Source organism: Clostridium pacaense, assembly GCF_020709765.2.
Taxonomy (GTDB): domain Bacteria; phylum Bacillota; class Clostridia; order Lachnospirales; family Lachnospiraceae; genus Enterocloster; species Enterocloster hominis.
This window is the reverse complement of sequence record NZ_JAJFEB020000014.1, coordinates 1-57,671: the sequence shown is the minus strand read 5'-3', so window position 1 is coordinate 57,671 and position 57,671 is coordinate 1. Positions and strand designations below refer to the sequence as shown.

54 protein-coding genes and 6 tRNA genes (1 of these 60 running past the window's edge) are annotated in these 57,671 nt (G+C 49.5%); 15 read left to right on the top strand and 45 right to left on the bottom strand.

All coding sequences use genetic code 11. The features are described 5' to 3' along the window. Nucleotides 1-610, bottom strand: partial view of a helix-turn-helix domain-containing protein gene (locus tag LK536_RS49795; protein WP_227796560.1) — the 5' end (the start) only. The gene continues 818 nt to the left of window position 1, outside the view; only the first 610 of its 1,428 coding nucleotides appear in the window; the start codon lies at nt 608-610; its stop codon lies off the left edge, out of view. A gap of 197 nt (nt 611-807) precedes the next feature. Between LK536_RS49795 and hxlA the strand changes: the two genes are divergently transcribed. The 8 genes from hxlA to LK536_RS49755 all read left to right on the top strand — a co-directional run bounded on the left by hxlA (nt 808) and on the right by LK536_RS49755 (nt 7,773). Then, nucleotides 808-1,440, top strand: a complete 633-nt coding sequence (gene hxlA / locus LK536_RS49790) for a 3-hexulose-6-phosphate synthase (protein ID WP_227796559.1) — start codon at nt 808-810, stop codon at nt 1,438-1,440. A 1-nt stretch (nt 1,441) separates the two neighbouring features. Further along, on the top strand, nt 1,442-2,020 hold the full coding sequence (gene hxlB / locus LK536_RS49785; protein WP_008726661.1) for a 6-phospho-3-hexuloisomerase: 579 nt from the start codon (nt 1,442-1,444) through the stop codon (nt 2,018-2,020). Nucleotides 2,021-2,037: 17 nt separating this feature from the next. Further along, nucleotides 2,038-2,448 carry a D-ribose pyranase gene (gene rbsD, locus LK536_RS49780; protein WP_025484699.1) on the top strand — a complete coding sequence of 137 codons (411 nt, stop codon included), beginning with the start codon at nt 2,038-2,040 and terminating at the stop codon, nt 2,446-2,448. A 4-nt stretch (nt 2,449-2,452) separates the two neighbouring features. Then, nucleotides 2,453-3,436 carry a carbohydrate kinase family protein gene (locus LK536_RS49775; protein WP_008726665.1) on the top strand — a complete coding sequence of 328 codons (984 nt, stop codon included), beginning with the start codon at nt 2,453-2,455 and terminating at the stop codon, nt 3,434-3,436. A 20-nt stretch (nt 3,437-3,456) separates the two neighbouring features. Continuing rightward, entirely contained in the window at nt 3,457-4,473 is a 1,017-nt protein-coding gene (locus LK536_RS49770; protein ID WP_025484696.1) for a sugar ABC transporter substrate-binding protein, read from the top strand. Between the two features lie 28 nt (nt 4,474-4,501). Next, on the top strand, nt 4,502-6,025 hold the full coding sequence (locus LK536_RS49765; protein WP_227796558.1) for a sugar ABC transporter ATP-binding protein: 1,524 nt from the start codon (nt 4,502-4,504) through the stop codon (nt 6,023-6,025). Further along, complete coding sequence (locus LK536_RS49760; protein ID WP_040382922.1) at nt 6,022-6,966, top strand: ABC transporter permease; 945 nt, start codon at nt 6,022-6,024, stop codon at nt 6,964-6,966. Before LK536_RS49765 ends, LK536_RS49760 begins: the two co-directional genes overlap by 4 nt. Before the next feature lie 105 nt (nt 6,967-7,071). Further along, nucleotides 7,072-7,773 carry a Crp/Fnr family transcriptional regulator gene (locus LK536_RS49755; protein ID WP_008726669.1) on the top strand — a complete coding sequence of 234 codons (702 nt, stop codon included), beginning with the start codon at nt 7,072-7,074 and terminating at the stop codon, nt 7,771-7,773. A gap of 194 nt (nt 7,774-7,967) precedes the next feature. Here LK536_RS49755 and LK536_RS49750 read toward each other — a convergent pair whose 3' ends face one another. The 12 genes from LK536_RS49750 to LK536_RS49695 form a co-directional block, all read right to left on the bottom strand. Beyond that, the gene (locus LK536_RS49750; protein ID WP_227796557.1) at nt 7,968-8,909 is read right to left on the bottom strand and encodes a YjjW family glycine radical enzyme activase; all 942 of its coding nucleotides are present in this window, start codon (nt 8,907-8,909) and stop codon (nt 7,968-7,970) included. Continuing rightward, complete coding sequence (locus LK536_RS49745; protein WP_227796556.1) at nt 8,906-10,405, bottom strand: YjjI family glycine radical enzyme; 1,500 nt, start codon at nt 10,403-10,405, stop codon at nt 8,906-8,908. The genes LK536_RS49750 and LK536_RS49745 overlap by 4 nt, the downstream gene beginning before the upstream one ends. 88 nt (nt 10,406-10,493) lie before the next feature. Next, nucleotides 10,494-11,411 carry an ABC transporter permease gene (locus tag LK536_RS49740; protein ID WP_025484690.1) on the bottom strand — a complete coding sequence of 306 codons (918 nt, stop codon included), beginning with the start codon at nt 11,409-11,411 and terminating at the stop codon, nt 10,494-10,496. Further along, nucleotides 11,408-12,451 carry an ABC transporter permease gene (locus LK536_RS49735; RefSeq protein ID WP_008726673.1) on the bottom strand — a complete coding sequence of 348 codons (1,044 nt, stop codon included), beginning with the start codon at nt 12,449-12,451 and terminating at the stop codon, nt 11,408-11,410. Before LK536_RS49735 ends, LK536_RS49740 begins: the two co-directional genes overlap by 4 nt. Further along, nucleotides 12,448-13,998 carry an ABC transporter ATP-binding protein gene (locus LK536_RS49730; protein ID WP_025484689.1) on the bottom strand — a complete coding sequence of 517 codons (1,551 nt, stop codon included), beginning with the start codon at nt 13,996-13,998 and terminating at the stop codon, nt 12,448-12,450. The genes LK536_RS49735 and LK536_RS49730 overlap by 4 nt, the downstream gene beginning before the upstream one ends. Before the next feature lie 18 nt (nt 13,999-14,016). Continuing rightward, a complete protein-coding gene (locus tag LK536_RS49725; protein ID WP_227796555.1) occupies nt 14,017-15,210 on the bottom strand; it encodes a BMP family ABC transporter substrate-binding protein in 1,194 nt (397 codons plus the stop codon). A gap of 74 nt (nt 15,211-15,284) precedes the next feature. After that, a complete protein-coding gene (locus LK536_RS49720) occupies nt 15,285-16,193 on the bottom strand; it encodes a nucleoside hydrolase (RefSeq protein ID WP_227796554.1) in 909 nt (302 codons plus the stop codon). A gap of 248 nt (nt 16,194-16,441) precedes the next feature. Continuing rightward, nucleotides 16,442-16,909: a hypothetical protein gene (locus LK536_RS49715; protein WP_150846374.1), complete on the bottom strand. Its 468-nt coding sequence runs from the start codon at nt 16,907-16,909 to the stop codon at nt 16,442-16,444. A 458-nt stretch (nt 16,910-17,367) separates the two neighbouring features. After that, nucleotides 17,368-18,342 (bottom strand): adenosine deaminase, encoded by a 975-nt coding sequence (gene add / locus LK536_RS49710; protein ID WP_227796553.1) that lies wholly within the window; start codon nt 18,340-18,342, stop codon nt 17,368-17,370. A gap of 20 nt (nt 18,343-18,362) precedes the next feature. Then, nucleotides 18,363-19,886 (bottom strand): DUF4153 domain-containing protein, encoded by a 1,524-nt coding sequence (locus LK536_RS49705; RefSeq protein WP_227796552.1) that lies wholly within the window; start codon nt 19,884-19,886, stop codon nt 18,363-18,365. Continuing rightward, a complete protein-coding gene (locus LK536_RS49700) occupies nt 19,879-20,109 on the bottom strand; it encodes a helix-turn-helix domain-containing protein (protein ID WP_120058307.1) in 231 nt (76 codons plus the stop codon). Before LK536_RS49700 ends, LK536_RS49705 begins: the two co-directional genes overlap by 8 nt. A gap of 15 nt (nt 20,110-20,124) precedes the next feature. Then, nucleotides 20,125-20,571, bottom strand: coding sequence for a DUF2975 domain-containing protein (locus tag LK536_RS49695; protein ID WP_008726685.1), 447 nt, complete (start codon nt 20,569-20,571; stop codon nt 20,125-20,127). A 310-nt stretch (nt 20,572-20,881) separates the two neighbouring features. Between LK536_RS49695 and LK536_RS49690 the strand changes: the two genes are divergently transcribed. After that, nucleotides 20,882-21,610 carry a 4Fe-4S dicluster domain-containing protein gene (locus LK536_RS49690; protein WP_025484680.1) on the top strand — a complete coding sequence of 243 codons (729 nt, stop codon included), beginning with the start codon at nt 20,882-20,884 and terminating at the stop codon, nt 21,608-21,610. A gap of 30 nt (nt 21,611-21,640) precedes the next feature. On the opposite strand, the gene LK536_RS49685 is transcribed toward LK536_RS49690, so the two are convergent. The 11 genes from LK536_RS49685 to LK536_RS49635 all read right to left on the bottom strand — a co-directional run bounded on the left by LK536_RS49685 (nt 21,641) and on the right by LK536_RS49635 (nt 30,918). After that, nucleotides 21,641-22,684 (bottom strand): DUF3829 domain-containing protein, encoded by a 1,044-nt coding sequence (locus LK536_RS49685; RefSeq protein ID WP_227796551.1) that lies wholly within the window; start codon nt 22,682-22,684, stop codon nt 21,641-21,643. Between the two features lie 93 nt (nt 22,685-22,777). Continuing rightward, nucleotides 22,778-23,014 carry a beta/alpha barrel domain-containing protein gene (locus LK536_RS49680; RefSeq protein WP_227796550.1) on the bottom strand — a complete coding sequence of 79 codons (237 nt, stop codon included), beginning with the start codon at nt 23,012-23,014 and terminating at the stop codon, nt 22,778-22,780. Between the two features lie 51 nt (nt 23,015-23,065). Further along, nucleotides 23,066-23,674 carry a dihydroxyacetone kinase subunit L gene (locus LK536_RS49675; RefSeq protein ID WP_008726689.1) on the bottom strand — a complete coding sequence of 203 codons (609 nt, stop codon included), beginning with the start codon at nt 23,672-23,674 and terminating at the stop codon, nt 23,066-23,068. Nucleotides 23,675-23,703: 29 nt separating this feature from the next. Further along, nucleotides 23,704-24,711: a dihydroxyacetone kinase subunit DhaK gene (locus LK536_RS49670; RefSeq protein WP_008726690.1), complete on the bottom strand. Its 1,008-nt coding sequence runs from the start codon at nt 24,709-24,711 to the stop codon at nt 23,704-23,706. Beyond that, nucleotides 24,708-25,658 (bottom strand): SDR family NAD(P)-dependent oxidoreductase, encoded by a 951-nt coding sequence (locus LK536_RS49665; RefSeq protein WP_227796549.1) that lies wholly within the window; start codon nt 25,656-25,658, stop codon nt 24,708-24,710. The genes LK536_RS49670 and LK536_RS49665 overlap by 4 nt, the downstream gene beginning before the upstream one ends. 26 nt (nt 25,659-25,684) lie before the next feature. Continuing rightward, nucleotides 25,685-26,395: an ABC transporter ATP-binding protein gene (locus LK536_RS49660; RefSeq protein WP_008726694.1), complete on the bottom strand. Its 711-nt coding sequence runs from the start codon at nt 26,393-26,395 to the stop codon at nt 25,685-25,687. Further along, nucleotides 26,388-27,209 carry an ABC transporter ATP-binding protein gene (locus LK536_RS49655; protein WP_050927401.1) on the bottom strand — a complete coding sequence of 274 codons (822 nt, stop codon included), beginning with the start codon at nt 27,207-27,209 and terminating at the stop codon, nt 26,388-26,390. The genes LK536_RS49660 and LK536_RS49655 overlap by 8 nt, the downstream gene beginning before the upstream one ends. Beyond that, nucleotides 27,206-28,216: a branched-chain amino acid ABC transporter permease gene (locus LK536_RS49650; RefSeq protein WP_008726696.1), complete on the bottom strand. Its 1,011-nt coding sequence runs from the start codon at nt 28,214-28,216 to the stop codon at nt 27,206-27,208. Before LK536_RS49650 ends, LK536_RS49655 begins: the two co-directional genes overlap by 4 nt. Beyond that, nucleotides 28,213-29,100: a branched-chain amino acid ABC transporter permease gene (locus LK536_RS49645; RefSeq protein ID WP_025484671.1), complete on the bottom strand. Its 888-nt coding sequence runs from the start codon at nt 29,098-29,100 to the stop codon at nt 28,213-28,215. The genes LK536_RS49650 and LK536_RS49645 overlap by 4 nt, the downstream gene beginning before the upstream one ends. Nucleotides 29,101-29,212: 112 nt before the next feature. Continuing rightward, complete coding sequence (locus LK536_RS49640; protein ID WP_227796548.1) at nt 29,213-30,391, bottom strand: ABC transporter substrate-binding protein; 1,179 nt, start codon at nt 30,389-30,391, stop codon at nt 29,213-29,215. Between the two features lie 29 nt (nt 30,392-30,420). After that, the gene (locus tag LK536_RS49635) at nt 30,421-30,918 is read right to left on the bottom strand and encodes an L-2-amino-thiazoline-4-carboxylic acid hydrolase (RefSeq protein ID WP_008726701.1); all 498 of its coding nucleotides are present in this window, start codon (nt 30,916-30,918) and stop codon (nt 30,421-30,423) included. 341 nt (nt 30,919-31,259) lie between these two features. On the opposite strand from LK536_RS49635, the gene LK536_RS49630 reads away from it, so the two are divergent. Next, nucleotides 31,260-31,898 carry a GntR family transcriptional regulator gene (locus tag LK536_RS49630; protein WP_008726702.1) on the top strand — a complete coding sequence of 213 codons (639 nt, stop codon included), beginning with the start codon at nt 31,260-31,262 and terminating at the stop codon, nt 31,896-31,898. Between the two features lie 531 nt (nt 31,899-32,429). Here LK536_RS49630 and LK536_RS49625 read toward each other — a convergent pair. From LK536_RS49625 to deoD, 9 genes are all read right to left on the bottom strand, one after another. Beyond that, on the bottom strand, nt 32,430-33,908 hold the full coding sequence (locus LK536_RS49625; RefSeq protein ID WP_227796547.1) for a sulfatase: 1,479 nt from the start codon (nt 33,906-33,908) through the stop codon (nt 32,430-32,432). A 186-nt stretch (nt 33,909-34,094) separates the two neighbouring features. Continuing rightward, a complete protein-coding gene (locus tag LK536_RS49620; RefSeq protein ID WP_227796546.1) occupies nt 34,095-34,958 on the bottom strand; it encodes an ABC transporter permease in 864 nt (287 codons plus the stop codon). Then, nucleotides 34,955-36,073: an ABC transporter permease gene (locus LK536_RS49615; protein WP_227796545.1), complete on the bottom strand. Its 1,119-nt coding sequence runs from the start codon at nt 36,071-36,073 to the stop codon at nt 34,955-34,957. The genes LK536_RS49620 and LK536_RS49615 overlap by 4 nt, the downstream gene beginning before the upstream one ends. After that, nucleotides 36,070-37,584, bottom strand: coding sequence for an ABC transporter ATP-binding protein (locus LK536_RS49610; RefSeq protein WP_008726708.1), 1,515 nt, complete (start codon nt 37,582-37,584; stop codon nt 36,070-36,072). Before LK536_RS49610 ends, LK536_RS49615 begins: the two co-directional genes overlap by 4 nt. 32 nt (nt 37,585-37,616) lie before the next feature. Beyond that, nucleotides 37,617-38,792 (bottom strand): BMP family ABC transporter substrate-binding protein, encoded by a 1,176-nt coding sequence (locus tag LK536_RS49605; protein WP_227796544.1) that lies wholly within the window; start codon nt 38,790-38,792, stop codon nt 37,617-37,619. Between the two features lie 191 nt (nt 38,793-38,983). Beyond that, entirely contained in the window at nt 38,984-40,495 is a 1,512-nt protein-coding gene (locus tag LK536_RS49600; protein ID WP_227796543.1) for a response regulator transcription factor, read from the bottom strand. Further along, nucleotides 40,492-42,432, bottom strand: a complete 1,941-nt coding sequence (locus tag LK536_RS49595; RefSeq protein WP_227796542.1) for a sensor histidine kinase — start codon at nt 42,430-42,432, stop codon at nt 40,492-40,494. Before LK536_RS49595 ends, LK536_RS49600 begins: the two co-directional genes overlap by 4 nt. A 540-nt stretch (nt 42,433-42,972) precedes the next feature. After that, nucleotides 42,973-44,166: a phosphopentomutase gene (locus LK536_RS49590; protein ID WP_008726713.1), complete on the bottom strand. Its 1,194-nt coding sequence runs from the start codon at nt 44,164-44,166 to the stop codon at nt 42,973-42,975. Nucleotides 44,167-44,172: 6 nt separating this feature from the next. Continuing rightward, on the bottom strand, nt 44,173-44,895 hold the full coding sequence (gene deoD, locus LK536_RS49585; protein ID WP_008726715.1) for a purine-nucleoside phosphorylase: 723 nt from the start codon (nt 44,893-44,895) through the stop codon (nt 44,173-44,175). 123 nt (nt 44,896-45,018) lie between these two features. Here deoD and LK536_RS49580 point away from each other — a divergent pair, with 123 nt between their 5' ends. After that, complete coding sequence (locus LK536_RS49580) at nt 45,019-45,726, top strand: Crp/Fnr family transcriptional regulator (protein WP_025484656.1); 708 nt, start codon at nt 45,019-45,021, stop codon at nt 45,724-45,726. A gap of 81 nt (nt 45,727-45,807) precedes the next feature. Here LK536_RS49580 and LK536_RS49575 read toward each other — a convergent pair whose 3' ends face one another. From LK536_RS49575 to thrS, 4 genes are all read right to left on the bottom strand, one after another. Further along, nucleotides 45,808-46,776, bottom strand: a complete 969-nt coding sequence (locus tag LK536_RS49575; RefSeq protein ID WP_227796541.1) for an alpha/beta hydrolase — start codon at nt 46,774-46,776, stop codon at nt 45,808-45,810. Next, entirely contained in the window at nt 46,773-48,137 is a 1,365-nt protein-coding gene (locus LK536_RS49570; protein WP_227796540.1) for an MFS transporter, read from the bottom strand. Before LK536_RS49570 ends, LK536_RS49575 begins: the two co-directional genes overlap by 4 nt. A gap of 160 nt (nt 48,138-48,297) precedes the next feature. Further along, the gene (locus LK536_RS49565) at nt 48,298-49,020 is read right to left on the bottom strand and encodes a GntR family transcriptional regulator (RefSeq protein WP_025484652.1); all 723 of its coding nucleotides are present in this window, start codon (nt 49,018-49,020) and stop codon (nt 48,298-48,300) included. Between the two features lie 474 nt (nt 49,021-49,494). Further along, the gene (thrS, locus tag LK536_RS49560) at nt 49,495-51,390 is read right to left on the bottom strand and encodes a threonine--tRNA ligase (RefSeq protein WP_474913182.1); all 1,896 of its coding nucleotides are present in this window, start codon (nt 51,388-51,390) and stop codon (nt 49,495-49,497) included. 604 nt (nt 51,391-51,994) lie between these two features. Here thrS and LK536_RS49555 point away from each other — a divergent pair. Both LK536_RS49555 and LK536_RS49550 read left to right on the top strand, forming a co-directional pair. After that, entirely contained in the window at nt 51,995-52,408 is a 414-nt protein-coding gene (locus LK536_RS49555) for a DUF3842 family protein (protein ID WP_008726729.1), read from the top strand. Next, nucleotides 52,405-52,647 (top strand): hypothetical protein, encoded by a 243-nt coding sequence (locus LK536_RS49550; protein WP_008726730.1) that lies wholly within the window; start codon nt 52,405-52,407, stop codon nt 52,645-52,647. The genes LK536_RS49555 and LK536_RS49550 overlap by 4 nt, the downstream gene beginning before the upstream one ends. A gap of 149 nt (nt 52,648-52,796) precedes the next feature. Here LK536_RS49550 and LK536_RS49545 read toward each other — a convergent pair whose 3' ends face one another. Further along, nucleotides 52,797-53,048, bottom strand: coding sequence for a hypothetical protein (locus LK536_RS49545; RefSeq protein WP_227796537.1), 252 nt, complete (start codon nt 53,046-53,048; stop codon nt 52,797-52,799). 96 nt (nt 53,049-53,144) lie between these two features. Here LK536_RS49545 and LK536_RS49540 point away from each other — a divergent pair, with 96 nt between their 5' ends. Beyond that, entirely contained in the window at nt 53,145-53,864 is a 720-nt protein-coding gene (locus LK536_RS49540; protein WP_227796536.1) for an alpha/beta hydrolase, read from the top strand. On the opposite strand, the gene LK536_RS49535 is transcribed toward LK536_RS49540, so the two are convergent. Next, complete coding sequence (locus tag LK536_RS49535) at nt 53,861-55,792, bottom strand: DUF5050 domain-containing protein (protein WP_227796535.1); 1,932 nt, start codon at nt 55,790-55,792, stop codon at nt 53,861-53,863. The genes LK536_RS49540 and LK536_RS49535 overlap by 4 nt on opposite strands. A gap of 732 nt (nt 55,793-56,524) precedes the next feature. Here LK536_RS49535 and LK536_RS49530 point away from each other — a divergent pair. Further along, on the top strand, nt 56,525-56,791 hold the full coding sequence (locus LK536_RS49530; protein WP_008726735.1) for a tyrosine-type recombinase/integrase: 267 nt from the start codon (nt 56,525-56,527) through the stop codon (nt 56,789-56,791). 269 nt (nt 56,792-57,060) lie between these two features. Here LK536_RS49530 and LK536_RS49525 read toward each other — a convergent pair. From LK536_RS49525 to LK536_RS49500, 6 genes are all read right to left on the bottom strand, one after another. Then, nucleotides 57,061-57,133, bottom strand: a tRNA-Phe gene (locus tag LK536_RS49525). A 6-nt stretch (nt 57,134-57,139) separates the two neighbouring features. Then, nucleotides 57,140-57,212 (bottom strand) — tRNA-Lys (locus LK536_RS49520). Nucleotides 57,213-57,237: 25 nt separating this feature from the next. Beyond that, nucleotides 57,238-57,311, bottom strand: a tRNA-Met gene (locus tag LK536_RS49515). 51 nt (nt 57,312-57,362) lie between these two features. Continuing rightward, a tRNA-Tyr gene (locus LK536_RS49510) sits at nt 57,363-57,444 on the bottom strand. 43 nt (nt 57,445-57,487) lie between these two features. Then, nucleotides 57,488-57,560, bottom strand: a tRNA-Val gene (locus tag LK536_RS49505). Nucleotides 57,561-57,597: 37 nt separating this feature from the next. Continuing rightward, nucleotides 57,598-57,671 (bottom strand) — tRNA-Asp (locus LK536_RS49500).

Sequence of the window (57,671 nt, the reverse complement as noted above, 5' to 3'; positions counted from 1 at the left end):
ATAAATTCTGGATTTCCTGAAGCATATTGTCAAATGATGCGTCCGGGGCATATCCGCTTAGTGATTTTATAAGCACGTGATTCCCCTTGGGATATATTTCATTGGTACAGTATTGGTTCAAAATCGTCTTCAATTCATCCATGAACTGCCGGCTGTCAATGAATTGGACCGTTATGTCCGGCTTTGGTATGATGATCCGGTATTGCCCGGAGGTATCAGAGGACGCGTGGACGGCAGCCGGCTTTTCTATCACAAACCGCGCTTTCCTTAGAAGAGCTGGAAATGTATCCGTGTACAGCTGGTGGAAGGTCATGTAATCCAGTATGGCAGGGGAATATGTTTTATTATGTATCTCATTTTCAGGGAGGATGATAAGAAACTTTGCGCCGGCATAATAAGAATAACAAAGGTCGATATATTCAGGAAAAGGGATGCTGGTCAGGGCGGCGTTTAAGATAACCAGATCCGGCTTAAAGGTCCTGTAAAGCTCTAACCCCAGGGCAGGATTATATTCGGTCCCAACGCTGTCAAAGACAAACCCCATATCGCATATCCGTTTCCATATCTTATCATGATGGTCATAAGTTGTTGTGAGAATTAACAATTTCATCTCTGCATACCCTCCATTTCTATTCATTATATAATAGATAATTAAATATAGTCAACATAGTTTAATATTTTATGTTATTAAAAAGAAACATGACAAGAAATTAAATATGGCAGGAAGCAAACCTTTATGCACCGTCATGTTTCCCCCTGATTTTCAATGCTATAATCAGTACACAAACAAAGCAAAGGAGTGGAATCATGAAACTACAATTAGCATTGGATGCAATTACGTTAGAGGATGCTGTCCGCATCGTAAGGCAGGTAAGCAGTGAATTGGATATCGTAGAATTAGGAACCCCGTTTACATGGACACATCCCATTGAGACAATCGGAATGTTTAAAAGGGAGTTTCCCCATAATCTGATTTTGGCGGATTACAAGATCATGGATGGCGGGGAATATTGCGCAGGCCTGGCATATGATGCGGGAGCCGATATCACCACCGTATCTGCGCGTACCCTTGACATCACAATCCAGGGTGCAGTAAAGGCAGCCCGTGACAGGGGCAGATTAATCCTTGCTGACATGATGGGCGTGCCCTCAGAAGAGATGGCTTCAAGGGCCAGGGAGGTTGAGGCCCTGGGGGTTGATTACATCTGTATCCACAGAGGCCTGGGGGTTAAGGACAGTCCGCTGGAAAATTTAAAGATATTAAAGGAAACCGTCACACGGTCCCAGATAGCCATAGCCGGCGGAATCGACCTGGATACCTTGAGGGAGATTGTCCCCCTTAAACCGGACCTTGTGATTGTGGGCAGTGCAATCATCCGCGCTGAAAATCCTCTTTTGATGGCAAGGACCATGCGGAACATAATGAAGGAGGCTGAATAACATGGATGCTGTTTTATATGCGCAGTCGGCCTGTGATGAAATCAAGTCATTGATAGCCACTGTCAACCAGGAAGATACCGGGAATCTTGAGAAAATGATTAACAGGGCCGGCAGGATTTTCATAGCGGGCGCGGGAAGAAGCCTGCTGTCCATGAAATTCTTTGCCATGAGGCTGATGCACACCAACCACCAGACCTATCTGGTGGGGGAGGTCTGTACGCCAAGTATCCATGAAGGCGACCTGCTGATCATCGGTTCCGGATCCGGTTCTACCAAAGGCATGATGGCAATTGCCCAAAAGGCAAAAAGCATGGGAGCCAATGTTGCCCTTATCACCATGAACCGCAGCGGAAGCATAGCCGGATTGTCTGACTGCATTGTTGAATTCAAAGGCAGCCTGCCTGAAGGGGCTGAAACTGCGGAAGAACGCCCGGATGACGCATATATCCATGTCCGTCCGTCCGGCAATGTCTTTGAACCGGCAATGTTGATTTTATTGGACAGCATTGTATGCAGCCTGATGGTCAAGGGACATATGGGAATGAAGATTGTGCGGTATAACCACGCGAATTTAGAATAGAGGAGGAAATCACAGATATGTTAAAACACGGTATTATCAATGCAGATATTAAGTACCTTCTGGCAAGCCTTGGGCACAGGGACCGGATTGCCATAACGGATGCCGGCTATAACGTCCCTTCCGGCATCCCCAAAATAGATATTGCGTTCCTCCCCGGCATGCCTGAACTGCTGCCCATACTGGACGGGGTCCTGGATGAGATTGCGGTTGAACAGGTTGTTCTGGCCGAGGAGATAAAGTCAATGTCCCCAAAGCTTCATGAGGAATACAGGAAGCGTTTCCCTGAAAAAAAAATATGCTACATACCTCATTCTGAGTTTGACGAAGTAATCAAGGACGTGAAAGGAGTCATACGGACCGGACAATATGGACTCCACGCACCGAATATCATCCTTCAGGCAGGATGCACATACGACAGTGAGGAGTGATCATATGCTGGATGTTCTGACAATCGGTGACCTGATGATTGATTTTACGTCTTTAGGGACCAATGAAGCCGGGAAGCTGGTTTTTGAACGGAATCCAGGGGGTGCTCCGGCCAATGTGGCTTCCCAGGTGGCAAGACTGGGCGGAAGCAGCGGTTTTATCGGTTCCGTGGGACAGGACGAGCATGGCCTTTATCTGATTGAAACCATGAAGAAGCTGGGCATTGATGTTTCCTGCCTCAGGATAAGCGATAAGGAAGCCACAAGGATTACGTTCGTCTATCTGAACCAGGGAAATGACCGTTACTTTTCAAATTACCAGTCCCCGCGTGCGGACCGTGACCTTCCGGAGGACGAACGGTATTACAGGCAGGCGGACAACTGCCGGATCCTGCACTTTGCATCAACCTCCCAATTCGGGGAACCCATTGCGGCAACGTCATCCAAACTCATGGCATATGCCAGGAAACAGAATAAGCTGATATCCTATGATCCCAACTGGAATGAAGTCTGCGGATATGATGAGGGGCAGAAAAAAATCATGACGGACACCTTTAAAAAGGTTGATATCCTGAAGATATCCAGGGAAGAGTATTCCTACTTCATCGGAGACATGGATATAAGGGAAGGCGCCGCACAGATTATCAGCCAGGGGGTCAGGCTTCTGGCCATCACCATGGGGGCCGGGGGATGTTATTACCGGACAAGGGAGCTTGAAGGTTATCAGCCGTCCTACCAGGTAGCCGTAAGGGATACCACTGGATCCGGTGATTCCTTCATGGGGGCATTGCTTTATCAGATTGCAGGAAAAGAAAAGGCAATTGAGGATTTAAAACAGCAGGAACTGGATGATATCATACGTTTTTCCAATGCATGCGGCTCCACCTGCGCAACAAAGACCGGTTCCCTGACAGTCATGCCCGGGCTGCCGGAGGTAACATGGACCATGGGACATACAGGGCTGTATCAGATGGATATACAATGTATTTAATTACAGGAGAGGGTGAATCTATGAAAAGACTGGCAGTATTAATATTATCAGGAATCATGGCGGCGGGGGCTTTGACAGGGTGTACCATGAATTCTTCATTGGTAAAGACTGAAACAACGCAGGTTAAGGATGACAGTGAAAAAAAGATTGCATTTATCATTCCAACAAACAATTTCGACTATTTTGTATATATTGGGGCAATGGCCAGGAAGACCGCGGAAGAAAACAAGGTCCAGATAGATTGTTGGGATGCTGCCTTTGATTTTACAAAGGTTGCTGATTTTGTGGACCTGGCGGCCGTACAGGGTTACGATGCCATCGTTGTGGCCAATGGCGATAATTCTGCCGAACCAGCCATCAAGGAAGCTGCCGCCAAGGGAATCCCGCTCATCAACTATGACTCGGCGCTGGCCGGGGATTTTTATGCACAGATCATGAGCAGCAATAAGCAGATGGGAAAGATGATTGGGGATTATGCCGTCCAGCTGATTACAGAGGCTGATAAGGCGGAAACCGTCCGGGTAATCATATCCGGAATGCCGTCTTCCCCGTCGGATGTGGACCGGGAGGCGGGAATCCGGGAGGCACTCTCTGTTTTAGGGGATAAGGTTGAAATCGAGACGGTATTCCCATCCGGCACAAACAACTCTGAAAATGTACAGTCCCTGTGGGATGACCTGTTGATTTCAAAAACAGCCGGAACCGTGGATTATATTTTCTGCACCAACTCCGGCTCTTCCCTGGGCGTCCTGTCCTCTGTACTGTCAGCAGGAAGGAATGAAATCGGGATTTTCGGTATTGACGATGAGGACGGGCAGATAAGCGCGCTGCAGGATCCATCGAATCCATACCTGGCAACCGTGGGACAGGACCCGTTCAGCATTGGCAAAAAAAGTGTTGAATGTGCAATCAAAGCCATGAATGGCGAAAGGTCAGGATTGATTACCGTTGATGCGTCCCTTTATACAAAGGAGAATGTATCCGAGGTCCTGAAGGAAAAACAGGCGCTGAAAGAAGAACTCAATGCTTATAAATAATGAATCGGTTGAACGGGATGGTGATGATATGAACGAACCGATCATACAGGTGGAAGGCATCTGCAAGTCATTTTCCACTGTAAAAGTACTGGAAAACATAAGTTTTTCCATCAGGCCCGGGCAGGTGCTGGCGCTGATTGGGGAAAATGGCGCCGGCAAGAGCACATTATGTAAAATCATTGCCGGAAGCTATACCCCGGACCAGGGCAGGATTCGGATTGGGGATAAATGGTATCCTAACCTTACGATTGAAGAGGCAAAAAAACTGGGGATAAAAATGGTCCACCAGGAGCTGCTGATCCTTCCCAAACTAAGCATTATGGAAAATATCTTTGTGGGCAACGAACTGGTTAAAAATGGTCTGATAGACAAAAAGCAGATGTACATACGGGCAAAAGAACTTTTGGGGCAGGTGGGCCTGGATGCGGATCCGCGTACCCTGGTTAAGGATATTGACATTGCCGCCAGGCAGCTGGTTGAAATCGCCAGGGCAATCAGTACAAAGGCCAGCCTGATCATATTGGATGAGCCTACCTCCTCCCTGTCAGAAACAGAGATTGCCAAATTATTTACCATTGTGGACAAGATAAAGAAAACAGGAGTATCCTTTATCTTCATCTCCCACCGTCTGCAGGAAATCCTGGAACTATCCGACGTCATACAGGTCATGAAAGACGGCGGACTGGTAGCAGAGTTGGATCCGCAAAAAACCACAGAAGAAGAAATCGTCCGCAACATGGTCGGGAGAAGCTATAACAATTACTATAACAGGAACAGACAATGCTTCGGAGAAGAGATATTGCGGCTTGAAAATGTCACCGGATATCACAGGGAAGGCCAGATCATCAGCGCGTATACGCCCCAAAATATAAGTTTCTCCCTGAATAAAGGCGAGGTCCTGGGCCTGTCCGGCCTGGTAGGGGCCGGAAGGACAGAAGTCATCAAGCTTCTGTTCGGCGTAGACAGGCTTAAAACAGGCAAAGTATATTTTGAACATAAAGAAGTAAAAATCCACGAACCGGGAACCGCCATAAAGATGGGCATGGCCTGGCTTACGGAGGACAGGAAGGGTTCCGGGCTGATACTGAAGTTTTCAGTGAAAAGCAACACGGCAATCACTTTACTGGACCGTTTAAAAAAGGGAATGTTCATCGACACAAAAAAAGAAAACAGTATAACAGATGACTACATCGGCAGGCTGAACATCAAGACCACGGGCAGGAATCAGAAGGTTGTATATCTTTCAGGTGGAAACCAGCAAAAGGTGGTGCTGGCCAAATGGCTGGCCAGGGAACCCAAGGTCCTTATTTTAGATGAACCTACCAGAGGCATTGACGTGGGGGCTAAAGTAGAGATATATAAGATGATAAACGACCTGACTGCCCAGGGTATGGCAATCATACTTATATCATCTGAACTTCCTGAACTGATGGGAATGAGCGACCGGGTCCTTGTGATGTATGAAGGACATATAACCGGGGAATTTTCCAGGGACGAATTATCAGAAGAGGCCATTATGAGATGTGGAACAGGAGGCAGGAAACAGATATGAAGAATCAATTGAACAAAATGGATCCCAAGGCTTTTTTTAGCAAATTCGGCATTGTCCTTGTAATGATTGTCCTCACCGTCATCTTTACATCCATGGAACCTGGTTTTATCTCCACTGCAAATATCATCAATATCATAAGACAGGCCTCCATCATGATCATTGTGGCATGCGGTGCAACCTTCGTGATGGTGGCTGGCGGGATTGACGTGTCTGTGGGCGGCGTTGCCTGTCTGACCGGAATCATTGTTGCCAAGCTGCTGAGCATCGGCATGCCCGTAGCCCTGGCCCTTTTACTGGGCGCCGGTGTTGGAGGGGTTCTGGGATTATGCAGCGGTATGATGGTATCCCATTTCCATATCGCGCCGATGATAGCCACCCTGGCCATCATGAACCTGGCCAACGGTGCAGCCAACCTGACGACAGGCGGTACGGCTGTCTATAACCTTCCGGAAAGCTTCATCATGCTGGGACGGGGATATATTGCCGGAATCATTCCCCTTCAGGTAATCATCATGCTGGGAATAGCGGCAGTCAGTTACATCGTATTGTCTAAAACCGCATTCGGAAGGCGGGTTTATGCAATCGGCGGCAATGAAATGGTGGCAGAACTCTCAGGCATCAATGTCCGTAAAAACAAAATCATCTACTATATCCTTTCGGGAATCTGTGCCAGTATCGCAGGCATGATCATGACCAGCCGCATGGGAAGCGGACAGCCTTCCATGGGAGCCACATGGAATATGGACAGCATTACTGCAATTGTGATTGGCGGTACTTCCCTCAATGGCGGTTCCGGCTCCATCACAGGCAGTGTGCTGGGTACGATCATGATGGTCATGATTACCAACGGCCTTAATATCGTTGGGGTGAACTCCTTCTGGCAGATGGTCATATCAGCCATGATATTAATCATTACAATCATTGTATACAGGAACGATTGATGGACCCTGAAGTTAAAAAGCAATATTGAATCCTTTATATGCCCATGATATACTGAAACAAAGTATGCGGTGACACACGACACATCAGTCAGCAAGGAGGTATACGTGCGCTTAGAGGAACTTTGGAAGAAATACAGCCCCTATAATCAGTTCAACCTCTCCATACTTCCGGAGGAAATAAAGTCCCAGGGTGTCAGGCTGACCTATGAGCCTCATTCAGTCATCATCAGCCGGGGTGAATTTCCCAAATACATCTACTTCATTGAATCCGGAACAGCACTTGGTACCAGGGATTATAAGGACGGCAATAACTATTATTATTTCCGGATTACCAGCAAGACAGGTTCCGTGGGGCTTTTGGAAGTGCTGGCCCACGAACCTCAGACCATCGCAACCGTGGTTGCCAGCACCCGGGTCACTGTCCTTCGGATCAGCTCCGCCATTATCTACGAATACCTGATGACCCATCTGGACATGCTCTACAACTGCACCTATATCGTTGCCCACGACCTGTACCAGCGCTCGGGGAACGATGGTATCCTCTACTATCAAAGGGGCATTGACCGGGTACGCTTCTATCTGGTCCAATACTACATGCTTCACGCCCCCGAAGGACAGAAAATCCTTGTGGAGCCTGATTACCAGACCATTGCCAGCAATATCGGGGTCAGCGTGCGTACGGTTGTGAGGAGTATCCAGAAATTAAAGGAATTGGGGGAGATAACCTCTGTCAGGAAGAAGATTTATATATCTGAAAAACAGCAGTTGGTCATGTTAGAGGAAATAGAACAGTTGGTTCAGAGGTAAGGGCATGTCTGTATAACGGGACAGAAACGGCTTCTTAGATTCCCGCCTTTGAATGAGACAGAAGCAGCTCTTATGATACCCGTCTTTCAATAAGACAGAAGCTGCTCTTGCGATTCCCGCCTTTGAATAAACCAAAAGCAGTTTGCCAAATCCCCGCCTCCAATATCGGCAGGACCTGGCAAGCTGCTTCTTGTTTACGTAACCACGATTTCCTTTATTCCCAGCTCCTTCACCCTCTCCTTCAACTTTTCCATCATCTCGTCAGACGGTTCCTTTGTGCTGGAGAAAGAAGGCCTTACCCCATAATGGCGGAATTTAATCAGTTTATACCTGACCTCGGGATATGGGGCTATCAGGCTGCTTCCCAATTCTATGGTCCGCAGGTTATCCATAACATCCGGGACCACTACGGTACGGATTTCATAAAGCTTACCCATGGCAGCCATCCGGCGGATGTTTTCCACCGGTATCCCCAGCTCCCTGCCGGTAAGTTTCATATGGTCTTCCTCACTTCCGGCCTTCAGGTCAATCATGGTTTTATCTGTAACTTCCAGTAAATCCGTCCTGTCCCAAAGAGGTACCTGCCCATTGGTATCCATATAGGTAGTCTTTCCTGCCGCTTTGACCAGGGTATAGAATCCTTTCAGGAAATCCAGGTACAGGGAACATTCCCCGCCGGAAGTGGTGATACCGCTGATGAAAGGGAAATATGCCTTCACTTCATCATAAAGCTGCTCCGGCGTCATGTTCCTGATTTTAGGGGAAGCGTCAAAAACACAGGTTTTAAGACAGGTATCGCAATTGCAGCATGCCCTATAATCATAGGACACCAAACCGTCCGCCATGGAAAGCGCGCCCGCAGGACATGTTTTTACACATGCCCCACAGTTCCTGCAAAGGTTGATTGTCTCCGGATTATGGCAGTACAGGCAATTCTGGTTGCAGCCCTGCAGGAACACGGCTGTGCGGTTGCCCGGCCCATCCACGCAGCTGAAGGGGATGATTTTATTAACCGGGGCAGTCATGGACGGACTGGTTATAGTTGCATTAGTTTTAGATACACACGTTTTAGATGAACTGGTTTTAGATGCACGAATCACTGCCAGCCCATTATCCGCTGAATCCTTTTCCGTCATTTATCCCCACGCACCTTTCTATCCAGCAGATGGAGGTTCTTATCCACGCCGGAACCATTGACCGTCGCCTCGTTCAGTGTCATTTCATCCCGGTCGAACTTCTCAATATCAGACTTCTTGACCAGGTATCCTGTTACCCTTACAAGGTCGGAATCGCCGGAGTAAAAGGACAGGTATCTTGCGCCTGAACGAAAGGCGCCTTTTAAAATGTCCAGGAGATACTGAGGATTGTTCTTAACCGTGTCATCAAAGGGGAACAGCTCCCCGCAGCCGGCATCACAGCCCTTGTGCATACGGATAAAGTTCATAATCTGGTCCGGCAGTTCAGGTTCTTCGCCAATGGGAATCCTTCCGCCTGGTGTGGAAACCGTATCCTCCATCACGCCTACCTGTGCGTGAAGACCGTACTTCCCATACTTTGCAGGCCTCCTGTCTATCTCCTGGCGGATCCGTTCCATGATTGCCTCGCCTAAGGCATCGGCTTTTTCACCATGTCCAAACCGCTCTTTTTCATCTGTCAGGCCCAGTATCCCGTTGACACACTCGGCCAGCCCTACAAAACCGAACATCCCTACCATGTGGTCCCGGTCCTTTTTAATCAGGCCCTCCCTGTACAGGAATGTATTTTCATAATAATGGCAGTAATCCACAATGAATTCACAACGGCTGTCAATGGCGTCACATACGGCAGTGACTGCTTCCGGTATCACACGGTTTAATAAGTCTTCCGGGTCCGTGGCAAGCCGGGGCAGCTGATCCATGTTCAGGCGCACCAGGGTCAGCCCGCATCCGCCGATTGGCAGTGTGTTGTAGCAGCTGACAACTGCATAATCCCCCATGTCCCTTCTGTAAAGCGCGTCATTGGCAAAGCTTGGCTTGGATGAAGCCATGGCTGTCTCAAGAGCCGCCTTCATATAATCATCCGGCGTATCTTCCCGGTACATCAGGGTCATATTGGGGCAGGGGCGCTGCATTTCCTTTGTAAGCTCAAGGATGATACGGCCCGCCCTGGTATCCTCCGGCCCCAGGTCGGCATGGCAGAATGCGTTGGATATGGTGCGGTCCACATGGGTCAGGAGGAAACGTATGGCCTTCCTGGCTTCGTCCTCATCCTTCACGAAGGGTTCCAGCAGGCGGTCCAGGCACCCGATGTAAACCGCCAGCCCGCCGTCCGCCGGAATATTGTGATACAGGCAGAGCAGGTTGCCCACCGCTTCCCAGATATCCTTTGGCGGTTCCAGCATCAGGAACCCGCTTCCCTGCTTCAGGAACCGTTCATAATCCGGCAGGCAATACCTTGTGCGGTAAGGGGTCTTACCCTCAAACATATCCATCATGGCGCCGTTTTCGAAATACTTCCTGGATAATTCCGTATAGTTGACCAGCTCAATGGAATTCTCTGCAATCTTCGCCATATCCTTGAGACGCTGGTTGAATGTTACTTTTGGGTTTGTGATTGTATGGATAATATCCTGTGTCATGTCATTTGTTGGCATACGCGTACCTCCCTGTACTTACTATATCATATTTCTAGTCTGCATTTCCATCTATCATACATCTGCAACCGCCGCACATTTCCCCCAATCATGCGTTCCTCGCCCTTCTATAGGCCCTGATGGAGAAAATGGCGAGTCCGGCCAGGGTCGCGCAGTAGGGAATTGTCTTTACAAGGTCCGAGGGCCAGCCCAGGGTTGCAACTGCGTTGGACAGGGCGTCTGTCACACCGAACAGCAGGGATGTGGCGGCGGTCCCGATGGCGCCCCTCTGCCCCATTGCCTCTGCCGCAAGTGCAATCCAGCCGCGGCCGCTTACCATGTCCCTGGAGAACCAGGACACATATCCCATGGACATGAAGGCCCCGCCCAGTCCGCTCATGACGCCGCTGATGATCAGGGCGATGGCCTGGGTCCTGGCCACACTGATTCCCACGGAATCAGCCGCTTCCTTTTTCTCGCCGACCGCCCTGATGTGATAGCCCAGGGCCGTCCTCTTTAACAGATAGAAGGTAAATACAACTGCCAGGATGGACAGGTAGGTCAGGATATTATGCCCGGAGACGGCTGGCCCCAGCACCGGGATATCCTCGATGAACGGGATATTGATGTTTGGAAGCACCTTGCTGTCCAGGGAAACGCTGGTCCCCTTGTCATGGGCCGCCAGATACAAAAAGAAAATGGTCCCTCCGCTGGCAAGGCTGTTGATGGCAATTCCGCCCAGGATGATGTTGGTCTTATAATACAGGGTGAAGAAGGCCAGCACGCTGGCTGCCAGCACTGCTGTCAGGATGGCAAATGCCAGCCCGGCCCATGCGCTCCCAAAGAGGTAACTGAAAAACATGCCTGCAAAGGCCGCCATCAGCATCATTCCTTCCAATGCAATATTGGGCACCCCGGCCACATCGGAGACAACCGCCCCCATGGATGCAAACAGAAGAGGCGTGGTCACCCGGAGGATGGAGTAGAAAAAGTCACTGGTAAATATCAAATCTGTCAATGCCTTCATGCCTTGGCCTCCTTCTCTATCCAGTTCTGCCTGTACTTATGCAGGAAACGCTCCGCAGAAATCAGCAGGATGATGATACTCTGTAATATGGCAATCATTTCCGTGGGAATGTCCGATGAACGGTTCACCAGGTCTGCGCCAATCCTCAGGTAGCTTACAAAAAAGGCTGCCCCGATTACGCCTATGGGATGGTTACCCGCCAGCATGGCTATCATGGCGCCGTCAAAACCGTATCCGGGCAGCGCGGTCCACTCAAACCTCTTATGCATGCCGATACACTCAATCAGGCCTCCGGCGCCTGCCACGGCCCCCGCCACCACATGCACGATGATGATGACCCTTGTCACGTTGATGCCGGAATAGCTGGCAAACCTGGCATTGTTGCCCGTCATCCTGATTTCATATCCCCATTTGCTTTTGAACATGAATATGTATACAAGCACCGCACATGCCAGCGCAATCAGGAATCCCACATGGATCCTGGTGCCGGGTACCAGGTTGGCAAGGAGTGCATTTTTCCTGTATTTGTATGATACCAGGGACGCGACCTTGGGGTCCCGCATCATATTGTTCAGCAGATAAAGGCCGACCCCCAGCAGGATGTTGTTCATCATCAGGGACGTTACCATCTCATTGGCCCCGTACTTTGCCTTCAGGACGCCGGGTACCAGCATGATGACCATTCCGGTCACGGCTCCCACCGCGATACAGACAGCCGGGAATATGACGGGAGGCATCTTAAGCCATATGGCCAGGATGGAACCGGTGATGCCTGAGATGAAGAAAATGCCTTCGCCGCCAAGGTTGAACAAGCTGGCCCTGAACATCAGGGCCATGGAAAGCCCGGAAAAAATCAGGGGCACTGCGGTTTCCACAATATTGCCCAGATAACGTTTGGAGGACAGCGGGGCCAGAAGGAATATGCGGATGGACTCCACTGGCTGGTCGCTGACCAGAAGGATGATGATAAATGCCACAGCTATGGCAACCCCCATGGAAACCACGGTTCTTATGATGTTAAATGACTGCTCCCTGCTCATCCCCTGGCCCTCCTTATCTGTTCCTCACTGTGCCGTTCAAGCCCCAGCATATAAAGCCCCAGCTTTTCCTCATTCAGTCCCTCGGTATCATCAAAATAAGCCACGATTTCCCCTTCATACATGACCGCAATCACGTCAGACAGTTTCAGGGCCTCACTTAAATCAGCGGATATGAGAAGGACCGCACACCCATTGTCCCTTAATTCCATGATTTTCTTGTGGATGATATGGGCTGCCCCGATGTCCACGCCTCTGGTGGGCTGTTCCGCAATCAGGACCTCAGGCTCATGGCTGCATTCCCTGGCAACCACCACCTTCTGCATGTTTCCGCCGGAAAGCATCCCCACATTCTGACTGTTGCCAAAACAGCGTATCTCATAGGAACGGATATTATCATCTGCAAATGTATCTATTTTCTTGTAATCCAGCAGTCCGCCCCTGCAGAATTCCCTGCTGGCGTACCGGTTGGACACCATGTTCTCAGCGATGGATTCCTGGCCTGCGATTCCCTGGTCCATGCGGTCCTCGGGCACATAGCCGAACTGCATACGGCGGATTTCCTGAAGGCTCAGTCCGGCAACGGATTTCCCGTTTAACCGGATATCCCCCTGTTTCAGCGCCCTCTTTTTTGTCATCAGGTCCACCAGCTCCACCTGTCCGTTGCCCTGGACACCGGCTATGCCGAAAATCATGCCGCCCCTGACCCCGAAGTTTAAATCTTTAAGGATCTGTATCTTATTCCTGTCCGTGTAGGAGACATGTTCCGCTTCAATCTTAATATCCCCTGCCTTCGGCCGGCTCTTGGCAATGGATGTGTCCATCTCGCATCCCATGATCATGCTGGAGATTTCCTTTTCCGTCACATCCTTTGTCTCACAGCATCCCACGAAGCAGCCCGCCCTCATGACGGTGATACGGTCCGATATCCTCTTGATTTCCGGGATTTTGTGGGAAATGAACACAATGGTATGGCCCTGCTCCTTCAGATGGATCAGCTCCTCAAAAAGCTGGTCTGTCTCCTGGGGCGCCAGCACGGCCGTGGGTTCGTCCAGAATCAGGATTTCCGCCCCTCTTGCCAGCGCCTTTAATATCTCAATCTTCTGTTTCACACCTACCGGAAGGGTCCTGGTTACTGCCTCCGCCTCCACTTCCAGGTTATATCTGCTGCTGAGTTCCTTTGTAAAACGGACCGCCTCTTCCTCGCTTACAAACAGCCCTTTTTTTGGCTCCATACCAAGAATGATGTTCTGTGCCGCTGTAAAAGATTCCACCAGCATGAAATGCTGGTGGACCATCCCGATTCCATGGGCAATGGCATCTTTGGAGGATGAGAATCTGACACTCTCCCCCCGCAGGATGATTTCTCCTGAAGACGGCGGTTCCATACCGAACAGAACTTTCATTAAGGTGGATTTTCCTGCGCCGTTTTCTCCAACCAGCGCATGGATTTCCCCCTTTTTCAGATTGAAGTTTACATCTTTATTGGCAGCAATACCGTTGCCATAGATTTTTGAAATGTCCTTCATCTCCAAAATATAGTCTTGCATCCGTATACCTCCGGCCTGTTATGGGCGTACTGCCTCTCGGATTTCATTTACCTTGTCTGTGGTGATGCCTGTGGTGGGGGTCATCTCCACTTCCCCTGCCACTACCTTCATCTTCAGCTCCTCAACCTGTTTCCTGTCCTTTTCGTCAAGAAGCTTTTCATAGAATTCATTTTCCGCAATCCCCACTGCGTCCTCTGCAATACCAAATACTTCCCTGGTGCCGTAAGGTATCTCACCCTTCATGGCCCGGTCCACTGCCTTGACGGCATTTTCAGGAATGTTCTTGATGGCTGAGGTGATTACCACATTCGCCATCTCTGGTTTGGAATCCTTTAAGGCTTCTGCCTGGTCAGAGTCAACTCCGATAACAAACTTGCCCTGGGACACTGCCGCATCAATCACGCCAAGACCGGACTGGCCGGCTGCCGCAAAGATAACGGATAAACCGGAGTTATAGAGGAGGAGGGCATTTTCCTTCCCCTTGGCAGTGTCGGTAAAGCTGCCCACATAGGAGGTTGCCACCTTGATATCAGGATTCACTGCCTGGGCGCCTTCAATATATCCAACCAGGAACTCATTGATTCCCGGAATATCCATTCCGCCCACGAATCCAATCTTGTCCTCGCCCAGTTCAGCGGCCTTCAGTGCTCCGGCTGCCCCGGCCAGGAAACTCATCTCATTGTTCTTTGTTCCCATGATATAAACATTGGCAGGCGGCTCCGCCATCTCGTCATCCAGGTTGATGAACTTCTGGTCCGGATATTCCTCCGCCACCTGTACCAGCGCATCATCGTTATTGCTGGAGATGGTAAGGATCAGGTCGTATCCTTTTTCACACATATCCACAAGAGCCGGATAATATTTGGAAGTATCCACACCCGCCTCAACGTAATCCACATCCACACCCAGCTGCTCCTTGATTGGTTCGATGGAACGGAAGGACGCATCAAAGAAGGATTTATCGCCCAGGTTGCCGGGAATCATCAGCCCCACTTTAAAGTCATGGGGAGATACGGTTTCACCCATGCCGCTGTTTTCCGTTTCCTGGTCCGCGGCTTCCCCGCCCCCAGCCTTAGCGGTGTCCCCGGATCCCGCCTCCATGCTCTCTGTCTTTACGGTTGTCTCTTCATCCTCAGGTTCCGGCGCCCCACACCCGGTTAACAGACTGGCCGCCATACACACCGCAAGGAATCCTGCTGTCAGTTTCTTCATAAATAAAATCCTCCATTCGTTCATTCATTTTTTATCACAAGCCATATCGGCTGTAAATATCCCATAAAACCATACTAAAAATATGTATCCACAATCCGGTAGAACCGTTCCAGGTCCACGGACTGCGCAAATTGGAAACCTGTGTCCACCTGCGGATTGATTTCGTAGTAATTCGTCATATCCACCATGGTTCCCCTGGTCAGCTTCCCTGACAGTTCCACTGCAAAATGCCCCTTTTTCAGGGATACCACCTGATTGTCAATCAGGTATGCCACTAACAGCACATCATGAAATGTGACCGGGTATCCGGTGGCTTCCTGAAACAACCTGACCCCCTCCAGGAAATAATCCATCCTCCTGTCGTTCCTGCCCTTCCAGTCACTCAGGCGCTTATCATCGATTCTCAGGAATTTGGTCACATCCAGCCCCATCATGATTAACCGGCCTGACCGTTCCATGACAATGGACGCTGCCTCCGGGTCACAGAGGATGTTCCACTCCGGGCTGGAATTCATAAAGGTGCCGCCCATTCCGATAATCTGCACCCCCTTCATCAATTCCGGCTCCTTTAAGAATGCCATGGCCAGATTCGTCATGGCTCCCATGGCCAGGATAATCAGGTTTTTGTCCTCTTTTACTTTTTGGATGATGAAATCATCCGCATGTCCGGCTGCCGGACTATCCTCTGCAGTCTTACCATCCGTCCTGTAATCCTTTACCAATCCGTATTGTATCGGCGCTTCAAAATCACCCCCGCCATTCCCCAGGATCGGTCCCCCATATCCTGGGCAAACCGGAATACTGCCTCTTCCATACAGCGCCAGCAGGTCCCTTACCATCAAAGCCCGCTTTTCCGTATCCTTAAATACGGTTGTCACCCCAACTATTTCTATGGAGTCACAGGAGAGCGCCAGCATAAATGCCGCTGCGTCATCCACATCATCCCCCAGGTCCGTGTCAATCAGAACCCTGACCTTATCCATCTGCTTCTCTCCCTCTTAGTAAGTTTCACAAGTTTTTTATCACCATTTACAAATAAATAAGCAATTTGTATATACACTTATAAGTGTTTCTTATATTTTTATCCTTACTTGTAATTTGAATTATAAACGTACCTGAATGCAGAGTAAAGGACACATGTCCTTTACTCAGAAAAAAAGATGGAAAAATGCCAAAAGGCGGCAAGGACAGACACCACCTGGCCGCCACAGCTTTTGACTATAAGGATTTATTAAAGTATAAACGCAATACACATATATAACAGCGCAACCTTTCCATTGCGCCCTGACAGCAGATACAGTCCGCCTAAAGCAACCCCAAATATAAGGCTGAACATGCCCACTGAAACGTTTTTGGTAAATATGTGTGGCAGTCCCCAGGTCAGGCTGAGAACCATACTTCCCCAAGGGATGTTCTTTTTCCCTGTAAGCAGCTCTCCTGTGGCCTGGCTGTAATATACTATCATCAGCGCTAAAAGCATTTCCAAAATATAGTAGATAATCTGAAGCATGAACCCAATCCAGCCAGCGGTTTTTCCAAATGCCAGGAAATATTGCAGTTCTTTTAATGGCTTCGGCCCTCCGTTCAGGACCCACATTACAGCAGTGATGCATATAATAATCAGTACACACAGAAGGGTGTGTGGTTTTGCGTACGCTGCGGGTCCTCCGAATGGATTAGGATATGTTTCATTCCTCATTCCATAAAAAAGGAAAAGGGTTGATGAACTCCATAATGATATTATAAAAACCAAAGAACATAGAACCCTCAGATTACCCGGATAATCAGAAAACCATGCGTTCCTTACCCCGCTTGTCACAAAATCCATATAAAGAATGCCTACAGATGCAACTGCCGCCAAAATGGGCGGCCCAGGTTTTTCTTTCAAAGCAAATCCTCCTTTTTACATGTCGTATCTTAAGCATAATTGTCAAATACAAATATACCCCTTCGAATATATCCAATATTTGATAAAGATAAAGAAAAGATTGCTAAAAGTCCATAAAATCCGCATCCGCATGTCCGGCACCACAAAAAAAATCCCCTGAACAAACAAGGGGATTTTCAACCAATCCATCAGCTATGCAGAAATAAAGCGTAAGATGCCCGTCCGCACAAACAGTATATCATTCCACAGGGCGCCCTTATGGTTACACCTCATACAATTGCCGCATCCAGAAATGCTGCCTCTGCCGCATATCCTTCCATTCTTTTTATATCTTCATCCGTAAAACCAAAGGCATTTTTCACCAAGTCTATTTCCTTTAACAGTGTTGTGCCTGACACTGTCCTGTTATCCGTGTTCAGGGTCACATGGACGCCCGCATCATAAAGCTCCTTAATTGGATGCTCTTTCAGCGACCGTACGCCTTTGGTCTGCACATTGCTGGTCACGCAGACCTCCAGGGCCGTCCTGCGTGTCACCAGTTCCTTAATAAGGGATTGGTCCTGAATTGCCGCAATCCCATGGCCAATCCTGAGCGCCCCCATTTCCAGGGCCTTCCACATACTGTCCGGGCCGGCGGCCTCGCCTGCATGGATGGTCCGCTTTAACCCATAACGGTCTGCTTCTTCAAAAAGACTCCTGAAAAGTCCGGTATCATATACTTCCTCAGCGCCTGCCAGATCCACTCCGCAGACAATCCTGCCCTTTTCCCCGTCCTTCACGCAGTCAGCCGCGGTTTTCAGGGTTTCCATATTGTTCCTTGCCGTGCCTTCATCACTGCCTCTCATACAGCAGAGCAGAAGCCCGGCCTTTATTCCCGGATATGCAGCCATCCCGCGCTTCACGCCCGCGGCTACCGCCTCTGTCACCTCCATCTGGCTTAATCCCAATTCAGTGGAAAGCTGCGGCGCAAAGCGGATTTCCGCATATTCCACGCCCTCACGCGCCAAATCCTCCGTCAGTTCGAACGCCACCCGTTCCAATGCCACGTCCGTCTGAAGATAGTTCAGAGGAAGTGCAAAACGCGACAGATACTCCGACAGGCTGCTGCATGGCACAGGCGCCTGCATCAAGGTCACCAGCCCTTCCAAATCAGCTGCCGGAGCCTTCCCATCCCGTATCATCGCCAATTCCCATATTGTTTCCGGCCTTAAAGAGCCGTCCAGATGCACATGCAGTTCAATCATATCCGCCTTCTCCTTTTCTGTCATTCATCATTCAATAGGCTCCTGGCCTTCAGCGCCGAAAAATTACAGGTGCGGATGCTCATGGAACCACCGTCCACCCTATTATACTGCCTGGCATAAAGCTTGAGAAGATAGTTTCTCGCTTCTGCATCCTCTATCCCCAAAACCGCCGGAGCCGCGTCCGCTGAAAGCCCGGAAAAATCATCCAATGCAAACATATCAATATTGGCGATGTGTTCCACATTATATTTTGCAATCACATAATCCGGCCTCATCCAGGCAAATCCCAGATAAAAGACAGATACCGTCACCAGACAATACCGGAACAGCGGAAATCCATGATTAAATATAAGGACTATCACACCGGCCATCAGTATTACCAGCATGGCCAGGAACCAGAGCACCAGCACCCTTAAAAATGTAAGATGATACTGCCCCACATACAGAAGCATCCTGTATATGGCTGATGCAATCATCACATAGGTGCACATGCTGATGACCAGCAGGACTCCATTTAACAGGACATTTTCCTGACAATACTTCAGGCACAGAAGCACCATGACAAGGTTAAGAAACGCCACGGACAGCAGCTGGAAGAACCCCTGTCTTGCATAATCCGAATACGTCATCCCCCATGGCAGGCTTCCCTTCCCCATAAACAGATACACAACCTGAATGGCGCAGAATACCACATAGATGATGGCAATCATGGACATGAAACTGATTGCGGCAAACGGGGAACATACCCGCCGGTCAGCTGTTTCATCGCTGATATTCCCTGCGCAGGCGCTGCAGATAAGGCAATACATAATCAGTGTCCAGGCCGCGGTCTGAAGCAATACCAGGAAAATGGTAACAGGATTCAGTATCTCCCTTAACACCACATCCAGCATGTTCTGAAATACCATATCCGCGCTGCCCAATAAAAGACAGAGTATGACCATGGCCGGAACCGCCGCACACATACCTGCAATAAGCCTTAAAACATTCCTGTACTTCCTGCTCTTAATGGACTTTATATATTCCTTTCCATGGACAAACGGACAGTATATCATTCCAATGGCCTGGGCCAGGTATATGGCTATGGATGCCACGTATTTCCCGATATTCCATCTGCTGTCCTGGTGGAACTGGTGCAGGATGAAAATACAGAACAGAAGCACCAGCGCAAGCCTGTTCATATTATAACCAACCGTCATATTGGCTGTAAAACAGGTGGAAAGCCCTATGAAAAATGACAGTACCGCCAGGTATATGGATCCCTTCTTAACCTCCACCCCCACACGTCTGAACAAAAGGAACATGGCACCATATGTCACGGCCACCAAAAGGGGAACCGTTATTCCCAGAGGGTTATGATACAGGCAGAAGCAGGCAGCCGCTCCGTACGCTATGCTTAATGTTCCCAGGAAACCGAAATCCTGGCTTATGTCTTCCAGTTTCCGGTTCCCTTTGGAAATGCTTCCGGAAGCGCTTCTGGAAATGCTTTCGGAAACGCTTCCGGAAACATTATCTGCACTGTTTTTTTCAATATCATCATCCATCCGTATCCCCTCCCTCCTCATCCGGTTCATAAATCAATATATCACCTGGCTGGCAGTCCAGGGCTTCACAGATTGCCTCCAGGGTAGAGAACCTGATTGCCTTTGCCTTATTATTCTTAAGGATGGACAGATTCGCCATGGTGATATCCACCTCTGCGGCAAGTTCCTTCAGGCCCTTTTTCCGTCTGGCCATCATCACATCCAGATTAACCACAATTCCCATGCTATACCTTCCTTCCTAAATGGTCAGGTCATTTTCCTCTTTGTACCGTACGGCCTGTTCAAACACCTGACACAATACAAAGCAGAACAGACCTGCAATGGAAAACACAATAATGACAACCACGGTTGCCGGCGTGGGTGCAAGCGGGAGACGGATAAGGGAGATAAAAGCCAGGAAAAAGCTGCATTTCCCTATACGTTTTAAGGAATCTGCATTTTCCATCACAAACGCATCATCTGCCAGAACGGTTCCAAACATCCGTCTAAGTTCCCGCACAATCATAAGGGCCAGGATTCCGGAACCGATATAAAGCACGCACTGGGGTATATAATGCACCCTGAAAGATTGTATATATCTTCCCACATAACGGAATATCACGGGAATCCCCAGCGTGATTACCATTCCCCCATAAAACATGGCATCCAGCAGCCATTTCGTAAACCGTACAAGCCGTTTATTCATTCCACATCCACCTTTCTCTTATCACATTCCTTAAAATCCCTTTATCCGGAGCATACCACATTGTTTTCCATTTTTCAATATATTTTTATTGATATTCGATAATTTAATATTGATAATAGATAAATATTAAGATTTTTGTAATTATATGGGGTTGTAGTGATACGGGACCCAAATTGAAGATAAGATCAGAAACAGCAACTAATTACAATTACGTTGTCATAACAACATACAATACCATCCGCCTGCGGTATACTTATCACAGAAACATCAATACAGCATCAATAAGACCCACCCTCAGGAGGATATATAAATGATAAGAAGGATTATTAAAATAAATGAAGGACTCTGCAATGGATGCGGCGCATGTGCAGCTGCCTGCCACGAAGGCGCCATCGGCATGGTGGACGGTAAGGCAGTGCTGTTAAAGGATGACTATTGCGATGGGCTGGGGGACTGCCTTCCAACCTGTCCCACTGGCGCCATTACCTTTGAAGAAAGAGAAGCAGCGGCCTATGACGAAGCTGCTGTCAAGGCCCGCATGGCCGGGACAACAAAAAAAGAGGGCAGCAAGCCCTCTCCCTGCGGATGTCCGGGTTCCCAGTCCAGGTCCATCACCAGGCCCCAGCCTAGCCCCCAATCCACGCCTTATCACCCGGCAGCCCCCATCCCATCCATGGAAAGCCAGCTGTCCCAATGGCCGGTCCAGATCAAGCTGGTCCCCGTACAGGCGCCTTACTTTCAGGATGCCCGGCTGCTCATAGCAGCCGACTGTACTGCATTTGCTTACGGCAATTTCCACAACGACTTCATCGCGGGCCGGATCACCCTAATCGGATGCCCCAAGCTGGATATGGTGGACTATTCCGAAAAGCTGACAGAAATCATCCGTCTCAACGATATTAAAGATGTCACCGTTGTCCGCATGGAAGTGCCATGCTGCGGCGGCATTGAAAATGCCGTAAAAAACGCGCTTAAGGCCAGCGGCAGATCCATCCCGTGGCAGGTTGTGACTGTCAGGACGGATGGCAGCCTGATTTAATGCAGGCGGGAAGGGGTATCCGCCCCTTCCTTAATCCACGAACACCGTATTATACCTGTCAATACAATCACTCAGCGTATTGGAAAAATGCGCAATGGAACCCAGCGGCTCCAGCCCCGGGTCCTCAATGGGCTTTCCGCTTTCCACCTGTCCCATCATCCACTCCAGGGCCTGGAGCATCCTCTCATACAGTTGGTCAAATGGTTTTGAATTGCTCATGGATTCCATCATCATCTGGTTATTGTCAGCGGTGGCGGCATTTAAATCTTCCACGACCGAAGTCAGTTCATCGTATAATGGCCTAATCTTAGTCAGGTCCAGGTCCGTGATATTATCATCCGTCACACCCTGGAGCGTGCATTCGTCCATTATCTGCCCTGCAATGCTGATGCCGCGGCTGGCATTATACGCAATCAGCCTGCCCTCCGCCTTCATCTCCTCTTCTTCCGCTGCAATCCTCTCATCAGCCACCTCGCTCACGGCATGTATGAATTCGTATCCCAAAGGCTCAAATTCATCGGCAGCAGGATAGATGACAGCATGAAGGTCCTTTGCCTTCTGATACTGGTTTGCCGCATAATCATTGCTTCGGCTTACCTCTGAAAATGCTTCCATAAGCTCCTTTAAGGGTTCAGCCATCTCCTTCACCAGCGGATCCAATGTCTCATATGCAGGCTCCATGTCTGCAAGCTGTATGCAGTCATCTGCAAGATTCTTGCCAAATCCCCTGATACGGTAACCGTATGTATATCCACTGTCAGGAATCAGTGCAAACTCCTCACCATATTCCACCACCTCATAATAATAATCAATGTCGTCTAACAGCTTCACTATCTCATTATTCAGTTCAACATAATAATTATACTTTATCAGATCCATCTGCTCCGGGGAAATGCTTTCCTCCGCCCCTGTTTCCTCTTCTTCTGTTTCTTCCTCCACAGTCTTTGCAGGCTCACTCAGTGCCTTTGCCTTGGCATTCTCCTTCAGTTCATTAATGTTTTCACCGCATCCCGATACTGCCAGCACCGCAATACATACCGCTGCCAGTGCAGCGCCCATGAATCTCTTTCTCATACCGTACCTCCAGATATTATTATCCCTTTATCTTACCAGATATAACCATTTTCGTACAGGGATTAAACAAAAAAGACAGGATAACTGCTTCCCTCAAAACAGGACATCCAAAAACAGCTTTGTTATCTCTCTGGGCCTGGCAATGGCTGTCCCGGCCACCGCTGCCAGGACGCCCGTATCAAGGGCTGCCTTAAGCTGCTCCGGCGTCCACATCCCACCCTCGGCAATGACCGGACGGCTGCATGCATCCACCTTTTCCATGGTTGGGGTGATATAAATCCCGCAATCCTCAGAATCCTTTTCAATGATCCCAATCACAGGAAGATCCACCGGAATGCGCAGGGAAAGCGGACCCCGAAGAGCCCGCTTTCCAAAATCCTTTTATTCAGACAATGCCTCAAATATCAGCCTTCCCACAACAGAACCCCCGTCCAGAAGCCCGATGGATTGCTCGCCATAGTAGGCCGCCCGCCCATGGACCGACTTCATGGCTTTGGTTGACTCTGAACCTTCTGCAGCTATCCTGGCCGCATTCTTCAATGCTTCCTTAAAGTCCCCGTCCTTGTCTGCCAGCAGGCTTTCTGCCGCCGGATAGATGGAGTCCAGGATTGTCTTTTCACCAGGCTTTGAACCGGCCTTATCCATGATTTTCTGCACTCCGGCCATCACTGCCTCCGCAAATTCAGGAAGGCCTGCCTCGGTCCTGCCTTTTAAGGACTTTGCCATTCCCATAAATGCGAATGAGATAATGGTTCCGAGGCTTGAAGGGGCTGCCTCGTTGAACACGCCGCCTGTCTGCATCAGTATCTTGCCCAGGTCCGTCTCCTGCGTGCCCTCAACGAACACGGCCGCGGCCTCAAAGCCCTCGCTCATGGAAACACCCAGGTCACCGTCCCCGTTCTGCTGGTCCAGTTTAATCAGATAATCTTTATTCTCAGCCATGATCCGGCTTATCTTCCTAATACCCGTTTTAACAGATGCTGCATTCATTGTCGTATCCTCCTATTCGTCAAAGGGTCTTATTTGTTCAGGTTGGTGTAGAATGGTGTCTTTGCCGGGGAAAGCAGCAGTTCCTTTAACTGCCCATCCAGCTTGAAGATGGTAACGGAAAGTCCTGCCATCTCCATGGAGGTTGCATATTCACCCACATGAGGCATCACAACCTTGACGCCCATGTCATTTAACAGCTCGTGGACACGGCGGTACACAATCAGCTGCTCTTCCATGGGGGTTGCACCCAGACCGTTGACCATGACAGACACTTCGTCACCCTCTGCCAGAGGCATATCCTCTGTAATCCTGCCAACCAGGGTTTCCGCAACCTCATCGGCCGTCATCATTTTCCTGACCTCGATTCCCTTCTCCCCATGGATGCCCATTCCGATTTCAATCTCATCGTCTTCTATCTGGAAGGTGGGTTCCCCTACCTGTGGAACAATACATGGTGACAGGGCCACGCCCATGGTGCGGATATTGTCAAGGGCCTTCTGCGCCACTCCGGCCACTTCCTCCAGGGACATCATACGCTCCGCGGCAGCGCCTGCGGCCTTAAAGGCATATACCATTCCGGCAACACCGCGGCGTTTTTCCATTGTCTCCTTGGGACTGCTGGCAACATCGTCCTTTACACGCACTGTTTTGGTTTCCACATCATCCATTTCCACCATTTCACAGGCCATGTCAAAGTTCATATTATCGCCGCCGTAGTTCCCGTACAGGCAGAGCACGCCGCTGCCGTAATCACAGGCCTTAATCATATCGGCCATCTTCTTGGCGGACGGGGACGCGAATACATTGCCCACCGCGCATCCGTCCAGCATGCCCTGGCCCACATAGCCAAGGAATACGGGAAGATGTCCGCTTCCTCCGGCTGTCACGATCCCAACCTTGCCCTTTTCAACCGGGTAATTGGTGAGAAGTATCCTCTCATCCCCGTCTAACAATTTAACCTTATCCCCATAGGCATAAATAATGCCTTCCATTGTCTCTTTTACAAAATTTTCCGGTTTGTTGATTAATTTCTTCATGCTTGTTCCCCTTCCTTTTTTAAATACGAATATTCCGGATTCAATACAATACTGCGTCCCCCTGAAACCTCCAGGCTGGTGCCTGTTATGTAGGAAGCCCGGCTGCTGCAAAGAAATACCACCGGGGCAGCTATCTCCTCCGGCACGGCCACACGCCGTAAAAGGGTGTCGTCCGTATTCCGTTTCAGATAATCCGGTTTGATATTAGCCGCCACTGCCGGGGTTGCCGTAAATCCCGGCAGCACGGAATTAACCCGGACCCCATAAGCCGCATATTCCCCTGCAAAGGAAACCGCCAGCTTAATCACCGCCGACTTTAAAGGCCCATACAGGGTGCTGGCGCCCACGGTGCCGCATCTGGCCGCCAGGGAGCTGATATTGATAATGCTTCCGCCGGTTTTTTTCATGTAGCGGAAAGCTGCCTGGGTGCCGTATATGGTGCTGAAGAAGCATACCTTTGTAATCTTCTCAATATCCTGCTCCCTGTACTCTTCCCCCTCTTTTGGGAAACTGGCCCCTACATTGTTAATCCAGCAGTCCAGGGAGCCGAACCTCCCATAAGCTTCCTTCGCAACCCTGTAGACATCTTCCTCCACCGTCATGTCTGCGGCGGTTCCATATACTGTTCCATATACCGCTCCATGCACCGTATGGCCTGCGGCGCCAGACGGCTCCGCCATTCCATCCGATACTGCGGCGCCAGCCGACTCCGCCATTCCATCCGATACCGCGGCGCTAGCCGGCTCCGCCATTCCATCCGATACCACGGCGCCAGCCGATGCCCCTGCTCCGCCCAAGGCCCTCACCGCGGCATCCACTTCATCCACATTCCTGGCACAGATAAAAACATTGGCCCCCTCTTCCAGGAAGGTCTTTGCAACCGCGTACCCGATGCCCTTGCTGCCGCCTGTGACAACGGCGGTCTTTCCTTTCAGTCCTAAGTCCATACCCTGCCTGCTTTCCCCGATTTTTCCTACGCACCCAGATAAGCTGCCTTCACCCTTGGGTCCACAAGGAGTTCCTTGCCCTTGCCTTCCATGATAATCTTACCTGTCTCCAGCACATAACCCCTGTCCGCAATGGACAATGCCATGGATGCATTCTGCTCAATCAGAAGGATGGTCTTGCCCATGTCCCTGATTTTTAATATCAGTTCAAATATATCTTCAACAATAATCGGCGCCAGTCCCAGGGACGGCTCATCCAACATCACGATATCCGGGTCCATCATAAGGCCCCTTGATATGGCAAGCATCTGCTGCTCGCCGCCTGACAGGCTTCCTCCTGCCTGGCCGATACGTTCCTTCAGACGCGGGAACAGGGTGTACTGTTCCTCCACCAGTTCATTAATCCTGGCCTTGGTAAGCTTGGGGTTGCCCAGGGAGCCTGCAATCAGGTTCTCGTACACGGTCAGGGCAGGGAATATCTTCCTTCCCTCAGGCACATGGCACATACCCATTTTTACCACTTTATCCGGCGGCATCTTTGTGATGTCATGCCCCTTAAATGTAATCTTGCCGCTTACCTTGGGAACCAGCCCCGATATGGCGCCCAGGGTAGTTGTCTTACCCGCGCCGTTGGAACCGATTAATGTGATGATCTCGCCTTCCTCCACGTGGAAGCTGATGTCCGTAAGCGCTGTGATATATCCGTAATTGACTGAAAGATGTTCCACATTAAGCATGAACCTTCACCGCCTCTCCTGCAATGATACCCTTGCCGAAATATGCCTCCTGCACTTCCTTGTTGGACTTCACCTCATCCGGCGTGCCCTCGCATATCTTCTGTCCGAAGTTCAGGACCAGGATGCGGTTACAGGAATTCATCACGAACTTCATGTCATGTTCAATAACCGCGATGGTATATCCGCCTTCGTTGAGCATTTTGATAAACTCCATAAGCTCCTGTGTCTCCAGGGGGTTCATGCCCGCCGCAGGCTCATCCAGCAAAAGGATGTACGGCTCCAGGGCCAGCGCCCTGGCAATCTCGACCTTACGCTGCATGCCGTATGCCAGGTTGCCCGCCATGGTATCCCTGTATTCGAACAGGCCGATGGCCTTTAATATCTCCTCGCTCTTGCTAATCGCGTACTCCTCATCCTGCCTGTAGGTCTTGGTGTGGACGATTGCATCCAGCATATTGCTCTTCGTCCTGATATGGCATCCGATCTTAACATTGTCCAGGACGCTCATGAACTTAAACAGCTGCAGGTTCTGGAAGGTCCTTGCCATACGTTTCCTTGCTACCCTTTCAGATGAGAATCCGGTCACATCCTCTCCCATCAGGTATACCTTGCCCTTGGTAGGGGTGTACATACCGGTACACATATTAAAGAAGGTGGTCTTCCCGGCCCCGTTAGGCCCGATGATGCCGAAAATGTCACCTGCCATTACCTTCATATCCACGTTTTCAACTGCCTTCAGACCGCCAAAGTATTTACATAAGCCTTTTGATTCAAGAATCGGTACGCTTCTGTCAATCTTATCGAACTCAATCATGCCTTCTTCACCTCCGGAGTCTTTTTCTTATCCCCATCCTTTTTCTGGATCTCGCCGCCGGCAAGGATGGAATCAGATGCACCCATAAGTCCCTGAGGACGTACCCACATCATCAGGATGATGATGATTGCATAGATTACATATCTCCAGTTCTCCAGGAAACGCAGGGCCTCAGTCAGGATTGTAACAATTGTGGAACCAAGAATCGGTCCAAGCAGGGTTCCCTGGCCTCCGATGACGACCATGGCCAGCACGTTAAAACCTGTATCCGTGGTAAACTGCGATGACTCGATATAGTTGACAAAGGGAGCGTAGGCAGCCCCGATGATCCCTGCCCAGAATGCCCCGTACATAAAGTTCATGCACTTGCACTTACTGGTCTCAACGCCCAGTGACTTGGCAGCCACCTGGTCCTCACGGATTGCCATCCATGCGCGGCCCACCCTGGATTTTAAGACCCTGTCCGTAATGAACAGGAACACCACGCCGATGATAAGGAATATGAAGTAGTAATATTTAGGCTTGAACATTTCCAGGCCAAAGAAATTAGGATAAGGAATCTGCTTGATACCCAATGCGCCGCCGGTTACAGGCGTCCAGGTCTGGGCAATGATCCTTATGATCTCAGATGCGCCCAGCGTGACAATGGACAGATAGATTCCCGACAGCTTAAGCGTTGGAAGGCTTACAATCAGTCCCACAAGGGCTGCAAGGATACCTGCAACCGGAAGGGCAATCCAGAAGTCCACGCCCACATTCTTGGACAGGGCCGCGCAGGTATAAGCGCCAATTGCAAAGAATCCGGCCTGGCCCAGACAGGTCTGGCCGCTGTAGCCGTTGATTACGTTCAGGGAGCCGGCCAATGTGGCATACATCATGATGGTACAGATATATCTCAGTATCAGGGCCTGTTTAATCACAAACGGAAGCACGATGGATATAACAAGAAGAGCTAACAGTACAGGCAGCTTATGTTTTTCATAAAATGCTTTTGCCTTATTCATCATACCCTCACTCCTTTCTTGCTGACAAATCCCTGAGGCCTGATTAACAGTACAAGGATCAGGAAGCCGAATGCAAATACATCGCGGAAGGTTGCCGCCGATACCGCAATGCCCAGGTTCTCAATGACACCGATACACAGGCCGCCCAGGGCAGAGAACCGGATATCCACCAGGCCGCCCAGCACGCTGGCCGCAAATGCCTTCATACTGTAGATACCGCCCATGGTAGCTGATACGGAATAATAATAGATACAGAGCAGGATGCCCGCAATGCCGCCAAATCCGGAACCAATACAGTTACCGATCATGGCTGTACGTTTTACGTTAATGCCCACCAGATAAGCAGCATCCTTGTTCTGGCTTACGGCCCTGAGGGCAATGCCCCACTTGGTCTTGTTAAAGAACAGGGTCAGCGCGGAGGCCAGCACCACCACAAGAACAATCACCACAATCTGGAGAAGCTTAATATCCAGTCGAACACTACCTAACATTAAGGTAAATGTTTTATTTTCAACAATATCAAGAACCGGTTTTGTCTCAGGTCCGAATACGATCTGAGCCAGGTTTTTAATCAGCATACTGATGCCGATGGTACACAGCAGTGAAATATGCCTTGGTGCATTAAAGAATTTCTCATAACAAAGCTTATAAACAACAATACCAATCAGGAATGAACCTGTAAATGCCGCAAGGATTGCCAGGGGCAGGTTATTTCCAAATAAAAGGAAAATATAATAAGACGAGAACGCCCCGATCATCATGATCTCGCCATATGTGAATGTAACCATTCCTACTACACCGACTATAACAGAATAGCCGATTGCCATCAGTGCGTAAATCGCGCCCTGGCACAAGCCGTTAACCAGCTGATTTAATACATATTCCATCTCCATACCTCCGCGAAGTTTTTTTAAGGGGCGGCAGTGCCCGGGCGGAATAAATCATCAAACACGCCCTGACATGCCGCCCCCTTGCTGCCTTTCTATACGCTATGGCGAATTAAAGGCCTTCTGCGCCGTATTCAAATCCTTCAAGAACAACCCACTTGGCATCCTTAACACCGCAGATCATGTACTGACGCTCGATATCGCCGTCCGGTGTAAAGTTAAGTGCGCCTGTAACGCCTGTATTCTGGCTTTCAGCCAGCGCCTGCTGGATTGCATCACGTGTGATCTCCCCATCGCCAATCTTCTCTACCGCATTGGCAATCAGATATACACAGTCATAAGCACATGCAGGGTGGATGGTTGGTGCAAATCCTGCCTCGCCCTCAAACCACTTTGCCCAGCTGGAAAGTTCCTCATTGTTCTCATCAAAGAAGAAAGGAGAGGTAACAATCAGGTTATCCGGTGTGGTCAGCTGCTTAATCAGCTGCTCGGAGGTGCCAGGCCCTAAAGCAACGTGCTGGATATCCCATCCCGCCGCATCTGCCTGGTTGAAGATAGCTGCCACGGAATCGCCCTGGTCCATGACTACCAGGCAGTCCGGGTCAATGGATCTCATCTTTGTAATCAGGGAGCTGAAATCCTTCTCGCCTGTGGCGTATTTCTCAACCGTAACATCCAGGCCTTCCTTCTCAGCCTGAATCATGAAGTTGTCATAACAGGAAAGACCCCAGTCACTGTCCACACGGATAACGGCAATCTTCTGTGCGCCCAGGTATTTTTTAAGTATGTACTTTGCAAGGTAAGGAGCTTCCACGTCCTGGCGGCCCATGATACTGAAGCAGTATTTGCTCATGTTGGCATAGTCAGGTGCGGATGCGGTGGGGCTTAACTGTACGATTCCATAGCGGTCCACGATCTCGGCATTGGCCTTGCATGCGCCGGAGGTAAAGTCGCCCAGGATAGCCATGACACTTTCATCTTCAGCAAAGTTGGTTGCCATGTTGGAGGACACCACTGCGTCGCCCTGCGTATCCTTAATCTCGATTTCAAACTTATGTCCGTTAATGCCGCCCTTTTCATTAATCTCATCAATTGCCTTCTGGAATCCGATCTGGAATCCCTTTCCATACTCAGCATAGTTGCCGATAAGAGGCGCCAGACCTCCCAGCTTGATGACTGATTTATCCCCCGGGGCTGCTTCTGTCTTGGTTCCGCCTGAACATCCTGTCAGTAATCCTGCCGCCATTGCAGCTGAAAGTGCCAGAGCTGCCATTGTCTTAAACCTTTTCATAAGAAAACTCCTCCTTGTATCTCTCCTGATTATTTGTGGAAGCAAAGCTTACATGTAGCGCATCCCTTAGCCAGTGTATCGGTCAGATCCAGTGTCAGTCCCATAGCCTCTGCAATACCGCGGTCCCCGTCCATGGCGATGTCACAGAGCTTAGCGCAGGTCTCATCATCAAAGCCCAGCTTCTTCCATGCATTCAACAGTGCGCAGTAGTGGAAATCAACAGGAACCTCTGTCTCTGTCACTTCATGTACTTCCTGCTCAAATGTCTTTCTTCCCAGTTCATTTAAGAATACCTCAGCGAAATCCCTGCAGTCATCCGGATTGGAACAGGCAGCCTTGAAGTTGGCGCCGTGGATGTTACCGCATCTCTTGATAGCCCTTCTGAATGCCGGCTCCGGATCAATGCCGTCCTTTTTCAGTTCATCATAGATAAGGCCCATCCAGGTTGCCCTGTGCTCAATTGCCGCCCTGTTAATATTTGCCTGCTCGTCGTTTGTAAGTGTTGCTACATTCTTGATTTCTCCCATGATATCTCTTATCTCCTTTCATTATATACAGCTTTATCTTCTGTGATTTGCTGTATCTCACAAAACTAATCATATCAGTTTTTATCTAAATGTCAAGCATTTTTAGTTAATATTTATATTATTTTTCCATCATCCCTTATAAAAACATATATATTGCCCACCATTACGCAAAACAGCCCAAAAATCTAATATGACTATTTACATTTTTCACGAGGGGGATTATAATGGTTTTTAATGCTTTTTTATTTATTTTGTTTGGTATTGATTTTGCTTCCAATATATTCTATACTGATTGCATAAACATGATAGCATGACATTCCCCAAGAAAGGATACATCTAATATGATTAGCCAGGAAATGAACCTGAAAGAGCAGATACATCACCATCTGTTTTCGGATATAGTCAACGGCGTTTACACGCCAGGAAGCATTCTTCACGAAAAGAACCTGATGGAAAAATACGGAGTCAGCCGCGCCCCCATCCGCGAAGCCCTGATACAGCTATGCAGCGAGGGCGTACTTCGCAACCTTCCCAAACGCGGTTACGAGGTAACGGAAATCAGCGCCGAAGAGATACAGAACATCATACGCTACCGCATCTCCCTGGAGTGCGGCTTCATGCAGCAGTACGGCTCCTATATAGACGATGCCCTCATAGAAAAGCTGGAACAGCACAACCTGAACCACCAGCAGCGCCAGGGCGAGGGCCTGACCGCCCTGGAACATTGGCAGGACAACATTTACTTCCACCTGCTTTTATTCTCCAATTACCGGAATGACTACGCTTACAAAAGACTCCAGGAATCCATGGCCACCCAGACACGTTTCTACGCCCAAAAACGCTCCCGCCAATGGCACTCCCCCATCTTCTACGATGCGGACGGACTCCACGTGGCAATCGTGGATTACCTGAAGCAGAAAAACTATAGTATGGCGTCTAATATCCTGAAGGCGGATATTGAAGATAGTACGACGATGTGAGGATTTAAAATGTAATAAAAAAAGAATATCTGATATGCTCCCAGGTAACAGGTTTTTATTTTTTACTTATCTACCTAGAAGGAAACATATCAGTAAGGTCAAACTAATGTGCACAATATTAATATGAATAATAATATTTTCTCTCCTGTCATGCCCGGAATCCCCAGTCCGCGGAGCGGGCCAGGGCGGGCGTTTCCTGGAGGAGCCGGACGGGGCCGGAGGATTCATTTGGGCGGCGGGCGGTAGGACGCATTGTGGAGGAGGGCGCAGCTTCTTAGGTTCTGACAATATAAAAGACGGAGGTGGATTCTGGCCTCAAAGCCAGAATCCAAGGTGCTCTGAACGTAGAAAGTCCTTCAGGATTTCTATGTGAATAGCACCGATCCTCCGTCTTTTATATTGTCAGGGCCTTAGAAGCTGCCCCTCCGGAACTTAGCGTCCTACCGCCCGCCGTCCAAATGAATCCTCCGGCCCTGTCCGGTTCATCTCCAGGTAACGCCCGCCCTGGCCCGCTCCGCGGACGTACCCACCTCACAACCCCAGCCTCACATACTGCTCCGCCGGCGCATCATTCTCCTCCATAAGGCGCACCATATTCATCTTCATCCGCGCCTCCACTGCGTCATCCCGGATGGGATGTTCCTGTTTGGGATCCTGTTCCAGGTCAAAGAGCATTGTGCCATACTCCATCAGCTTCCTGGGCGGGAAGCCAAGGGTACTGATTCCGTATCCGCCTTTAATCTGCAGGACAGGCATGCCTTTTGTAAATGCAAATCCCTCACATAACTTGGCTGTGCGCATTTCCTCCACGCCGATGGCGCCGGGATAGCTGGAGGGTTCAAGGATATAGTTAAACAGTTCATTTTCCTTATCCGGCACCGGGCATCTCATGTACACATACCGGCCGTCCGTGATGTTTACATGGACACCGTGCTGGCCGAACAGGGCATACTCCCTGATCCGGGTATCATCCACCATGGTCTGATACAGTGATTTTCCCTGCATGTCCTCCGGGATATCCTGATGGAAGAAGTCCAGCAGGGTAGGCGCAAGGTCTATGGTCTGCACCAGGGCCTGGCGCCGTTCCCCTCTGACCCCTGCCCTTGGGTCCCAGATAAACAGCGGCGTATGGGCAATCTCGTTAAAGTACGGCATCATGACCTTTCCCCACCAGTTATGTTCACTGAGGATGAACCCATGGTCCGTATTCACAATCAGCATGGTATCCTTCCACATGTCATACTTATCCATCATATCCAGCACCTTGCCAAGGTATGTATCACACATGGTCACAAGGGCCTTGTACTCATTGATGCAGTGCTGCACCTGCTCCGGCGTCTCAGCCACCTCATGGTAGCCCGGCCAGTCAAACATGATGCCGTCATACCCATCCTTATAAAAATCCTTATATTTCTGCGGGGTGAAAAATGGTTCGTGGGGATCGAAGTTCTCCAGCTGGAGATACCAGTCATCCTCCTCATGATTATCCTCTATGAAATCCAGGCCATTGGAAAAATTCACTGCAATGGACTGGTTTTCCTCCTCCCTCATATAATGGCGGTTAATATATTCCTGTCTCCCGCATGCATCCTTGCGGCCGTCAATATGAGGCGGCGCCTCCCATTTAATCCTTCCCTTCCAGCAGTCCCCCTCCTGTCCCCGCACAAACTCAAAGGTATTATATTTTGTCTGGTAATTACATCCCCCTTCTTCCCAGTAATGCCAGTGGTCCGTGGTCAGATGGGTGTAAATACCGTTGTTCTTAAGGATTTCCGGCATGGAATCATCGTATGGTTCCAGGGGGCCCCAGCTCCGGTGAAGGAAGTTATACCTCCCCGTATGTATTTCCCTTCTGGCAGGCATACAGGGAAGGCTTCCCGCATAACAGTTGTCAAAGGTCACTGTACGGGACGCCAGACGCTCAAAATTCGGTGCCACGATATCCTTATAGCCATAGGGCGGAAGCATGTGCCTGTTCAGGGAATCAAACATTACCATAATTGCTCTCATCTGCTTATTTTCTCCTTATCATTCTATTTGTTACATCTGTTTCACCTTCATGTGATACATTCTTAGATTCCGGACTACATCTGTATATTACATCTGTATATTACATCTTCACATTACATCTTTACATTACATCTTTACATTACATCTTTACATTAAATCTTCACCCTGCAGTCTTACGCCGCATCCCTACTCGTCATCATGTGCCCCAACCCCTGCAGGCGGTGTAATCTGCCTTACGCCAAATGCCAGCACCAGAAGGGTCACGATATATGGGATCATTGCCATGATCTGGGACGGCACCCCATATCCCTGAAGACTTATCTGCACTGCGTCAGAGAAGCCGAATATCAGGGCGCAGAGTACAACCATGATTGGATTGTATCTTGCCAGTATCATGATGGCCACGGCAATGTATCCCCTGCCAGCCGACATATCCCTTACATACATATCCAGATGGTCGATGGACAGGTAGGCGCCGCCCAGACCGGCCAGCATGCCGCAGCATACCACTGCAATGTATTTGATTCTGTGTACCGGAAGTCCCACCGTGGCTGCGGCCTTGGGATTCTCCCCCACCATTCTCAGGCGCAGGCCAAACCGCGTCCTAAACAATACAAAATATTCTGCCGCAACCGCTGCCAGCATGATAAATGTAATGGGCGATGTAAGCACTCCCTGCTTAATGGAAGCAACCTGGGGGGACGATCCTTTGTTGTTCCAGATCAGCTGCATGAGAAGGGTGGTGGCAGCCACTGCCAGAAGATTCAGCCCGATTCCGCTGATGACCTGGTTTACTTTATAGCGCACGCTTAAAATCCCATGGCACAGGCCGAACAGCGCGCCCCCGGCAACGCCGCAGAGAATGGCCGCAGCCACATTTCCCGTATAATAGGAGCCAAGAACGCCGCAGAAGGCCCCCATGGTCATCATGCTCTCAAGTCCCAGGGCCATGATGCCGCTTCTTACCGATATGACGCCTCCCAGGGCCGCCAGGATCAGCGGCACCGACATGCTGAAGGTGGATGTGAATATGGATATTATCTGGTTCATGCCGTCCTGCCTCCTTTCACGGATATGGCTGTATGTTTCCGGTTCATCCTCAGGATTTCCTTTACAAGAAGGGGCGCCGCGACCAGAAGGATGATCAGTGCCTGGATCACATCAATGAATTCCGTGGGCACTCCCGTGGTCCTGTTAAGCACCATGCACCCTGCCCTCAGGGCACCAAAAATAATGCCGGAGAGTATGACGGCCACCGGCCTGTCAGCCGCCAGTGCTGCTACCGCAATGCCGTCAAAACCATAACCGGAGGAAAATCCTGCAATCAGCCGCCTGTCCACGCCCATCACATGGGTGCCTCCCAGGAGTCCCGCAATGGCACCGCTGATCAGCATGGCGATGATCATTACTTTTCCAATGCGGATTCCGGCTGTTTCCGATGCCTTCAGGTTCTGCCCCACACATTTAATCTCGTAACCGATCACGGTCCGGTCAAAGAGCAGCTTAATGACGATACAGGCCGCTGCCGCAATGATGATGGCAATTGTGAGCTGTGTCTTATCCACGATTTTAGGAAGCCATATGGCTTCAGCAAACTTGGCTGTCTGGGCAATGCTCTTCCCCTCCTCTTTCAGGGGATAGTTCACCGCGTACTCCACAAAGTTCACCGCAATGGTGTTAAGCATCATGGTGGCGATTACCTCATTGGAGCCGAAACGTACCTTCATGAATCCCACCAGTCCCGCATACAGCCCGCCAAAAACCATTCCGCATAACAGGGCAAGTATGATCCAGGGAACCGGAGGAAGGTTAAGGGGGAGCAGGGCAAACATGGATGTCCCCAATGCCCCGATATAAAGCTGCCCTTCGATTCCAAGGTTAATCAGGTTCGCCCTTTTAGCCACCGTATAGGCCATCCCTGCAAATATCAGCGGCGTTGCCTGCACCAGTGTCTGGCATATGGCCTTCTTGCCCCCGAAAGCGCCCTTCATGATTGCCCCATATGCCTCAAATGGATTGTACCCGCAGATGAACATGATTACCCCGCCCAGGATCAGGGCCAGGATCAGGGCTGTAAAAGACATGTTCTTAGCCAGGACGGCCTTTACACCGTATGATTGCTTTGCAGCGCCTGTGGCGGGCGCCTTACTTCCTGTGCCGCTCATATGGAAGCCCTCCTTTCTCCTTTGGCCCCGGTCATCAGAAGTCCCAGTTCCATATCGTCAAACTCTTCCGGCCGCCCTTCTGCCACCAGCTCCCCATCATAAATCACGGTGAGACGGTCACTGAGGCTCTTCACCTCATCCAGGTCAGCCGAGATAAGCAGCACTGCCTTTCCTTCATCCCGCAGGTCCAGGAGGCGTTCATGTATATACTCCATGGCTCCGATGTCCACACCCCTTGTGGGCTGGGCCACAATGATGATGTCCGGGTCCTCGCTGAAAACCCTTGCGATTACGATTTTCTGCTGGTTTCCACCGGAAAGGGAACTTGCCTTCACCAGCGGGTTAGGCGCCTTAATCCTGAATTCCTGTAAAAGGCTGTCGGCAAAATGTTTCATTTTCTTCCTGTCCAGGATTCCGTTTTTCTGGAAACGGCCCTGGTAGCCCAGAATCATATTATCCAGAATGGACAGATCAAGCACCAGTCCCCTGGTCATGCGGTCCTCCGGGATATGGCCGATGCCTTTCCTTATGAACTCATCCGGCCCGCCCTTTATGGGCTGCCCATCCTTCTCCATATCCAGTCTGTCCGGATGGCAGATTCCTGTAAGGCATTCAATCAGTTCTGTCTGTCCATTTCCCTCAATGCCCGCGATTCCCAGGATTTCCCCCTTCTTAAGCTCCAGGGAAATGTGGTTGAGTATGTATCTGTCCTTTTTCTTAAGGGTGATATCCCTGACCCGCAGCGCTGTCCCGCCCACAGACCTGGCCTTTCTTGAAACGCCCAGGGTCACTTCACGGCCCACCATCATCTGGGCCAGGCTGTCCGCGGTGGCCCCTTTGATGGATACGTGGCCGGTAATCATTTTCCCATCGCGCAGCACGCTGATGCTGTCCGCAATGGCCAGCGTCTCCTTCAGCTTGTGGGTGATGATTACAATGCTCTTATTCTGGGCCTTTAACTCCCTTAAAATATGAAACAGCTCTTCAACCTCCTGAGGTGTAAGAACTGCTGTCGGCTCATCCAATATTAAGATATCAGCATTGCGGTAAATCGCTTTCAGGATTTCCACCTTCTGCTGTTCCCCCACAGACAGACCGCTTACCTTCTGGGAAGCCCGGATTCCAAACCCGTACCTGTCAATCATCTCCTGCACCTTGCGTTCCGCTGTTTCCCGGTCAAACACAATCCCCTTTACAGGTTCGCACCCCACAACGATATTTTCCGTCACTGTCAGTACCGGTGTCAGCATGAAATGCTGGTGCACCATCCCAATCCCCAAATCTATGGCCTGTTTCGGGGATTTGATGGCCGTAGCCGTACCTTTCACGAAAATCTCCCCTTCGTCCGGCTTACAGATGCCGTAGAGGATTTTCATCAATGTGGATTTGCCTGCCCCGTTCTCCCCCAGGAGGGAGAGGATTTCCCCCTCCTCAAGAAGGAAATCCACATTATCAAGGGCGCGGACCAAGGGGTACTGCTTTGTAATGTTCCTCATTTCAACTGCATACATTGCCTTTCCTCCTGTAACCCTTTAAACCCCTTTTATTTTGTGTACTGGTTTGCCTGTACCCATGCATCTAATTCATCCGCATTCTTGCAGGGCACCAGTTCTCCTGATGCAATCCTGCCTCTGATATCATCGACCGCTGCCTTGATATCATCGGGAACCGCCACATTGGAGCCTTCCATATCACAGCCCACTGCATTTTCCTTCATGCCGCTCATGTGAAGCCCCGGCTCCCATGTGCCTTCCACTATACTCTTGACCTCATTGTAGACCATCTCATCCACGCTTCTCACAGAGGATGCCACAATGTGGTCAGGATCCTCCCCATTCTGGTTCGGTCCCACGCCAAAGGCGTAGCGGTCAGCTTCCTTTGAAGCGCCGAACACACCAAGGCCGGACGCGCCTGCTATACACTGGATGAAATCAGCGCCCTTGCTGTACATGGAAAGTCCCATTTCCTTGCCCTTACCCGGGTCGTTAAACGCGCCGACCACGCCTTCCAGCACTTCCACATCCGGATTCACATACTTGGCCCCGGCCGTGAATCCCACAACGCCTTCCCTCAGGTTTGGCAGGTCCATTCCCATAATCACGCCAATCACATTATCCTCATTGGCCAGTTCCATGTCGCTTAATGTCCCCATGCCCGCAATCACGCCTGCCAGGAAGGTCTGTTCACTCCACTCGGTCTGCACCGTGCTCACGCCATCGATTTCAGCCGCGCTGTCCAGAAGGGAAATCTTCTGGTCCGGAAACTCCTCGCTTATCTCGGTAATGGGTTCCTCCTGGTCACTGGCAATGGCAATGATCAGGTCATATTCCTCAGTCTCAGCAAACTGCCTGTCAAGCGGAAGCAGGTCACTGACTGAACTGGGCTCCACATAGTCAAATTCAATCCCAAAATCCTCCTGGGCCTTTGTAATCCCGGCATAGGCCATATCGTTGAAATTCTTATCCCCCAGACCGCCTGTGCTCAGCACAAGCCCTACCTTCATCTTGGAACCGTCCTTTGCCCCCTCTGCCGTATTGCCTGAACCGGACCCACCGTCTGTACTGCCTCCGGCATTTTCCTTCTTATCCGTCCCAGCCTCAGCCGTGGTGCCTCCTGCGCCGCTGCCTCCGTTGCCAGATCCCTGGCTTCCTCCGCAGCCAACAAGTGAAACTCCCATAACCATTGCCAAACATAATGCTGTCAATCTGACCTTCCTCATAGTGCCCTCCTTTTATCACGCTGTGAATATGTCTTTATCTATTAGGAATTTTAATACAAAATAGTTTATATATAAAGAAAGGCTGCCAACCATTTTAAAAAGTATTTTAACTTTTTCTGGTCAGCAGCCGCTGGTCTATGCAACTTTTTTAACTTTATGCAACTATTTTGACATATGTCCTGCCACGTCCCTCATCTGTCCGCCTTCGTTCCCCGGGCGCCGCCTGTATTCCTCTGGCTCCGGGTGACCTCCGGTCCCACTCCCATGAAATCCCTGTACATTTTAGAAAAATAACTGGGCGTGGTATAACCAACCGCATAGGCAATCTCATATATCTTCATATCCGTGTTAATCAGCATGTCCCTTGCCTTGTTAAGCCGGTAGGACATCAGGTAACTGCTGAACTTCTCCCCTGTTTCCGACTTAAAAAGCCGGCTCAGGTATTCCGGGGAACGGTATATATACTGCGCCACCTCATTCAGGGAAATGTCCCTGTTGTAATTATTATGGATATACCGTATGGCATCCCGCACGCTCTGGGAGTATCTGAAATTATCCTCAGAGTAAATCCTGTTTACCAGATTCCTGCACAACCCGCCGCATACCTTCAGCGTCCAGTCCATATCCTGATGATGCTCCTCTGAGAAATCCGGTATGTGGGCCGCACATATCTCCTCAATACGTATCACCAGCTGGATGCACATCTCCTTCACCCACTGGATATCCGCAAACGGCGCGCCGTGAAGGCTTTGGAACCACTGCACCAACGCTTCCTGGATGACCTCCTCCCCTTCATACAGGATACCCGCCAGGATTTTCTGGCAGTTCTTCTTAATGGACGCCCGGTCCAGGGGCAAAAGCTCCATTGCATCCTCTATCCTCAGATATCCAGTATCCAGAAGGAATGTGTAGCGCAGCATCTTCTCCGCCTCCTCAATGGCTTCCATGATGGATGCAAGTCCCTTCCCCATATGACCGGACACCATAAGCCCCAGATTCTCCCTCCGGCAGCCTTCTGAAAACCACTCTGCTGCTTCCGTCAGTTCATCCCCGCTCCCAGCCTGGAATATCAGGTAAATGCTCCTGTTTTTCAGGGCCGGGCCAATGGCATGGATTTTCCTCTCCCCCACAAGCCGGTCCATTACCTCCTTCTGCCTCACGCCGTCCCTCTGTTCAAACGCCGTAACCAGGAACAGCTCCCCGGGCCTGAAGCCATGCCTTTTCCAGAAATCCTCCAGGAACTCCTTATTATCCAGATTATAATAACAGTCAAAGATATCCAGATAACCGTTGGAATAACAGTCCTTTTCCTTATTCCCGGCCTTCTCCTGTATTTCCCCGTATATTTCCTCCAACGTACTGAGGATATCACGTCCACGCAGCTCCGACTTAAGCAGATACTTCTTGGCGCCATAGGTCACAGCCTCCCTGGCATAGGAAAACTCGGCGTAATTGGTCAGGATGACAAAATTCGTATAAGGGCTGACCTCCAGGACCTTCTTCATCAATTCAATCCCGTCCATGCCCGGCATTTTAATATCCGTAATCACCACATCCGGCTGATGCTTAAGAGCCATATCAAATCCCTCATTCCCGCTTTCAGCCACCGCCGCAATCTCAAACTCAGGGTTCCCGCCCCGCTCAATACTGAACTGAATCCACTCCCGGATAGGGGTTTCATCATCCACAATCAATATCTTCATCTCAGCCGCTTCCTTTCAGTGGTGGAAGGCATCACCAGGATAACCTCCGTTCCCCGGCCTTCCTCGCTTATGATTTTCAGCCCATAAACATCCCCAAAATTCAGTTTCAGACGCTCATTCACATTCTTAATCCCTACCTTGTTGATGTTCATATCCTTATTCAGGACCGTGCTGATTTTCTCAGCATCCATCCCAACCCCGTCATCCTTCACGCTGACACAAAGGTTTCCTTGGTCCATATAACTTTTTATCCTTATATGGCATACCTTATCCTCCTTCAGGCTGTAGAAAATTGCATTCTCCACAATGGGTTGGAGGATGAAATCCGGTACAAGGGCTGGAAGCGTGCTTTCCTCAACATCAAACACCACCTCGACCCGTTCCCTGTACCTCGCCTTCTGAAGGTTAACATAATGTCTCAGCGTCTCCATTTCCTCCCGCAGTGTAATGAACTGTTCGGTCCGGGACAGCGTCTTCCTGAGGATTTTGGAGAAATCAATCAGCATGTCCTCTGCCTCTTCATTTTTCCCCATCTCCACATAAAACCGGATGGAGCTTAAGGTATTATATATAAAATGCGGGTTAATCTGGGCCTGAAGGAAATCCAGTTCCAGCAGGTGCTTCTTGCGGTCCATGGCCCGTATCTCCTCCACCTGCTTCTCCAGCCGGTCCACCATGTAATTAAAAGAATCCGCAATCTCCGCAAACTCACCCTTCCCCCGTTCCTGGCTGCTGATCCGCACATCAAACCGTCCCTCTGCCACCTGGCTCATCTTATCCTTAATCTTATCCACCGGTTTGATGATCCGCTTCCTGGAAAATATAGTCAGGGGATACAGGCACAGCACAAAGGCTGCAATCAAAAGGAGGCTGAAATACCCGGTCCTATCAAGTGTCGCCCATATCTCATGTACATTAATCCGCTCCATCAGATACCAGTCCGTTCCCAGGATATTTTCATAAAAATACATATAATCCTGTCCCTGGTCCGCCACGGTCCGGTATCCTGCCACAGGGATGAAACCGGATGTGCCTGAATCCAGAGCCAGGCCTCCTGCCGGCAGCTTTCCCGGTTCCTGATCTGTCCCCTGGCCTGTTGTCTGGTACAGCCCATGATCCATCTGGTACAGCCCATGGTCCAGCGCCTGCTTTGATTCCTGTCCAGAACCCATCATCGGTTCCCCAACAGCCGGCCATCCGCCAATCTCGCTCTTATTCTCCCCTGAAACAAGGGTTCCGCTGTTGCTGACAATACAGAACTTCCTGTCCTTCCCCCTCATATCCGAGTATGAATCATACAGGACCTTCTCGCTGAAATGCATCAGCACATACCCCTCCACCTGTTCACTGAGCAGGTCCTTGACTGGTTCTATCAGATAAAAACCATGCCTGTACAGACCTCCCTCATCGCTGCGGACAGGTCCGTCTAACAGCACATAATCCGGCATATCCTCCCCCACCGGCGCTGCCTTTTTAATATAATCCACGGCAGTTTCCCAGGTAACCACCGGCCGGTCACTGCTGTATCGCAGTCCCTGCAGGTCATAGATATAAATCCTGAAAATATTCCCCCGCTTATAATTCTTATAAATCTCATCCTGCACAAGCCCGTCCACATATCCGTCCATGGAATCACCGGTATCCTGTGTCCAGCCAGCTTCTGCATACGCTGTTTTTTCCTCCTGTGCCAGCCACTGTGTCACCCTGGCATTCTGGGCAATATTAGAAAGGCTCTCCTTCAGGGAGCCCAGCGTATCCGCCGTACCATTGGCAGACTGTTTCAATATAGCCTGGTGTAATTTAATAATCTCATTCCCCACCACACCTTTAGAAAAACGTATGATTGCGGTCCCCATGATTCCCACCAATATAACCACCAACAGGAACAATATGAGGAAATGTCTTTTAATATAACTTACCTTATTCTTCGAAGTCATGACAGTCTCCTTATATGAGACAGGATTACCGGCCTATGCTATCGATTATACCATACTTGCAGACGATTCCCCATTAATTTATAACCGGGATTACAAGTTCCAGAACCACTCATCCATTAACCAATAGAAATCCTTTCATATCATTCCCGGAATCCCCCAGTCCGCGAAGGGGGCCAGGGCTGGTCTTATCTTGAGGAGGGCGGGCGCAGCCGGGGGATTCATTCGGGCGGCGGGCCATAGGACGCATAGTGGAGGAGGCCGCAGCTTCTTAGGTTCTGGCAACAAAAAAGGCGGAGGTGGATTCTGGCATCAAAGCCAGAATCCAAGGTGCTCTGAACGTAGAAAGTCCTTCAGGATTTCTACGTGAATAGCACCGATCCTCCGTCTTTTTTGTTGTCAGGGCCTTAGAAGCTGCCCCTCCGGAACTTAGCGTCCTATGGCCCGCCGCCCGAATGAATCCCCCGGCTGGGCCTGCCTCACCTCAAGATAAGGCCCGCCCTGGCCCCCTTCGCGGACGTCTCCCCGCCAAACCTCCATCCATCAAACCAACTTCCCCAATATACTCTCCCCAATGGTCCCCTCCGGCATCTTCACGCCAAAGTTCTCCGCAATGGTAGCTCCAACGGCTGCGAATGTATCTGTTTCCTCCAGCCTTCCTGCTCCCTCAAACTTCTTCGAATACATCAGAAGGGGCACCTGCTCCCTAGTGTGGTCCGTGCCTGAGTAGGTTGGGTCGTTGCCGTGGTCGGCCGTAATCATCAGAAGGTCGTCCTCCCTAAGACCAGCCAGCGCCTCCCCCAGCTTCACATCAAACATCTCCACTTCTTTTGCATACCCTTCCGGATTCCTGCGGTGTCCCCACAACGCGTCAAAATCCACCAGGTTCACGAAGCAAAGTCCCTCAAACTCCTCATCCCTTATGATATCCACGGTCTGCTCCATGCCATGGACAGAGCTTTTGGACTTATATGCCTTGGTGATGCCTTCCCCGTCAAAGATATCCCTTATCTTACCAACGGAAATAACCTCATATCCATTGTCCTTCAGCGCATCCAATGCAGTCCTTCCGGTTGGCTTAAGCGCATAGTCATGGCGGTTGCTGGTCCGTTTAAATTCACCCTTTTTCTTCCCCACATAGGGCCTGGCGATGATACGTCCCACCCTCCACTCATCCCTCATGGTCAGTTCCCTTGCAATCTCACAGCAGCGGTACAGCTCATCCAGGCCAAAGGTCTCCTCATTGCCGCATATCTGCAGTACGGAGTCCGCGGATGTATAAACAATCATATGCCCGGTGGCAATCTCTTCCTCTGCCAGCTCATCCAGTATCTCGGTTCCGCTGGAACTCTTATTGCCGATTACCTTATGTCCGGTGCGTTTCTCTAACTCCTCAATCAGCTCCTGCGGGAATCCTGTCTCCGTAAATGTCACGAATGGCTTCACGGTCTTAATCCCCATCAGCTCCCAATGTCCTGTCATGGTATCCTTGCCGCAGCTTTCCTCATTCATGACAGTATAATATCCGGCGGGCTTTGAAACAGGCTCCACCCCTTTTAACGGGTGCAGGTTGGCAAGCCCCAGGCGCTGTAAGTTAGGAATCTCCCAATGGTCCACGCTGTCAGCGATATGCCCCATGGTATCCGCGCCCTGGTCCCCGTAATCCTTTGCATCCTTTCCATTTCCGGCTCCGAAAGAATCAACTACAATCACAAATACACGTTTGAATTTTCCCATCCCGTCTTAATCCTCCATCATGGCAGCTGCCTTAAGCGCAACTTCCATCATATTGCCAAATGCCTCCTGACGCTCCTTTGCGCTTGTCTTCTCCCCGGTCACCATGGAATCAGAGATGGTAAGCAGGCAGGCAGCCTTCTTTCCCAGTACCCTGGCATTGTGGAACAGTGCAAAGCTCTCCATCTCCACACATTCACAGCCATGCTTTTCATGGATTTCCTTAAAACCATCCATTCCAGGCTCACTGTAGAAAACATCGCTGGAGTGTATCTTTGCAGGCTTCACCTCAATCCCGCATTCCTTCCCGGCTTCCATTATCACCTTGTTAAGGTCTGCATCCGGATATTTAACATCTGCCTCATCACCATTCTGGGTCTTTCCGAAGCTGGACTCGCTCCAGCATTCCTCTGCCAGGACAACATCATACAGTTTAAGCCTTTCCGTATATGAGCCTGCGGAACCGATACGGATAATCCGCTCCACCCCATACTGAGTGAACAGCTCATAAGAATAGATACCGATACTCGGCATCCCCATGCCGCTGGCCATGACAGTAACCTCTTTGCCCTGGTATCTGCCTGTAAATGCATAGATGTTGCGGACCTGATTCACTAACTTCACATCGGTCAGCCAGTTCTTGGCAATGAATTCCGCCCTCAGCGGATCTCCCGGCATCAATACTGTTTTTGCGATTTCCCCTGGTGCAGCGCTATTGTGTGGTGTTCCCATAATATAAACCTCCTCTTTCTCTTGCATTTCATCTGGTTTTATTTTAAACTCAATATAAGTAATTAAAAATGCCAAATGTCACCTTTTTTCCAATTATATCACTTTTTTACCGAGGAATCCATCATGACCTGGGAACGCATACTAAAAAACTGCAGGAAGTATGACTGCTATCCGACCATCGAGTCATTCTTTTCAACCTGCCCGCCCCTAATCCGCAACTATCTGACCCTCCAGACCTTCCCGGCGGGCCAGCTTCTCATCCAGGCCGGAGCGCCCTGCAACACGGTCTATATCCTTGTGTCCGGCAGGCTTCAGGCCATTGAGGAAAAGGCTGGGGACATTCCCTACAGTTTCTTTGATCTGTCCCCCTTTGATATTGTAGGCGACTATGAGCTTTTTTCAGAAGACACGGAAAGCTATGTGACGGTGAGGGCCTGGGAACCATCCGTCTGCCTTACCATTCCCCCCAGGTTCTATCTTAAGTGGCTCAGCGCGGACAGCACCGCCCTCTTCTTCCGTACCAGGCTGCTGATGAAAAAGCTGTCCCTGCAGCTGAATTCCAGCCGCCGTTATCTGTTAATGTCCTACGGACAGCGGTGCATGTACATCATCTGCCAGGAAGCCGGCAAGGTTTCCCCTGTAAACGGAATCTTTTGCCTGAAACTCAACCGCGAGTTCCTGGCAACAAAAACCGGCTGTTCCCTTCGTACAATCCACCGTATCCTGAAGGAAATGGCACAAAAGGACATGCTGGCCCTGTCCGGCGGAAAACTCCTTCTGACCCCAGGGCAGCTGGAGGATATGATGCATGGAGTGGAGCCTTATTCATGATCCAATGCCTATCTGGATATTCACTCCCTCCATCCACACCCCCGGAAACCTATTTAAACATATATAGTTTCATCCTAAAGCCTATCTCCTATTCCCCACCGCAGCCCCAATGAAATCCAGCACCTTATTAATATTTTCCTCCGTCTCAAAAAGAACGGAAGAGTGGATGGCCCCGGGAAGGATCTGAAGCCTCACCCGCTCCTCCCCGCAGACCCTATTGGCCTTCATGGCAAAGCGGACAGACTGCTGCATGGGCAGTATCTGGTCCCCGCTTCCATGCTGGATGAAGAGCGGCGGCATATTCCTATGGATATGATGGATAGGGCTGGCCGTCCTTACCACCTCCTCCCCGCTTCCCGGATTCGCCCCCAGGAACAGGGTGCACACCCCATCCTCCTGATTATGGAATGGGAAAATGCTGTCCTCCGTCAGCGGAAACGCAGGTTCATACTCACTCTCATCCCGGTCCGTGCGATTAGATACAAGGAAACGTCCTATGATACAATTGGTTTCCAGCTCCTCGTCAGCCGTCAAAAAGTCGGTCTGGGGATACCAGGCCACCCCGGCTGCCAGGCCCGCGTCCATTTCCCTGTACGGGTCTGTTTCACTGTCAAAATACCTGTCCTGTGCGCACAGACATCCCATCAGGGTCATATATCCTCCTGCGCTCCCGCCCCATGCAGCCAGCCGGTCCGGACAGATGCCCCATTCCTCTGCATTGGCCTTTATGAAGCGTATGGCCCGTTTAATATCCCTGACCGGTTCCGGAAACCCAACCTCCCCTGCAAGCCTGTAATTCAGCCCAATCACTGCAAACCCCCGCTCAAGTCCTGCAAGCATCGGTTCTATCATCTCCTTCTGGCGCTTGTCGCAGGCCACATACCCGCCGCCATGGATGCTGATGATGGCCGGGAAAGGCCCCTGTCCCTCAGGCAGGAACACATCCAGCTTCTGGGACGGTGAATCCTGCCCGTACGCCACATCAAAATACCCCCTTCTTCCTTCCACTGAAACCATCGGTCCATTCTTTCTCCACATCCTTACGCTCATTTCTGATCCTCCCTTAAATAATCATTCTTTTTCATTCTCAAAATAATAAATACAACCAACAGCACAGCCACGAACACCAGAAGGATATTGCTGTAAAGCCCCGCATTTCCTTTTGCCAGTGAAGGACCCTCCGCCAGCCCCCTGGCAGACATCATCCTGCCCGTAAGTGTAATCAGAAGCGAGGGACCAATACTGGTCATCAGGTTAAAGAACCCGATTCCCACCCCCACCTGCTCCGGCGCCAGCGTTGAAATCACGATTTCCATAAATGGCGCATACACCAATGCAAAGCCGCCTGCAAACAGGCAAGCGCAGATTCCTAACGCCAACACGCCCCTGTCCGTGCCCAACGCCCCAAAGGCAAGGGCCGCTGCCACCAGGATCAATGCCCCGCATAAGGTACGGAAGCTTTTAAACCGGGTAACAATCCTGCCGCTGTTCATTGCTATGACTGCCGCAAAAACGTAGCTTGGCAGCAGTATCAGGGAAACCTTATCCAGGGTAACCTGATATATCCCCTGGACCATGAAGGGGAACAGGAATGAAAATGAATTCTGGATTCCAAATGTCAGCGCCACCAGCAGTATGGCTGTCACATAATTCCTGTTCCTGAAAAAATCCATATTGATGAATGCCCGCCCGCTCTTGGATATATAGATAAAAAATACCGCCAGCACCACCATTGACAGCAGCAGATACCCCATGCTCCCCATATTAAAATACATGGATATGAGGAATGTGAACCCCACCAACAGCACCAGCCCCGCAATATCCAGCCTGCCCTCCTGATTCAGCCTTTCGTCCGGCACATACCTGCATATGGAAGGAAGGGCTGCCAGCGAGACCAGTGGAATCAGGAACGCATACTTCCATCCGATATAAGTTGCAAAAAAACCTCCCAGCAGGATACCGGACGCCTGTGAGATGGACACGCAGGCAGTATTAAATCCATAATATCTGGCATGCTCCCGTTCCCCTATGTACCTGCTCACCAGGATGATCATCAGCCCGGAACCGCAGGTCCCTCCTGTAATCATCAGGGCAGACGCCCCCAGCAGCATGTAAAAACTCCTTCCCGCTGCCAGAAATCCCATAACCGCCCCCACATCCAGCAGACAAACCCCAAATATCATCAATCTGCGGATACTCAGGTAATCCGACAACGTGGAATAGGCAACCGACGCGACCCCCATCATCAGCATGACCGTCATGCTAAGAAGACTTACCGTGGTAGGGCTGATTCCAAAATCCACTGTCAGCTGCGGGGAAATAATGTTGATGACGCTGATCATGGTAGCGCTTGAAATAAACACCAGCATAATCATGGGAATCACCCGTTTGACATTGTTTTCATCATTCATTTTCTATACCTCCTACTATATTTTTCACTATGTAGTATATCTAGTTGTATAGAATATACTTCTATTGTCAATGTTTGTCAACCATATATCTATTCCCCATGTCTTTTTCGTCAGAACAAACAAAAAAAGCCCATGTCTTTTGGGCTTTTTTCCTATAATCCTAATGATACCAATTCAGCAGTATATCCACTTCCTCATATGGGATGAAATGCTTTGTGAATACCAGCATTTCACCCTTCTGGTTATATATTTCCTCAAAAATCATCAGAAACAGGCGTTCCGGTCGGTAAAACTCCTCTTCCTCAATGCTCTGGCCTTCTGCCGTCACCTTCATCTCCATCCTCACCCGGTGGAAATGCTCATAGATATCACATTCCAGAAATCTCTGAACCTGTTCCTCCTTGTTTAAATCCAGTTCATAGCCATCCAGCACATCCGCCAGGATTGCGGAATAGGAATAACCAATCATCACTCCCTGGAACCTGAACCTGCGCCTGGCCTCCAGTGAAACCGACCCTTTCCGCTTAAAGATATGCTGTATATATTCATTGGCCGGCCTTAATTCCATGGAGAACTCCATCTGATCCGGCTGTCGTCTTAATACCTTCCTGACCGGACTGCCCGGCTTCTCCATCCCCACCTCAGCCTTCACGGTCTGCTTCCTGACGTAATTGCCCATACCATGCCTGGCTTCAATGATACCATCCTCCTTTAACAGGTTCAGGGATTTCCGAAGGGTCATCCTGCTCACATTCATCTGCAGCGCCAGTTCTTCCTCAGGCGGCAGCTTGCTTTCCTCGGGATAAAGCCCCTGCTGTATCAGTCCTAATATCTCATTATATATGATTACAAATTTGGGAAATGCTTTCTTATCACCTGGCACCTGTCCGCCTCCTTTTATCTCCGGCCGCTGCTATCGTTGCTGCTATCATCATAATCAGGATTCAAAAGGGTACTTGAAAAAACCAAGCACCCTGTGTATAATTAACCTAGAGGGAATCAAAAGACAGTCGTATGTCTGATGATTGCGCTTCGGATAACTGCATAATTTTTAGTTATGGGCTATCCTCTAGTTGCGATAGAGGATAGCTATTTTCTATTCTGATGATTATCTATGTAAGTCAATGCTGCTAATATAACCAGCACCAATGTCAACACCTCATGTGTATCCATACTACATTCCCTCCCGGATTTATTTCCGAAGGAAACCACCAGACTATCCTCTGTCCCCTATTTAATTATACACCCCTATTTTAACACTTATATCATAGTATTAATAGGGCTGGGCTAAAAACATAAGCCCAGCCTTTTTAACATGAAACTTTACCGCTGCCTGTCAGCCGTCTGCTGTAAAACCTTATTTTTCCTTTGCCTCGACCATCTTCTTGATATCAGCAATGAAATCCTCCAATACAGCAGCGCCTAAATCACCTTTATCCCTGCTTCTTACCGTGATAGCGCCCTCTGCCGCTTCCTTCTCACCCAGCACCAGCATATAAGGAACCTTTTCAAGCTGGGCCTGACGGATCTTATATCCAACCTTTTCATCCTTATGGTCTAACTCCGTGCGGATACCGGCTGCCTTCAGCTTCTCATAAACGCCCGTTGCATATTCCATGGACTTCTCAGAAACAGGAATGACCTTAACCTGTACAGGAGCCAGCCATACCGGGAACTTACCAGCAAAATGCTCAATCAGGATACCGATAAAACGCTCAATGGAGCCAAAGCATACGCGGTGGATCATAATCGGACGCTTCTTGGAACCGTCCTCCGCCGTGTACTCCAGGTCAAACCTCTGAGGCATCTGGAAATCCAGCTGGATGGTGCCGCACTGCCATGTCCTGCCCAGGGAATCCCTCAGGTGGAAGTCAATCTTAGGCCCGTAGAACGCGCCGTCGCCCTCATTGACAATGTATTCCAGCCCCATATCATCCAGCGCCTTTTTAAGGCCGTTTGTAGCCATCTCCCAATCCTCGTCAGATCCCATGGAATCCTCCGGCCTTGTGGACAGTTCCACAAAATACTCAAATCCAAACTGGGTATATACTTCATTGATCAGCCTGGTAACACCCTTGATTTCATCCTCTATCTGGTCATCCCTCATAAAGATATGGGCATCGTCCTGTGTAAAGCAGCGCACACGCATCAGACCATGAAGCTGGCCGCTCTTCTCATGGCGGTGGACCAGACCCAGCTCGCCCACACGAAGGGGCAGGTCGCGGTAGGAATGAGGCTGGTTCTTATACACCAGCATGCCGCCCGGACAGTTCATGGGCTTAACCGCATAATCCTCCTCATCAATGACGGTTGTGTACATATTATCCTTATAGTGATCCCAGTGACCGGAATTTTCCCACAGCTTACGGCTCAGTATAATGGGGGTGGAAACCTCCTGGTATCCTTCCCTCTGATGGATTTCACGCCAGTAGTCAATCAGCGTATTCTTAAGGGTCATACCCTTTGGCAGGAAGAACGGGAAACCAGGACCTTCCTCAGCAAACATGAACAGGCCCAGTTCCTTGCCCAGCTTCCTGTGGTCGCGCTTCTTAGCCTCCTCCATCATGGTAAGGTAATTCTCTAAATCCGTCTTATTGGCAAATGCAGTACCGTAAATCCTGGTAAGCATCTTATTCTTCTCGCTTCCTCTCCAGTAAGCGCCTGCAATACTGGTAAGCTTAAACGCCTTCACACCCTTTGTATACATGATATGGGGTCCTGCGCACAGGTCCACGAACTCGCCCTGCTGATAGAAGCTGATGGTTTCCTCGTCAGGCAGGTCCTGAATCAGCTCCACCTTATACGGCTCAGACTTTTCCTCCATGAACCTGACTGCCTCATCCCTGGGAAGCACAAATGGCTTAACCGGAAGATTTTCCTTTACAATCTTTGTCATCTCAGCTTCCAGCTTCTCCAGGTCTTCAGGCGTGAATCCGCCCTCCCTGTCAAAATCATAGTAAAACCCGTCATCAATGGCCGGTCCGATTGCCAGCTTTGTCTCCGGGTACAGCCTCTTCACTGCCTGTGCCAGCACGTGGGATGCTGTGTGGCGGATGGCCCTTAACTCATCCTCTGCTTCCTGTACGCTTCCGTCCGGTAAAATAATCTTCATGCTATTACTCCTTTCATCCTCTCTAGGGCGTGTTTGAAAATTCATTCCCCAGGAAATAATTCCGGCATCCTTTGTGGTTATCATGTTTTCTCTCAGTATATGTCCATCCGCCGGAATGGGTAAAGAAAAACCCCTGGACATATCCCTATGTCCAAGGGTGCATATACACGGTTCCACCTTGATTTTCACTCATTGGTCCCTTAACGCGGGATACGGTGTCATTTCCTCCCGGGAATCCGATTAATGCTTTGGGTTCCTGTTACCGTCATCCAACAGATGACCGGCATGGTATCCTTGACACGGCTCAGGACCGGTCTTCATCAATCTTCGGTATACAGCCCTTCCACCAAAGGGGCCGCTCTCTGGATACTTCCCATCGACTACTGATTCCTTCAACGCCATTAACTGCATTTCTGCTAGTTTTGATTATAGCATTTGGCCATGATTTGTCAAGGCTTAAATGATGATGCTCCGTCCTAAAATAAAACTCCCCCATCATTGCAGCCATTGTATCCGCCGGGTATGGTAAGATTGCCGGCGTATTGACCGGAGGAAAAGGGATTATCCCCCAATGCTGACAAAAAACTTCCACGATGTCCATAAAAGTTATCCACCCATGCCGCATAATCAGCCTTCAAATTGTGGATAACATTTACTTTCCGCCTTATTTCTGTTAAAATATATCCTCAGGACCATATACAGATAGTGCCGGGCGGCACTAGATAAGACAAAAGAAGGTGAATACATGAAAATCGTTATTATTGACGGCCAGGGCGGCAAGATGGGAAGATCTGTAATTGAACAGCTGAAGAAACGTTTTCCTGAACTGGAGACATATGCAATCGGAACCAACAGTATTGCCACCTCCGCCATGTTGAAGGCAGGGGCAACCTATGGGGCAACCGGCGAGAATCCCGCCATTGTCAATGCCCAGGATGCGGATATCATCATAGGTCCCATCGGTATCGTCATGGCCAATTCCCTGCTGGGAGAAATCACTCCAGCCATGGCAGCCTCCATCGGTTCCAGCAAGGCATATAAGATACTTATCCCGGTGAACCGCTGTAACCATTACATCGTGGGATGCCAGAACAATACCTTATCCGATTATATAAGCATGGTATGCGATGAAGTAGGGAAGGAAGTGAAATCCATTTGAGGACCATAGAATTTAAAATGGAACGCCAGGGCCTTGTACAGGAAGGCGACAAGGTCAAAATCATTGAGCGGGAGGGAACCAGCAGCTACAGTTATATCATTGACCCCGCTGTAGCCATGTCCGGCTGCTTTCCTTCCAGGTACCGCATCAGATCCGAATATGGCATCATAAAGGAAATCCGTGAAAATTCCAGAGGATTTTATGTGATTGTGGATTTTGATGAGGATGAACCAACCTGATAGGATCTGCCAGCCAAAAGACAGTAAGGAGTAAGGAGGCATGTCAAATGAAGTCATATCTGATAGGAATCCCAGCTGCTGTAAGCGCCGCGTGTCTTTTAACCGGTGGATATCTGTATCACATTGCCCTGGATGCCAAAACAGACAAATCATCCCTGCTGAAACCTACACCAGACACCATACAGCCTGACAATCAGGTGCCCCAGCAGCACAGACAGATTCCCCTGCGGCACAATCAGATTCCCCAACGGCACAATCAGGTTCCTCAGCGGCACAGACAGATTCCCCAGCAGCACAATCAGGTTCCTCAGCGGCACAGACAGATTCCCCTGCGGCACAATCAGATTCCTCAGCGGCACAATCAGATTCCTCAGCGGCACAATCAGATTCCTCAGCGGCACAGGCAAGCCCCTGAAGCAGGCAGCCATCTAATCCGACAATACCAGGACAGATATCTGTATTCCTTTGATAATCTAAAACTCCATGCTTATTTGTGCATGAACACTAAAACAGGCAATCAAAGTCAGGCATCCCTCCAGGCCCGTACAGGCAGCCATTGGGTAATCCTGGTTCACGGATATGCAGATTCCGGCCTGTGGTTCCATGAAGAGGCCCTGGCCTTTTACCGTCAGGGCTTCCATCTGCTGCTGCCTGATGCCAGGGGCCATGGTCAAAGCCAAGGCGCCTACGTTGGCATGGGCTGGCATGACCGTCTGGATATCATAAGCTGGATCCACTGGATTATGGAAAAAGATTCCCAGGCAGAAATTATCCTATACGGTGTATCCATGGGTGCTGCCACCGTCATGATGGCTGCAGGAGAAAACCTGCCCTCCAATGTAAAAGCAGTCGTGGAAGACTGTGGATACACATCTGCATGGGATGTACTGAAATACCAGCTGAACGTACAGTTCCGCCTGCCGGCATTTCCGGCCCTTACCAGTGCAGGTCTGGTCAACTTCATAAAAAACAGATATAGGTTAAAAGACGCTGATGCCGTCAAATGTGTCTCCAGGGCAAAAGTCCCGATTCTCTTCATCCATGGCACAGAAGACAGGTTCGTCCCCTTTGAGATGTCCAGGACACTCTATGATGCCTGTAACAGCAAAAAGGAATACCTTGCAGTAGAAGGCGCCGCCCACGTAAAATCTGCCATGGTGGGCGGCCCAGCCTACTGGGATAAGGTATTCCAGTTCATCAATCAATATATCTCCTAACCAATCGGTACAATCCTGACCTCATCAGTGGATTCTGTTGCCGGCGGAATCGTAGGCACCGGAACCGTGACCTCCTGACCCGGTTTAACGGTTCCTGCCACAGTGCCACCCGGCATGGCCGGATTTCCAGCCTGGCTACCTGAATTTGTCCCCTGACTGCCCGGATTCCCCGCCTGGCTGCCTGGATTCGTCCCCTGGCTGCCTGGATTCGCACCCTGACTGCCCGGATTCCCAACCTGATTACCTGGATTCGCAGCTTGGCTGCCTGGCGCCATGGTCTGTGCAGGTATCTCTCCTGGCAATGTCTCTATGGGTACGATTACCTCATCCCCTCCCTGGCTGCTCTCTTCTTCCTTTGACACATCTATAGCAGCCATATCAATCAGACTTCTGTCAGCCCCATTTAATTCAACCGCCTTACTCCAAAGCACACTTGTTATTCCGCTGCTTTTACTCCAATCACAATCATGCCACAGGCAGATGACCTTGCCGTCTTTAGCCATTACAATCTCCAGCATATCATTCCCATCCACATGCTTACCGGTCCTGGCCGATGCATCATTTATCTTATAAATAGTCCCGTCCCGTGATATAACCGCCGCAACTCCATAAGATCCGCTCCAGATAGAGGGATGGTATTCCCCAAATATCTCGCCCTCATCTTCATAATAATACATATTCTGGATAACACCGGGAAAGGGTTCTGACAAAGCCTGTTTATTCTGTCCATCTAAATCCGTCCTAAATATCCTACTGTACCATTCGCCTCCACTCCCCTTATCCACATAACTGCTGTAATAAATCTGATTATCCACAATACAGTAACTTTGTACACCATAAGTTTCCCTGATAAGGACGGTATCATTGCTATCCTGTTTTGAATTAACAGTTGCCTTTGACCCGCTGCCGCTGAGATAATATGTCCTTCCATCAATGGTAAGCTGTCCATGCTTCACATATTTAATCTCACCGTCTTCCTCTATCCTATAAATCCGGTCACCCACAGCAACACTATTTCCACTGTCGGCCACAGCCGGATTCCCCAGTTCATCCACCAGATAGCAGCTGTCATCCTTAATTACAACTGAATACTTCCCTTCCCCGGCAGCTATCTCCACCCCGGATACGGCAGAATGGATCTGTCCTGCCTGTGCATAATAAATGGTATCATTGAACACCATATAACCGTCTACCTGCTCAGCAATCAATTCCTTTACATTACTTCCCGGCCTCATGCGGAACAGCTTATCACAAAGCCCTTTCTCGGCCTCTGAAAGGCGCGTCAGCTGGCTTTCCTTCACCTTAGGCAGATAATATACATAATCACCATAAGCCCGCATGGAATACCTTGTAGTCTTCTCAGGGGATGTTTCCCCTCCAAGGACCATGATTTTATTCTCCACGGTCTTCCTGTATAGGATTGTCCTAAACAGGCCTGTCCCTTCCTCATCTTTAAGAAAACACCAAAACGCATTGGTCCTTACCAGGCTGTCCAGGTTCTCCCCTGTACTCTCAGGAACATAATCCAAATCAGTCTCAATATTTTTCAGATACCCCTTGGTATCGTGGAGTGTATATATCTGCCCATCCTGTTTTAACTGCCCGGTAACCATGAACCCGTCCTCATTAAAATAATACAGGAATCCATCTATATCCTTCCACTGATCCTTAACAAAACTTTTTGCATCCAGATAATACATCCATCCCTGGTCTGTCTCATTCCATCCCACAGAAGGTTCCTCATCTGTATCGATGGTTATATCCATGGTTTCTTCCTCCCTGGAAAAATCCAGCTGCTTATAATCCGAACTGATTTTCCCAAACACGGAAATAACCACATAAATAGCTGCAACCATCACAATTACAGCAATCAGGATAAGAAATACCATCTTTACGGGCGATTCTTTCTTTTTACGACGTCTGTTCATTTGCTTTTCCTTTGAACCTCTTTTTCTATAATAACTTATAGTATCAGACTTCCCTGGTTTTTACAATGGCGGAAATCTTACAATAAATAAAAAAAGCACCTATCCATAACAGATAATTAAAAATTAAAAGGCAGTATATTTAAGTCATTTAACGCCACTTGACATATTTGCAGGATTGGTATAATATAATAATATCAGGAAGTTTAGTACATATGTTGCACTAAACAAAGCCCCAAAGAGTACCAGTCTTTGGGGCTTCTTTTTGGCTAGCTGTCTTTACGGTTCCGGTCTAACCATTTGCATATGTAGTAACCAGCTACACTTGCCATGACCGAAACCAGGAAGTTTAATACATTAGACATGTTGCACACCCCTTTCCGCTGCGCGGTATAGGGTAGACAGCAAATCTATTATACTATATTTGATCATATACTTACAGCATTAATTATGACATGATTAAAAGTAAATATTAATTACTCTTACCATATGATTTTACATCAGAAAGCACCAGCAGACCCGGAGACTTTAGGTTCCTGTCTCTGGTGCTTATTTATCAAAATAATATTTGTACTATTGACATTTAGAACAAATTATCCTAAATCTTTCCAAGGCAACTATTTTTACATCTGTCAGAAATACCCGAATATTCCTTAGATGGGTACATGCTGATATGGTCTTAGCTTTGACCCGGTAAAGATAAAGGTTCCTAAAACTCCCAAAAAGAATGTCCATGTGCTTTCTTCTGCTGAGATACAATATTTATTGGATTCCGCAAAATTCTCCGTCCTGTGGCTGACTACCAGAAATAAGGCTATAATCGCTTTAATGCTGGACTCTGGTATTAGGCAGAACGAGGTATGCACATTAGTAAAAAAGGGGCTGGATTTTGACCGTGGTGCGTTACAGGTCACCGGGAAGGTTTCCAAAGACCGTTTAGTCCCCTTGGGGTATATTTCCAAAATGTTGCTGGAAGATTATCTGTCCCAATTTCTGCATTGATAACTACAGGTTTCTGCATTGATAACTACAGGAGAACGGGAAATACTGGTGTCTACGATTTAAGCATTTTAATGGGTCATAAAAGCATTGAAACCACGAAAAGATATGAGCACTTTGCACATGAAATAATCGCTGTTGAAAACTGCAATTCCCACCTTGATAACATCTACCTGAAATAAATCTTTTGTGGATAAATCCCCCTAAAACAACGTATTTACGTACTTTTTGGCAATAAAAAAGCACCTATCCATAACAGATAAGTGCCTTAGTGCCCAGAGCCGGAATCGAACCAGCGACACGAGGATTTTCAGTCCTCTGCTCTACCAACTGAGCTATCTGGGCATCTGATGAGCGTGCCGGGGTTCGAACCCGGGACAACTTGATTAAAAGTCAAGTGCTCTACCAACTGAGCTACACACCCAAGATTTAAGTTTTTACATTAAAAATTGCGGGGGCAGGATTTGAACCTACGACCTTCGGGTTATGAGCCCGACGAGCTTCCAGACTGCTCCACCCCGCGCTAATATATAATTATAAATGTTTTAAAATGCTTTGTCAATAAACATTTTAATGGGCGAAGGTGGATTCGAACCACCGAAGGCATTGCCAGCAGATTTACAGTCTGTCCCCTTTGGCCACTCGGGAATTCGCCCTTATTAAATTAGTATATACACTTTTTTAAGAAAAATACTTGAGTGGGGCCTACAGGGCTCGAACCTGTGACCCTCTGCTTGTAAGGCAGATGCTCTCCCAGCTGAGCTAAGACCCCAATAGGTATTTTCTTCAGCGTGTATATGAAAGAAAAACGACCCGGAACGGGTTCGAACCGTCGACCTCCGCCGTGACAGGGCGGCGCTCTAACCAGCTGAGCCACCGGGCC

Bases quoted from the DNA above. Each gene is read 5' to 3' on its own strand.
- hxlA (WP_227796559.1), top strand. From the start codon at position 808: ATGAAACTACAATTAGCATTGGATGCAATTACGTTAGAGGATGCTGTC.
- hxlB (WP_008726661.1), top strand. From the start codon at position 1,442: ATGGATGCTGTTTTATATGCGCAGTCGGCCTGTGATGAAATCAAGTCA.
- rbsD (WP_025484699.1), top strand. From the start codon at position 2,038: ATGTTAAAACACGGTATTATCAATGCAGATATTAAGTACCTTCTGGCA.
- LK536_RS49775 (WP_008726665.1), top strand. From the start codon at position 2,453: ATGCTGGATGTTCTGACAATCGGTGACCTGATGATTGATTTTACGTCT.
- LK536_RS49770 (WP_025484696.1), top strand. From the start codon at position 3,457: ATGAAAAGACTGGCAGTATTAATATTATCAGGAATCATGGCGGCGGGG.
- LK536_RS49765 (WP_227796558.1), top strand. From the start codon at position 4,502: ATGAACGAACCGATCATACAGGTGGAAGGCATCTGCAAGTCATTTTCC.
- LK536_RS49760 (WP_040382922.1), top strand. From the start codon at position 6,022: ATGAAGAATCAATTGAACAAAATGGATCCCAAGGCTTTTTTTAGCAAA.
- LK536_RS49750 (WP_227796557.1), bottom strand. From the start codon at position 8,909: ATGACGGAAAAGGATTCAGCGGATAATGGGCTGGCAGTGATTCGTGCA.
- LK536_RS49745 (WP_227796556.1), bottom strand. From the start codon at position 10,405: ATGCCAACAAATGACATGACACAGGATATTATCCATACAATCACAAAC.
- LK536_RS49740 (WP_025484690.1), bottom strand. From the start codon at position 11,411: ATGAAGGCATTGACAGATTTGATATTTACCAGTGACTTTTTCTACTCC.
- LK536_RS49735 (WP_008726673.1), bottom strand. From the start codon at position 12,451: ATGAGCAGGGAGCAGTCATTTAACATCATAAGAACCGTGGTTTCCATG.
- LK536_RS49730 (WP_025484689.1), bottom strand. From the start codon at position 13,998: ATGCAAGACTATATTTTGGAGATGAAGGACATTTCAAAAATCTATGGC.
- LK536_RS49725 (WP_227796555.1), bottom strand. From the start codon at position 15,210: ATGAAGAAACTGACAGCAGGATTCCTTGCGGTGTGTATGGCGGCCAGT.
- LK536_RS49720 (WP_227796554.1), bottom strand. From the start codon at position 16,193: ATGGATAAGGTCAGGGTTCTGATTGACACGGACCTGGGGGATGATGTG.
- LK536_RS49715 (WP_150846374.1), bottom strand. From the start codon at position 16,909: ATGAGGAATGAAACATATCCTAATCCATTCGGAGGACCCGCAGCGTAC.
- add (WP_227796553.1), bottom strand. From the start codon at position 18,342: ATGATTGAACTGCATGTGCATCTGGACGGCTCTTTAAGGCCGGAAACA.
- LK536_RS49705 (WP_227796552.1), bottom strand. From the start codon at position 19,886: ATGGATGATGATATTGAAAAAAACAGTGCAGATAATGTTTCCGGAAGC.
- LK536_RS49700 (WP_120058307.1), bottom strand. From the start codon at position 20,109: ATGGGAATTGTGGTTAATCTGGATGTGATGATGGCCAGACGGAAAAAG.
- LK536_RS49695 (WP_008726685.1), bottom strand. From the start codon at position 20,571: ATGAATAAACGGCTTGTACGGTTTACGAAATGGCTGCTGGATGCCATG.
- LK536_RS49690 (WP_025484680.1), top strand. From the start codon at position 20,882: ATGATAAGAAGGATTATTAAAATAAATGAAGGACTCTGCAATGGATGC.
- LK536_RS49685 (WP_227796551.1), bottom strand. From the start codon at position 22,684: ATGAGAAAGAGATTCATGGGCGCTGCACTGGCAGCGGTATGTATTGCG.
- LK536_RS49675 (WP_008726689.1), bottom strand. From the start codon at position 23,674: ATGAATGCAGCATCTGTTAAAACGGGTATTAGGAAGATAAGCCGGATC.
- LK536_RS49670 (WP_008726690.1), bottom strand. From the start codon at position 24,711: ATGAAGAAATTAATCAACAAACCGGAAAATTTTGTAAAAGAGACAATG.
- LK536_RS49665 (WP_227796549.1), bottom strand. From the start codon at position 25,658: ATGGACTTAGGACTGAAAGGAAAGACCGCCGTTGTCACAGGCGGCAGC.
- LK536_RS49660 (WP_008726694.1), bottom strand. From the start codon at position 26,395: ATGCTTAATGTGGAACATCTTTCAGTCAATTACGGATATATCACAGCG.
- LK536_RS49655 (WP_050927401.1), bottom strand. From the start codon at position 27,209: ATGATTGAGTTCGATAAGATTGACAGAAGCGTACCGATTCTTGAATCA.
- LK536_RS49650 (WP_008726696.1), bottom strand. From the start codon at position 28,216: ATGATGAATAAGGCAAAAGCATTTTATGAAAAACATAAGCTGCCTGTA.
- LK536_RS49645 (WP_025484671.1), bottom strand. From the start codon at position 29,100: ATGGAATATGTATTAAATCAGCTGGTTAACGGCTTGTGCCAGGGCGCG.
- LK536_RS49640 (WP_227796548.1), bottom strand. From the start codon at position 30,391: ATGAAAAGGTTTAAGACAATGGCAGCTCTGGCACTTTCAGCTGCAATG.
- LK536_RS49635 (WP_008726701.1), bottom strand. From the start codon at position 30,918: ATGGGAGAAATCAAGAATGTAGCAACACTTACAAACGACGAGCAGGCA.
- LK536_RS49630 (WP_008726702.1), top strand. From the start codon at position 31,260: ATGATTAGCCAGGAAATGAACCTGAAAGAGCAGATACATCACCATCTG.
- LK536_RS49625 (WP_227796547.1), bottom strand. From the start codon at position 33,908: ATGAGAGCAATTATGGTAATGTTTGATTCCCTGAACAGGCACATGCTT.
- LK536_RS49620 (WP_227796546.1), bottom strand. From the start codon at position 34,958: ATGAACCAGATAATATCCATATTCACATCCACCTTCAGCATGTCGGTG.
- LK536_RS49615 (WP_227796545.1), bottom strand. From the start codon at position 36,073: ATGAGCGGCACAGGAAGTAAGGCGCCCGCCACAGGCGCTGCAAAGCAA.
- LK536_RS49610 (WP_008726708.1), bottom strand. From the start codon at position 37,584: ATGTATGCAGTTGAAATGAGGAACATTACAAAGCAGTACCCCTTGGTC.
- LK536_RS49605 (WP_227796544.1), bottom strand. From the start codon at position 38,792: ATGAGGAAGGTCAGATTGACAGCATTATGTTTGGCAATGGTTATGGGA.
- LK536_RS49600 (WP_227796543.1), bottom strand. From the start codon at position 40,495: ATGAAGATATTGATTGTGGATGATGAAACCCCTATCCGGGAGTGGATT.
- LK536_RS49595 (WP_227796542.1), bottom strand. From the start codon at position 42,432: ATGACTTCGAAGAATAAGGTAAGTTATATTAAAAGACATTTCCTCATA.
- LK536_RS49590 (WP_008726713.1), bottom strand. From the start codon at position 44,166: ATGGGAAAATTCAAACGTGTATTTGTGATTGTAGTTGATTCTTTCGGA.
- deoD (WP_008726715.1), bottom strand. From the start codon at position 44,895: ATGGGAACACCACACAATAGCGCTGCACCAGGGGAAATCGCAAAAACA.
- LK536_RS49580 (WP_025484656.1), top strand. From the start codon at position 45,019: ATGACCTGGGAACGCATACTAAAAAACTGCAGGAAGTATGACTGCTAT.
- LK536_RS49575 (WP_227796541.1), bottom strand. From the start codon at position 46,776: ATGAGCGTAAGGATGTGGAGAAAGAATGGACCGATGGTTTCAGTGGAA.
- LK536_RS49570 (WP_227796540.1), bottom strand. From the start codon at position 48,137: ATGAATGATGAAAACAATGTCAAACGGGTGATTCCCATGATTATGCTG.
- thrS (WP_474913182.1), bottom strand. From the start codon at position 51,390: ATGTCCAGGGGTTTTTCTTTACCCATTCCGGCGGATGGACATATACTG.
- LK536_RS49555 (WP_008726729.1), top strand. From the start codon at position 51,995: ATGAAAATCGTTATTATTGACGGCCAGGGCGGCAAGATGGGAAGATCT.
- LK536_RS49540 (WP_227796536.1), top strand. From the start codon at position 53,145: ATGAACACTAAAACAGGCAATCAAAGTCAGGCATCCCTCCAGGCCCGT.
- LK536_RS49535 (WP_227796535.1), bottom strand. From the start codon at position 55,792: ATGAACAGACGTCGTAAAAAGAAAGAATCGCCCGTAAAGATGGTATTT.